Below are 57,671 nucleotides of genomic sequence, written 5' to 3' on the forward strand. Positions count from 1 at the left end.
CTGCAGGGGGGACCCTGTGGGAGAGTAGGACACCGCCGAACAAATATTGAAGAAAACCCCGCACCTTCCGGTGCGGGGTTTTCTGCGTTTGGGCCCCGGAGGGCGGGACCGGCTCAGAGCCGGCCCGCCGCCTTCAGCGCCAGATACGCGTCCGCCAGCGCGGGCGCCAGGTCGTCCGGTGTCGCGTCCACGACCGTCACGCCGTGCCGGCGGAGTTGTTCCGCCGTACGGTGGCGCTCAGCCTGGGCCTGCGCGGCCGCCGCGGCCTCGTACACCGCGTCAGTGTCCCCCCGGGCCGCGCCCATCGCGGCGACGTGAGGATCGGCCACCGAGGCCACCAGCACCGTGTGGCGCTGGGTCAGTTGCGGGAGGACCGGCAGCAGGCCCTCTTCGACCGGCGCGGCGTCCAGGCTGGTCAGCAGGACGACCAGAGAACGGCGGGGCGCCGTGCGCAGCGCCGTGGCCGTCAGACCCCGGGCGTCGGTCTCGACGAGTTCCGGCTCCAGCGTGGCCATCGCGCTGACCAGGGACGGAAGCAGGTCGCGTGCAGTGCGGCCCTGCACGAGGGCGCGTACCCGGCGGTCGTAGGCGAGCAGGTCGACGCGGTCGCCGGCGCGGGAGGCCAGGGCCGCCAGCAGCAGGCCCGCGTCCATGGACGCGTCCAGACGCGGCGCGTCACCCACTCTGCCCGCCGAGGTGCGGCCGGTGTCGAGGACGACCAGGATGTGCCGGTCGCGTTCGGGGCGCCAGGTGCGCACGGCGACCGTGGTCTGGCGGGCCGTGGCACGCCAGTCGATGGAGCGGGTGTCGTCGCCGGGTACATACTCGCGCAGGCTGTCGAACTCGGTTCCCTCGCCTCGGGTGAGGACGCTGGTGCGACCGTCGAGCTCGCGGAGACGCGCGAGCTTGGAGGGCAGGTGCTTGCGGCTGGTGAACGGCGGCAGCACGCGTACCGTCCACGGGACCTTGTGGGCGCCCTGGCGGGCGAAGAGGCCGAGCGGCCCGTAGGAGCGGATGGTGACGCGGTCGGCGTGGCGGTCGCCGCGCCGGGTGGGACGCAGGCGGGTCGTCAGCCGCCGGCGCTCGCCGGCGGGCACGGTCACGCGGTGGCGGGAGGCGGTCGTCTCGGTGCCGGGTTGCCAACTGCTGGGCGGCCACGCGTCGCGGACCTGGGCGCGCAGCCGGCGACCGGAGGGGTTGGTGAGTGTGAGGGTGACGTCTGCGCTCTCCCCGAGGCGGACGGAGGTGTCCCCCGAGCGGGTCAGTCCGAGGCGTCGTACGGGGGCGGCGAGGGCGTAGTCGCAGGCGCAGGCGACGGCCAGCGGTGCGTTCACGGCGAGGATGCCCGTCCAGCCGGCGTCCCAGATGCCGACGGGGATCGAGCCGAGGGCCGCGAGGAGCGCGGCACGTCCGGTGAGGGCCATCAGCGGGGGACCGGCACGTGGGCGAGGATGGCGTTGATCACCGAGTCGGCGGTGACGCCCTCCATCTCTGCTTCCGGGCGCAGCTGTACGCGGTGGCGCAGGGTGGGCAGGGCCAGGGCCTTGACGTCGTCGGGGATGACGTAGTCGCGGCCCGTGAGCCATGCCCACGCGCGGGACGTCGAAAGGAGGGCCGTCGCCCCGCGCGGGGAGACGCCCAGGGTGAGGGACGGCGATTCGCGGGTGGCGCGGCAGATGTCGACGACGTAGGCGGTGATCTCCGGGGAGACGGTCGTCTTGGCGATCGCGGCGCGGGCCGCGTCGAGGTCGGCGGGGCCGGCCACCGGGCGCACGCCGGCGGCGCGCAGGTCGCGCGGGTTGAAGCCGGCGGCGTGGCGGGCGAGGACGTCGATCTCGTCCTGGCGTGAGGGCAGGGGGATCGTCAGTTTCAGCAGGAAGCGGTCGAGCTGTGCCTCGGGCAGGGGGTAGGTGCCCTCGTACTCGACCGGGTTCTGGGTGGCGATGACGAGGAAGGGCTCGGGGAGCGGGCGCGGGGTGCCGTCGACGGTGACCTGGCGCTCCTCCATGGCCTCCAGGAGCGAGGACTGGGTCTTGGGCGGGGTGCGGTTGATCTCGTCGGCGAGGAGGAGGTTGGTGAAGACCGGGCCGGGCTGGAAGGAGAACTCCGCGGTGCGGGCGTCGTAGACCAGGGAGCCGGTCACGTCGCTCGGCATGAGGTCGGGGGTGAACTGGACGCGCTTGGTGCCGAGTTCCAGGGCGGCGGCCAGCGTGCGGACCAGCAGGGTCTTGGCGACTCCGGGAACGCCTTCGAGCAGGACGTGGCCGCGGCACAGCAGGGCGACGACGAGGCCCGTCACGGCGGGGTCCTGGCCGACCACGGCCTTGGCGATCTCGGCGCGCAGGGCCTCCAGGGAGGCCCGGGCGGCGTCCGGGTCCCCGGTGTGCCCGGCGTTGTCAGTGGTCGGGTCCATCATGGACGGCGTACCTCTCTTTCGAGGGCGTCGAGTCGGTCGGCGAGGGAGACGAGGGCCGCGTCGTCGCCGGGCGGCGGGCCGAAGAGCAGGTCGTGCAGGGACTGTCCGTCGCCGTGCAGGTGGGCGGAGAGCGCGGGGAGCAGGGCCTCGGGCGCGTGCGCCTGGGTGACGGGGATGCCCACGAGGGGGGCGAGGCGGGTGCGCGTGGTGGAGCGGAGAGCGGTGGCGGCGCGGTCGCGCGCGTTCGCCTTGCGGTAGAGGCGGGCGCGGCCTTCGACGGTTTCGGAGGCGCGGATCGCGACGGGGAGTTTCTCGGGCACGAGGGGGCCGAGCCTGCGTGCCCGCCACAGGGCGGCGAGGGCTGCCGCGACGAAGAGTTGCAGGGTGCCCCAGAGCCAGCCGGAGGGCAGCAGGTCGAAGAAGCTGCGCCGGCCGGTGTCGGGGGCGGAGGCGTCGGAGAGCGAGGGGAGGTACCAGACCAGATGGGGGCGGGAGCCGAGGAGCTGGAGGGCGAGCGAGGCGTTGCCCTGCTGGTCGAGGCGGTCGTTGTAGAGGATGCCGGGCGATCCGAGGACGACGGTGTCGCCGCCCTGGGTGGACTGCGGGAGGCGCAGCAGGGTGGGCAGGCCGCCGCTCGGGTAGCAGGAGTCGGCGTCGCGTGCGGTGGTGGAGTAGCGGATGCCGTCGCCCGTCTCGGCGGTGCCGGCGCGGCGGGCCGCGGGCAGGTCGCAGCCCGGGCTGAGCGTGGTGTCGAAGCTGGGCGCCGGGTCGGCTCTCACGCCGGGGGCGAGTCGGCCGAGGGAGGGGACGTCGGGGGCGACGAGGACGGTGCGTCCGCCGGAGGCGGTGGCCGCCGTGTGCAGGCGGGACTGCTGGTCCTGCGTCAGCAGGTCGGGGACGGCGACGAGCAGGGTGGTGTCGGGGCCGGCGGCTGCTCTGGCCTCGCCGAGGGTCGTGACCACGCGTGTGCTGACGCCGTGGTCGGCGAGCAGCGCGGCGACGGCGTGGCTGCCGTAGGGGTCGGTGGAGCGGGGGTCGAGGCGGCCGTGCCGGTCGCCGGAGCGGAGCGCCGCGATCGCCACGGCCGCCGCGACGAGGAGCAGCAGGGCGAGCAGGATGCCCCGCGTGCGGGTCCACGTCTGGCGGGCGGTGGGGGCGGTCGAGGTGGCGGGGAGCGTGGCCTCGGTCGTCATCGGGCGGCCCCCTGGCGGTGGTCGGGGGCGGTGCTGTGGGCGCTGTCGCCGCTCGCGAGTTCGGGCCGGGTGTTCTCCAGGTCGCCGTCGAGCCGGGCGGTGCGGTGGTACGACTGCTCGGTGGCCAGGCGGCCGCCGTACGTGACGTCGTCGAAGTCCCGCGCGGCGGCGTGGAGCCGGTCGGAGTGCGCGGGCAGGGCGCGGCCCGCCTCGGCGGCGGCCTCGTCGGCGGTGCGGCCGGGGCGTACGTCGAGGAGGGCGCGTTCCTCCAGGGAGCGGACGATGGCGCGCATCCGTTCCTGGACGGCCTGGTTCCAGTGGCCCTGGGCGGCGTGGGCCTCGGCGGCCGCGCGGTGTTCGGCGGCGCTGCGGGGGCGGTCGTCGAACAGGGCGGCGGCCGAGGCGGGTTCGCGGCGCGGTGTGCCCAGACGCCACCACAGCGCACCCAGCACCGCGAGGACGGCCACGATGACGACGACGAGTCCGAGGGTGCCTCCGGGTGTGGAGGCCGCGGCCGAGCCGAAGAGTTTGTCGACCCAGTCCCAGAATTTGTCGAGGGCGCGTTGCAGCAGGCCGGGGTCGTTCTCGTGGTACATCCGCTTGGACAGCTCGCGCCGGGCGGCCTCCCGCGCGGGGTCGCGCGGGATCGTCACCGGCGGTTCGGTGTCCGCCCGCGGTCCCGACGCGGCCGCGGCGGCGTGGACGCGCAGCAGCTGCCGTACGGCTCCCCGGGCCGCGCGCGGCAGCGCGGGCAGCGTTGTGAGAACTCCCCCCGGCAGGCTCACGGCATCAGCTCCCGGAGACGGGTGTGCCGGAGCCGTAGCCCTGGACACCGGCGGCTCGGGCCAGTTCGAGGTCGAGCGCCTCGCGGCGGATGCGCTGGTCGATGTAGAGGAGCACGGTGACGCCGGCCGAGATCGGGAACTTGATCATGGACGCGATCACCGCGCCGATTCCGCTGATGACGAAGTACGTCCAGCCGAGGCCGCCGCTGCCGTTGAGCAGGCCGGAGATGCCGCCGCCGCTGAACGCCGCGGCGATCAGGCTGAACGGGATGGCGATGACCGCCGAGACCACTCCGACGATGACCCCGGCCAGCAGCTGGATGCCGAGGACTCGCCACCAGGAACCGCGGACCAGCTTGGCCGAGCGGCTCATGGCCTGCCTGATGCCCTGCTTCTCGAGCATCAGCGCGGGCGAGGCCAGGGAGAAGCGCACCGCCAGCCATACGGCGACCACGCCTGCGCCCAGGCCGCCCAGGAGGGCGAGCGCGAAGCCGCCGACGGGCGATCCGGAGGCGGCGACGAGGATGCCCGGCAGTATGCCCACGCCGAAGACCACCACGCCGATGAGCAGCAACAGCAGGATCAGGCCGAAGAGTTTGAGCACCTGGGGGCGTGCGTCGCGCCAGGCCTCGCCGAGCCGGACCGGCTTGCCGAGCACCGCGCGGCTGGTGACCGTGGTGAGCAGGGCGGTGGCCAGGACGGTGCCGATCGTGGAGACGACGAAGACGAAGCCGGTCCCGATCAGCGAGTCGCCCATGACGCGGAACAGCTCGCCGGGGGTGGCGTTGGGGTTGTTGAGGGCGTCGCTGTTGGCGAGGTCGTTCAGCGCGAGGCCCTGCACGAGGACGATGACGATCTCGGTGACGACCGCGACGACGAGGGAGATGCCGAGGACAGTGCGCCAGTGGGCGCGCATGGTCGACACCGCGCCGTCGAGGATCTCGCCGACGCCGAGCGGGCGCAGCGGGATGACTCCGGGCTTGGCCGCGGGCGGCGGGCCGCCCCAGCCGGCTCCCCAGGGGGTGTAGCCGCCAGGGGCGCCGTAGCCGCCGTAGCCTCCGCTGCCCGGAGGGCCGTAGCCGCCGGGAGGGCCGTATCCGCCGTGGCCGGCGCCGGCCGGGGGCTGGGCTCCCCATCCGGGGCCGGGCGGGGGAGGCGGGGGCGTCGCGCCGGGCGCGCTCTGACCTCCGGTGGGCGCGGACCACTGGCCGGCGGGCGGCTGCTCCTTGGACCACTTCACGCCGGCGCCCTGCGGCTGCGCGCCCGGCCGGTCCACGGGCTGCTCGGGCTGCTGCTCCGGTGGCGCCGGCTGCGCGGGGCCGGTGTGGCCGGAGGCGTCGGCGGGGCCGGGCGTGCCCGGTCCACGGCCGTCGGACGGGGCGGATCCGGGCGAGGCCCAGCCCGGAGTGTCTTTCATCGTCGCTCCTTCACGGTGCCCGTCCGCGGTCGCGGCGGCAGCTTGGCAGCCATCGTGCCATGGGGTGGTCTTCGGGTGACCGGGCGCGGTGGCGGCTGCGTACCTTCAATTGTCCGCCGGATAACGGGCACACTGACGGCATGGCTGATCAGTACGCGCAGACCCGCGAGGACAACCGGCCCGCCGGGACACCGGCCATCCGCTGGGAGGAGCCGCCCGAGGGCCCGGTCGTGGTTCTCCTCGACCAGACGCGGCTGCCCGCCGAGGAGGTCGAGCTCGTGTGCACGGACGCGCCCGCGCTGGTGGAGGCGATCCGGTCGCTCGCGGTGCGCGGTGCGCCGCTGCTCGGCATCGCCGGGGCGTACGGCGTCGCGCTCGCCGCCGCTCGCGGCTTCGACGTGGACGACGCCGCGACCGCCCTGGCGGGCGCCCGGCCGACCGCGGTGAACCTGTCCGTGGGCGTGCGCCGGGCGCAGTCGGCCTACCAGTCCGCGCTCGCCAAGACCGGTGACGCCCGGCTGGCGGCGTCTGCGGCGCTGGCCGCCGCGCGTCAGCTGCATCAGGAGGACGCCCGGGCCAGTGCGCGGATGGCCGAGCACGGGCTGGCGCTGCTGGACGAGTTGCTGCCCGGCGGCGGGCACCGGATCCTGACCCACTGCAACACCGGGTCGCTGGTGTCGGGTGGGGAGGGGACGGCGTTCGCGGTGGCGCTGGCCGCGCACCGCGCGGGGCGGCTGCGGCGGCTGTGGGTGGACGAGACGCGGCCGCTGCTCCAGGGCGCCCGGCTGACGGCGTACGAGGCGGCCCGCAACGACCTGGCGTACACACTGCTCACCGACAACGCGGCGGGTTCGCTGTTCGCGGCCGGCGAGGTGGACGCGGTGCTGGTCGGCGCGGACCGGATCGCGGCGGACGGCTCGGTGGCGAACAAGGTGGGCAGCTATCCGCTGGCGGTGCTCGCGCGCTACCACCACGTGCCGTTCATCGTGGTGGCGCCGGTGACGACGCTCGACCCGGCGACGCCGGACGGCGCGGCCATCGAGGTCGAGCAGCGTCCGGGGTACGAGGTCACCGAGTTCATCAGCCCGCAGGCCCCGTTGACGGGGGCCGGAGGCGGGCTGCCCATCGCGCCGCTCGGCACGCAGGCGTACAACCCGGCGTTCGACGTGACCCCGCCCGAACTGGTGACGGCGATCGTCACCGAGGAGGGGGCCGTGTCGCCGGTGACCGCCGAGGGCCTGGCCGAATTGTGCGGGCGCTCGCGGCCCGCCACGTCGGGCTAGCGGGCGCCTCCTCGGGCGGTGGCCCGTATCGTGATCCGCGCGTGATCGCGGGCGAGGGCAGACAGTAGCGGCTCGGTACGACTATCGTCACAGGCCAGTGAGCTGCCTCACCTGGATCTTCGCCACCGTTACGAGAATGGGATGATGTCGTTTATGAAGGGACGAGTCCTTGTCGTCGACGACGACACCGCACTGGCCGAGATGCTCGGAATCGTGCTGCGTGGTGAGGGTTTCGAGCCGTCTTTCGTAGCCGACGGCGACAAGGCGCTGGCCGCTTTCCGCGAGGCCAAGCCGGATCTGGTACTGCTCGACCTGATGCTGCCCGGCCGGGACGGCATCGAGGTGTGCCGCCTGATCAGGGCGGAGTCCGGCGTGCCGATCGTGATGCTGACGGCCAAGAGCGACACCGTGGACGTGGTGGTGGGCCTGGAGTCCGGTGCCGACGACTACATCGTCAAGCCGTTCAAGCCGAAGGAGCTCGTGGCCCGTATCCGGGCGCGGCTTCGCAGGTCGGAGGAGCCGGCGCCGGAGCAGCTGGCCATCGGTGACCTGGTCATCGACGTGGCCGGGCACTCGGTGAAGCGGGACGGGCAGTCGATCGCGCTGACGCCGCTGGAGTTCGACCTGCTGGTGGCGCTGGCCCGCAAGCCGTGGCAGGTGTTCACCCGCGAGGTGCTGCTCGAGCAGGTCTGGGGCTACCGCCACGCGGCGGACACCCGCCTGGTCAACGTGCACGTCCAGCGGCTGCGATCCAAGGTCGAGAAGGACCCGGAGAAGCCGGAGATCGTGGTGACCGTGCGTGGTGTCGGCTACAAGGCCGGACCGAGCTGACGTGTCCGGGGACAGTGCCGCTTCGGCGCCCGGACGGACCGGGGCCCGCGCGGGGCGGCCTGTCGGCCGGGAGAGCGCGGGCTCCCGCTGGGGACGCCTCCTGGAGGGCGGCCTGCTGCACGGTGGTGTGCAGGGCAGCCCGGTCCTGCGCCTGCTGCTGCGCTGGGTGCGGCGGCCGCTGCTGCCGGTCATGCGGCTGTGGCGGCGCAACATCCAGCTCAAGGTCGTCGCCACCACGCTGCTGATGTCGCTGGGTGTCGTCCTGCTGCTCGGCTTCGTCGTCATCGGCCAGGTGCGCAACGGCCTGCTGGACGCCAAGGTGAAGGCCTCGCAGAGCCAGGCCACCGGCGGCTTCGCCGTCGCCAAGCAGAAGGCCGACGAGGCCGCGAGCGGTACCGCCGACGAGAGCGCTCCGAGCGACGGCCACTCCTCCCAGAACGTCATCTCCTGGATGAGCGAACTGGTGTCCTCGCTCTCCAGCGGCGGTCAGGGCGCCTTCGACGTCGTGACGCTCCCCGCGGGCGACGACAGCGCCGGCGGGCGCGGCCCGCGCGCCTCCGGCCAGGTGGACCCCACCGCGAGCGTGCCAGAGGCGCTGCGCGCGCGGATCAACGGCAGCATGGTCGCCGCGCAGAGCTACACCCGCATCGTCTACAAGGACGTCGACAAGGAGCCCCAGCCCGCCCTGGTCATCGGCAAGCAGGTCAACGACCCCAACGGCGACCCGTACCAGCTGTACTACCTCTTCCCGCTCACCCAGGAGGAGAAGTCGCTCAGCCTGGTCAAGGGCACCCTGGCGACGGCGGGCCTCTTCGTCGTCGTCCTGCTCGGGGCCATCGCCTGGCTGGTGGTGCGCCAGGTCGTCACGCCGGTGCGGATGGCGGCCGGGATCGCGGAGCGGCTGTCGGCCGGGCGGCTCCAGGAGCGTATGAAGGTCACCGGCGAGGACGACATCGCGCGCCTAGGTGAGGCCTTCAACAAGATGGCACAGAACCTACAGCTGAAGATCCAGCAGCTGGAGGACCTGTCGCGGATGCAGCGCCGCTTCGTCTCCGACGTCTCCCACGAACTGCGCACCCCGCTGACGACCGTGCGGATGGCCGCCGACGTCATCCACGAGGCGCGCGAGGACTTCGACCCGGTCACCGCGCGGTCGGCGGAACTGCTCGCCGACCAGCTCGACCGCTTCGAGTCGCTGCTGGCGGACCTGCTGGAGATCAGCCGCTTCGACGCGGGCGCGGCGGCCCTGGAGGCAGAGCCGATCGACTTCAGGGAGGTCGTGCGCCGGGTCGTCAGCGGCGCCGAGCCGCTCGCCGAGCGCAAGGGCACACGCATACGCGTGACCGGCGACCAGCAGCCCGTGGTGGCCGAGGCCGACGCGCGGCGTGTGGAGCGTGTGCTGCGCAACCTCGTCGTCAACGCCGTCGAGCACGGCGAGGGCCGGGACGTCGTGGTCCGGCTCGCCGCGGCGGGCGGCGCGGTCGCCGTCGCGGTGCGCGACTACGGCGTCGGGCTGAAGCCTGGTGAGGCCACCCGCGTCTTCAGCCGCTTCTGGCGGGCCGACCCGGCACGCGCGCGTACCACCGGCGGCACCGGCCTCGGACTGTCGATCGCCCTGGAGGACGCCCGGCTGCACGGCGGCTGGCTCCAGGCGTGGGGCGAGCCTGGCGGCGGCTCGCAGTTCCGGCTGACCCTGCCCAGGACCGCCGACGAGCCGCTGCGGGGCTCGCCGATACCGCTGGAGCCCAAGGACTCGCGCCGCAACCGGGGCCTGGCCGACGCCGGCCTGCCGCACGACGGCGCCAAGCGGGCCACCGTGCCCGTGCAGGCCACCGGCGGCGCGGCGGCGCGTACCCGGGACCCGATCGCGTCCCGGCCGGCCGCGGTGGCGCCCACGGCCGACCCGACGGCGCTGCCGGGCAACGGCGCGCGCGTGGTGCCCCGGCCCGCCTCGGGCGCGCGCCGGGAGGCCGTGCCCGCGGCCGAGCCGGCGACCGGGGAGAACGTGACCCCGGCGGACCCGGAGGGGGCCGGGCCGGCGCAGGGGCAGGGGCAAGAGGAGCCGAGGCAAGGGGAGGCATTTCGTGGGCGCTGACCGCGAGGGGGGCGCGCGGCAGCGGCCGGTGCGCGTGGTGGCGTTCGCCGCCTGCGGGGTCGTACTGCTGGCGGGGTGCGCCTCGATGCCCGACAACGGGGACCTGCGGGACGTGGAGTCCACCCCGCGCCAGGACACCGAGGTACGGGTGTTCGCCATGCCGCCGCGCGAGGACGCCCCGCCCTCGGAGATCGTGCAGGGCTTCCTGGAGGCGCTGACCAGCGACGACCCGTCGTACGCTACGGCCCGGCAGTATCTGACCGGTGCGGCCTCGCGGAACTGGAGTCCGGACTCGGCGACGACCGTGCTCTCCAACGGCCCCGACATCCAGGTGGACCGCTCGACCGGGCACGACGACACCGACGACTACGCGTTCACGCTGACCGGCACCAAGGTGGCCCGGGTCGACGAGCAGCAGTCGTACACCCCGCTCGGCGGCCACTACAGCCAGCCCGTGCACCTGGCGCGGGACAAGAAGACCGGCCAGTGGCGCATCGACGTGCTGCCGCAGGGCGTGGTCATGGGGCAGTCGGACTTCCAGCGCAACTACATGTCCGTCAACAAGTACTACTTCGCCTCCAACGGCTCTGCGGCCACCGGTGCCGCCTCCGCCGCCTCGACCGGGGCGCCCGTGACCGCCGTCGCCGATCCGGTCTACGTGCGCGAGCGCGTGGACGCGATGACGCAGGTGGTGCGCTCCGTGCTGAAGGGGCCGACGCGCTGGCTGCGGCCGGTGGTCCGGTCGAGCTTCCCCACCGGTACGGCGCTGCCCAAGGGCGTCGCCGGTCTGGTGCCCGACGACCAGAACAAGCTGACCGTGCCGCTCAACGAGAAGGCGTCCCGCGTGGGGCGCGCGAAGTGCACGGAGATGGCCACCCAGCTGCTGTTCACGCTCCAGAGCCTGACGCCCACGGTGGACTCGGTCGAACTGCGGCGCGCCGACGGCAGCACCCTGTGCACCCTCAGCGAGGAGCGCGCCGAGACGCTCGCCACGCGCGGGTCGGTGAAGCGGCCCGAGTACCTGTACTTCGTCGACGACAAGCACCGGCTGGTGCGCATCGCCGGCGGCGGCGCGCAGACGAGCGCCGCCGAGCCGGTGCCGGGCGCGCTCGGCGAGGGCACCCAGAAGTTCCGGTCGGTCGGCGTCTCCTGGGACGAGCACACGGCGGCCGCGGTCGGCTTCGACGGCAGGTCGCTGTTCGTCAGCCCGATGGTGGCGGGTGCCCCCCTCGGCGATCCGGTGCTGCAGAGCGCGGGCAAGACCGAGGACGACCGGCTCACGCCGCCCAGCTGGGACGCGCGCGGCGACCTGTGGGTGGCCGACCGCGATCCGGCCCGGCCGCGGCTGCTGGTGCTCGAACAGGGCGCGGGCCGGCCCATCGAGGTGCGCGTGCCCGGTCTCGACGGGCGCGTCAACGCGGTGCGGGTGGCCGCCGACGGGGTGCGGATCGCGCTGGTGGTGCAGCACAAGGACGGCAACCGGTCGCTGCTCATCGGGCGGATCGAGCGGGACGGCGGGAGCGGCGACCGGCCGGTGGTGTCGGTGCTGGAACTGCGTTCGGCGGCGCCGCAGCTGGAGGACGTCACCGCCATGTCGTGGGCGGGCGACAGCCGGCTCGTCGTGGCCGGGCGCGAGCAGGGGGGCGTGCAGACCATGCGGTACGTCCAGGTCGACGGCTCCACGCCGGAAGGCCCGGCGCCCGCCGCGCTGACCGGGGTGCAGTCGATCGCCGCGTCCGACGACGAGCGGCTGCCGCTGGTGGCGTACTCGGAGGACGGGATCGTGCGGATGCCGTCCGGGGCGCAGTGGCAGAAGGTGGTCAAGGACGGTTCGGCGCCGGTCTATCCGGGCTGAGCGGCCCCCGGCCGAGTTGTCCACAGGGGGTTTTCCACAGGGCTGGCAGGGCCGCTTCGGCATTGGCACAGTGGGGTCATGCGCGGGTGGTGGCAGGACCTGGCCGACCTGGTACTGCCGGCCGAGTGCGGAGGCTGCGGCAGGCCCCGTACGGTGCTCTGCCCCAGATGCCGTGCGGCCCTCGCCGGGGCCGTGCCGCGCCGGGTGCGGCCGGAGCCGGAGCCGTCCGGTCTGCCCGCCGTGCACGCCGCGGCTCCTTACGCGGACGCGGTGCGGGCGGTGCTCCTGGCCCACAAGGAGCGCGGCGCGCTGACCCTGGCCGCGCCGCTCGGCACGGCTCTGGCGGGCGCGGTGCGGGCCGGACTGCAAAACGCCCCGGGCGTGGGCGCCGGTGGACCGGTGCTGCTCGTTCCGGTGCCCTCCGCGCGGCGGGCGGTGCGGGCGCGCGGGCATGATCCGACGCGCCGGATCGCGCTCGCGGCGGCCGCCGAGCTGCGGCGGTGCGGTACCCCGGCGCGGGCCCTGGCCGTGCTGCGGCAGCGGCGTGCCGTGGCGGACCAGTCGGGGCTGGACTCGCGGCAGCGCGGGGACAACCTCGCCGGCGCGCTGGGGGTCGCGGGAGCCGGTGCCCGGCTGCTGCTCGGCGGTCCGGTGGTGCTCGTGGATGACCTGATGACGACGGGAGCGTCGCTCGCGGAGGCGGCGCGGGCGGTCGGAGCGGCCGTGCGCGAGGTGGCCGCGCGCGGGCCGGCGTACGAGTGTGAGCCCGCCGCCGTGTACGCGGCGCGGACCCGGGAAGGGATGGGGGACAAGAAGAGGGGAACGCGGCGGAAGGAGGGGAACTCGGTGTACGGCACAGGGGAAAAGGCGGCTGCCGACGGCCCTGGTCAGGTGATCTGCGCGGCCGTTGTCGCGTCGTCGCCGGATTCCTTCGAAATAAACCGGAACTGACTGCGATCTTGCGACGTTGCAGGTAATGAGAAGGTCAATTCACCTGAACGGAGGTACGCCGCAGTAGAGGGTGACGTCATCCGTCCGGGCGAGATATGTTCGGGTTGTGAGGGAAAGGCGCAGGCCATCCCCCTCATATCCGAATGCCGCGCCGCGGGTTTCCGCAATCACCCGCACCGGCAGGGTGGAGATCTCGCCCACGGGGGAGGAGGAGGTGGACGTCACCGAGTCCGAGGTTCCGGGACTGACCGGAACCGGGTGCAAAAGGGAGATGCTCCGCCGTCGAAGCGGAGCGATCCGGGAACGGAGTTCTGCGTGGACATCGTCGTCAAGGGCCGCAAGACCGAGGTGCCCGAGCGGTTCCGCAAGCACGTGGCCGAGAAGCTGAACCTGGAGAAGATCCAGAAGCTCGATGGCAAGGTGATCAGCCTCGACGTCGAGGTGTCCAAGGAGCCCAACCCGCGACAGGCCGACCGGTGCGACCGAGTGGAGATCACGCTCCGCTCCCGCGGTCCGGTGATCCGGGCGGAGGCGGCGGCCAGCGATCCGTACGCGGCGCTCGACCTGGCGGCGGAAAAGCTGGGGGCCCGGCTGCGCAAGCAGCACGACAAGCGTTTCTCCCGGCGCGGCGCGCGCCGGATCTCCGCGGCCGAGGTGCCCGACCACGTCCCGGGCGCGGCGACGATGGGCGGGGCGAACACGGCCCGGGAAGAGGAAGCGGGCCAGGTGCCCACCAAGAAGGTCGGTTCGCTCGAGGTGCAGGGGGACGGACCCCTCGTCGTCCGCGAGAAGACCCACGTCGCCTCCCCGATGACCCTCGACCAGGCCCTCTACGAGATGGAACTGGTCGGGCACGACTTCTACCTCTTCGTCGACTCCGAGACCAAGGAACCCAGCGTCGTCTACCGCCGGCACGCCTACGACTACGGCGTGATCCACCTGCGGACGGACACGATGGTCACCCAGACGCACTCTCCCGAGGCGGGCGGCACGCTGGGCGGCTGACCCCCCGGCCGAAAGGACCCCCGGCCGACAGCTGAGCCGGTGCCCCTGGAGCGCGTGTGCGCCCCCAGGGGCACCGGCGTGCGACCCCGGGGCGCACGTCTTCGTCACCGCGGTGTCGGCCGGACATGGAATCATGGCCGCAACGGCTCAACCGATGGGCCGTTGCCTTGGGTTGGCCACGGCACGAGACACCAGGCCACAGCCTCAGGGGGAGGAACACGATGACGGACAGCTTCGGACCGATGCGGGACGAGGATGCCGACGACGGCGTCGTCGGCATGGGCCCGGAGGCGGGCACTCCACGCAAGGAGCCGATCAGAGTCCTTGTCGTCGACGACCACGCCCTCTTCCGTCGCGGACTGGAGATCGTGCTCGCCGCCGAGGAGGACATCCAGGTCGTCGGCGAGGCCGGGGACGGCGCGGAGGCCGTGGACAAGGCCGCCGACCTGCTGCCCGACATCGTGCTGATGGACGTGCGGATGCCCCGGCGCGGCGGGATCGAGGCCTGCACCTCGATCAAGGAGGTCGCCCCCAGCGCGAAGATCATCATGCTGACGATCAGCGACGAGGAGGCCGACCTCTACGACGCGATCAAGGCGGGCGCCACGGGCTACCTGCTCAAGGAGATCTCCACCGACGAGGTGGCCACCGCCATCCGCGCGGTGGCCGACGGGCAGTCGCAGATCAGCCCCTCGATGGCCTCCAAGCTGCTCACCGAGTTCAAGTCGATGATCCAGCGCACCGACGAGCGCCGCCTGGTGCCCGCGCCCCGGCTGACCGACCGGGAGCTGGAGGTGCTCAAGCTCGTCGCCACCGGCATGAACAACCGGGACATCGCCAAGGAGCTGTTCATCTCGGAGAACACCGTGAAGAACCACGTCCGCAACATCCTGGAGAAGCTCCAGCTGCACTCCCGGATGGAAGCGGTGGTCTACGCGATGCGGGAGAAGATCCTCGAGATCCGCTGACGGCGCGTGCGCCGCTCGGCGGCGACCCGCCGGCAACCCGGCAGCGGTCAGCCGAGCGCGCGGGCCAGTTCTGCGACGAGGGCCTCGCGCAGTTCGGGGGCGTCCACCCGCTCGACGCGCACGTCCGTGCAGTCCACCCAGCTCGCCGCCTCGACCAGCGCCTGCGCCACCGCGGGTACGGCCCTCGCGCCGTCCAGGGTGACCTGCTTGGCGACCAGGGTGCGTCCCGCGCGGGCGGGGTCCACCCGGCCGACGAGGCGGCCGCCGGCGAGGACCGGCATCGCGAAGTAGCCGTGGATCCGCTTGGGCTTGGGGACGTAGGCCTCCAGGCGGTGGGTGAAGCCGAAGATCCGCTCGGTGCGGGCCCGTTCCCAGACAAGCGAGTCGAAGGGGGACAGCAGCGTCGTGCGGTGGCGGCCGCGCGGGGGCGTCCGCAGCGCCGCCGGGTCCGCCCAGGCCGGCCTGCCCCAGCCCTCCACCGTGACCGGCACCAGACCCGAGTCCGCGATCACGGCGTCCACCTGCTCGGCCTTGAGACGGTGGTAGTCGGCGATGTCCGCGCGCGTGCCCACGCCCAGGGACTGGCCGGCCAGCCGGACCAGACGGCGCAGGCACTCGGCGTCGTCCAGCTCGTCGTGCAGCAGCTCCCCGGGCACCGCGCGCTCGGCGAGGTCGTACACCCGCTTCCAGCCGCGGCGCTCCACGCAGACCACCTCGCCGTACATCAGGGCGCGCTCGACGGCGACCTTCGCACCGGACCAGTCCCACCACTCGCTGGTCCGCTTCGCGCCGCCCAGCTCGGTCGCCGTCAGCGGTCCCTCGGCCCGCAACTGTTTGATGACCTGGTCGTACGCGCCGTCGGGCAGCGTGTGGTGCCAGTGCGGGCGGTCGCGGTAGGCGCGGCGGCGGAACGCGAAGTGGGGCCACTCCTCGATCGGGAGGACGCAGGCGGCGTGCGACCAGTACTCGAAGGCGTGCGTGCCCTTCCAGTAGGCGTCCTCGACCGTCCTGCGGCCGACCGCGCCGAGCCGGGCGTAGGGAATGAGCTCGTGGGAGCGGGCGAGTACGGAGATGGTGTCCAGCTGGACGGCGCCGAGATGGCGCAGGACGCCGCGCACGCCGGACCTGCGGTCGGGTGCGCCGAGGAGGCCCTGGGCGCGCAGGGCGATGCGGCGGGCTTCGTCCGCGGAGAGCTCGGTGGTGGGACGCGGGGCGGTCGTCATGCTGGGCACGATAGGACCCCGCACTGACAACCCGCCCCGACCTGGGGCTTGGCCCGCAGCTCCTGGGCGCCCGGCGGCTACGAGGCGCCCGCGGCTACGAGGTGCCCGCGGTTCTGCGGCGCCCGGCGGCATCACGCGCGGGCGGGCAGATAGGGCGCCGCCGAGGGCAGTCCCAGGTCCGAGGGCAGCAGGGAGCCCACCCAGCAGTCCCGGCGCACGCCCTTGTTGTTGAGGGCCGAGCGCAGGGTGCCCTCCACCGTGAAGCCGGCCCGTTCGGCCACCGCGCGGGAGGCGTGGTTGCCGACCTCGGCACGCCACTCCAGCCGGTCCACGCAGCGCTCGGTGAACGCCCAGCGGGCCACGGCCGACGCGGCCTCGCTGACGTAGCCGTTGCCCCGGTGCTCCTTGGCGCCCCAGTAACCGATCTCCGCCTCGCCCAGTCCGCGCATGGTGATGCCGAGCATGCCCACCAGGTCGCCCGCGGGCAGGAACAGCCCGAAGGTGAACATCGAGTCGCCGGCCCAGCCGTCGGGCACCATCCGCCCGGTGAAGCCCCGCGCGTGCTCGTACAGATAAGGGGAGGGCACAGTGGTCCAGCGCTGGATGTCGGGGTCCTGCGCGGCGGCGAACACCGCGTCCGTGTCCTCGGGGCCCACGGCGCGCAGCACGAGGCGGTCGGTGGTGAGCGTGACGGGTTCCATCGCCCGATTCTGCTCGGGCCGCCGCGAAGCGCGCCATCGCTTTTAGCGGTCCGTGAGCACGCGATCACGATTCGCGCAATTCGTCGCCGGAACGCGGCACCATCGACGGCTCTGGGCCGTTGTCCCCATTGAAGGCGACTCGAAGCAGCGGACGGGAGCCGTCACGGCAGGCCCTCCCGGCTTGGCGGGGTCCTCGCATACGATGGCCGTTGCTCAGTCAGTCAAATGGAAACCGACCGTCCCAGGCCCGACCGGCAAGGAGACCAACCCCCGTGTCCGTCCTCTCGAAGATCATGCGTGCAGGCGAAGGCAAGATCCTGCGCAAGCTGCACCGCATCGCGGACCAGGTCAACTCCATCGAAGAGGACTTCATCGACCTCTCCGACGCCGAGCTGCGGGCCCTCACCGATGAGTACAAGCAGCGGTACGCCGACGGTGAAAGCCTGGACGACCTGCTGCCCGAGGCCTTCGCCACCGTGCGCGAGGCCGCCAAGCGCGTCCTCGGCCAGCGGCACTACGACGTCCAGATGATGGGCGGTGCCGCCCTCCACCTGGGGTACGTCGCGGAGATGAAGACCGGTGAGGGCAAGACGCTCGTCGGCACCCTGCCCGCGTATCTGAACGCCCTGTCCGGAGACGGCGTCCACATCGTCACGGTCAACGACTACCTGGCCGAGCGCGACTCCGAGATGATGGGCCGCGTCCACAAGTTCCTCGGCCTGAGCGTCGGCTGCATCCTCGCCAACATGACGCCGGCCCAGCGCCGCGAGCAGTACGGCTGCGACATCACCTACGGCACGAACAACGAGTTCGGCTTCGACTACCTGCGCGACAACATGGCCTGGTCGAAGGACGAACTGGTCCAGCGCGGTCACAACTTCGCCATCGTCGACGAGGTCGACTCCATCCTGGTCGACGAGGCCCGTACGCCGCTGATCATCTCCGGCCCCGCCGACCAGGCCACCAAGTGGTACGGCGACTTCGCCAAGCTCGTCCTGCGCCTGAAGAAGGGCGAGGCGGGCAACCCGCTCAAGGGCGTCGAGGAGACCGGCGACTACGACGTCGACGAGAAGAAGCGCACCGTCGCCATCCACGAGGCCGGCGTCTCCAAGGTCGAGGACTGGCTGGGCATCGACAACCTCTACGAGTCGGTGAACACCCCGCTCGTGGGCTACCTGAACAACGCCATCAAGGCCAAGGAGCTCTTCAAGCGCGACAAGGACTACGTCGTCATCGACGGCGAGGTCATGATCGTCGACGAGCACACCGGCCGTATCCTCGCGGGCCGCCGCTACAACGAGGGCATGCACCAGGCGATCGAGGCGAAGGAAGGGGTGGACATCAAGGACGAGAACCAGACGCTCGCCACGATCACCCTGCAGAACTTCTTCCGCCTCTACAACAAGCTCTCCGGCATGACCGGTACGGCGATGACCGAGGCCGCCGAGTTCCACCAGATCTACAAGCTCGGCGTGGTCCCGATCCCCACCAACAAGCCGATGATCCGCAAGGACCAGTCGGACCTGATCTACCGCACCGAGGTCGCCAAGTTCGAGGCGGTCGTCGACGACATCGCCGAGAAGCACGAGAAGGGCCAGCCGATCCTCGTCGGCACCACGTCCGTCGAGAAGTCGGAGTACCTCTCGCAGCAGCTCAGCAAGCGCGGCATCCAGCACGAGGTGCTCAACGCCAAGCACCACGAGCGCGAGGCGCAGATCGTGGCCCAGGCCGGCCGCAAGGGCGCCGTGACCGTCGCCACCAACATGGCCGGACGCGGTACGGACATCAAGCTCGGCGGCAACCCCGAGGACCTCGCCGAGGCGGAGCTGCGCCAGCGCGGGCTCGACCCCGAGGAGCACATCGAGGAGTGGGCGCACGCCCTGCCCGCCGCCCTGGAGAAGGCCGAGCAGGCCGTCAAGGCGGAGAAGGAGGAGGTCGAGAAGCTCGGCGGCCTCTACGTCCTCGGCACCGAGCGGCACGAGTCGCGCCGGATCGACAACCAGCTGCGCGGCCGCAGCGGCCGTCAGGGCGACCCGGGCGAGTCCCGCTTCTACCTCTCCCTCGGCGACGATCTGATGCGCCTGTTCAAGGCCCAGATGGTCGAGCGCGTGATGTCGATGGCGAACGTCCCCGACGACGTGCCGATCGAGAACAAGATGGTCACGCGCGCGATCGCCTCCGCCCAGTCGCAGGTCGAGCAGCAGAACTTCGAGACCCGTAAGAACGTCCTGAAGTACGACGAGGTGCTCAACCGCCAGCGCGAGGTCATCTACGGCGAGCGGCGCCGCGTCCTGGAGGGCGAGGACCTCCAGGAGCAGGTGCAGCACTTCATGGACGACACCATCGACGCCTACGTCCAGGCGGAGACCGCCGAGGGCTTCCCGGAGGACTGGGACCTCGACCGGCTGTGGGGCGCCTTCAGGCAGCTCTACCCGGTGAAGGTCACCATCGAGGAGCTGGAGGAGGCGGCCGGCGACCGGGCCGGGCTGACGGCCGAGTTCATCGGCGACTCGATCAAGGACGACATCCGCGATCAGTACCAGGCGCGTGAGGAGCAGCTCGGCTCCGAGATCATGCGCGAGCTCGAGCGGCGGGTCGTGCTGTCGGTCCTCGACCGCAAGTGGCGCGAGCACCTCTACGAGATGGACTACCTCCAGGAGGGCATCGGCCTGCGCGCGATGGCGCAGAAGGACCCGCTGGTGGAGTACCAGCGCGAGGGCTTCGACATGTTCACCGCGATGATGGAGGGCATCAAGGAGGAGTCCGTCGGCTACCTGTTCAACCTGGAGGTCCAGGTCGAGCAGCAGGTCGAGGAGGTTCCGGTCGAGGACGCCAAGCCGGTGGCCGATCTGGAGAAGCACGACGCGGTGCCAGCGCAGGCGGGCGCGCGTCCGGAGATCCGCGCCAAGGGGCTGGACGCTCCGCAGCGGCGTGAGCTGCACTTCTCCGCGCCGACCGTGGACGGTGAAGGCGGCGTCATCGAGGGCGAGTTCGCCACCGACGGCGAGCCCGTCCGCTCCGAGTCCGACGGCCTCACCCGCGCGGAGCGCCGCAAGCAGGCCAAGTCGGGCCGCCGCCGCAAGAAGTAACGGCAGCTTGCCGAAGTAACGGCACCCTGCGGAACGGCCGGGCACCCCTGGGGGCGCCCGGCCCTTCTGCTTCCCGCGCCGGGCTGGCCCGGCCCCTCGCCCCGGGCTCAGCGGACTTGGGCTCAGTCGTCCTCGGGGCGGGGTGGGCGGGGGCCGCCGAGTTCCACCGCTGTGCAGCGCCAGCGGAGGTCGCGGCCCAGTTCCAGTCGGAAGGCCATCGCGCGGAGCTGGTCGCCCGCGCCGATGCGGGCGAAGGCCTCCACGGCGCCCGGGCGGGGCTCGTAGTAGCCGATGTCCCGGACGACCGGGCGGGTGCCGCGAGTGCGCAGGGGGCCTCGTTCGGCGAGCCACGCCAGTTCGTCGTAGGCACGGCCCATGGTGTGGCGCAGCATCCAGTGGACCGGCTTCTGCCCGCTGAGCACGGCCAGGAGACGGTCGGCGAAGAGGTCGGCGGTGAGCGGGAGCTGGGCCGTGCGGGCCTCGTCCCGGCTGCTCCGGCTGCTCTGCGCCGTGGGGGCGGTGGTCCGGTCCGGGCGGCCCGGTGGGCGGGTGTCGCGGGGGCCGGTGCGGGACCGGTCGCCCGGCGATCCCGGCGGGCGTCCGCCTCCCGGCGTACGGCGCACGCTCCCGCCCGGGGGCCGGGGCGGGACGCCGCCTGGGCGGCCCGACGGTCGGGTGCCGGGCTGACCTGGGGGACGGGTGCCGGGGCGGCGGTGGTGGGTTCTGGTCATGATCTTGTTCATGGGGCCCCGTTCGTTGTCGGCCGATGGGATACCGGCCGGTAACTTGTGTTGGGGATCTTGTACGGGGAGCGCCCGGCGGCCGCAAGGAAGGTGCGGGGGCGTGCCGGGGGCCGGGAAGGTTCACCTATCCGTGTGGTGATGGGGGTCGCCGGCCTGGAAACACCGGTCGGCGCAGGGTGACCCGCGAGGCGTGCGGTGGACGCGTCCGGGCGTGTGGGCAGGGCCACGAAAGGGGACACCCGCACGTATCCTGAAGGCCGTCCGGGTGGCCCCGGCCGAGTCTCCTCACGGCCCGGCCCCCTGCACACCCACCGACCACGAAAGCGGCCAGCCATGCGCGTCTACGTCCCCCTGACCCTCCCCGGGCTCGCCGAGGCGCACAGGACGGGGGAACTGCGCAAGGGGCCGTTCACCGCGTACGCCGTCACCCCCGCCCTGCGCGAGTGGTACCTCTCGGACGACATGGAGGAGCTCGAGTACGCCGCCCTCAGCCGGGCCGCCCTGGCCTCGCTGCGGCTGCTCGCGGCCGAGCCGGACGCCCCCCGCCGCCGGGTCGTCGTCGCCGTGGACGTACCCGACGGCGAGGCCGCCGCAGACCCGGACCGGGCACTCGACCCGGTGGCGCTGGGCGAGGTGCGGGTGGCCCGCACGGTGACGCTGGCCAAGGCGGCCGCCGTGCACGTCGACTCGGACGAGGCGGAGGCCGACGTGAGCGCGGCCGCCCTGGCGCTCGACGCGGCCGGCGCCGGGGACGACGACGCGCAGTTCGTCGTGGACGGGGCCGAGGACCACGAGCTGCTCTGGTACGCCACGCAGGAGATCCCCAACCTCGTGGGGCCCGGCGACGGGAGCTGATTGTCAGTGGCTGCGGGTACGTTGTCGGGCATGGGGAAACAGTCAGCGGCGCACATCGTCTGGGACTGGAACGGCACGCTGTTCCACGACAATGACGCCGTGGTCGGCGCGACGAACGCGGCCTTCGCGGAGCTCGGCCTGGAGCCGATCACGCTGGAGCGGTACCGCGCGCTGTACTGCGTGCCGGTGCCGAAGTTCTACGAGCGGCTGCTCGGACGGCTGCCAACCCAGGCGGAGTGGGAGTCCATGGACCAGGTCTTCCACCGGTACTACACCGAGCACCGCGCCCACTGCGGCCTCGCCGAGGGCGCGGCGGAGCTGCTCGCCGGGTGGGTGTCCGCCGGGCACAGCCAGTCGATCCTCAGCATGTACGGACACGCCGACCTGATACCCCTGGTCAGGGGCTTCGGTATCGAGGCGCACTTCCTGCGCGTCGACGGGCGGACGGGACCGTCCGGGGGCAGCAAGGCCGAGCACATGGTCAGGCACCTGGGCGCGCTGTCCGCGACGGTGGACCCGGTGCGGACGGTGGTGATCGGCGACGCCGCGGACGACGCGGTGGCCGCACGGCACGCGGGAGCCCGTGCGGTGCTCTACACCGGCGGCTCGCACAGCCGCGCCAGCCTCGAGGAGACCGGCGCCCCGGTGGTGGACACCCTCACCGAGGCGGTGGCCGAGGCCCAGCGCCTGGCCGCGTAGGCCGACGGCAGACGCCGGCAGCGGACCACACCGGCAACGGACCACACCGACGCCGGCGCCGTGCGGGGCTCCGGCACGGCGAGTGCCCGACTCGGCGAGTGCCCGGCCGGTGGGTCACCGGGCCCGGTGACGCCGCCCCGGCGAGTGCCCGGCGGGCGGTCCCCCTGCCTGGGGGTCCCTGCCCGGTGACGCCGGCTTGGGGGAGTGCCCGGCGGCTGGTCCCCTGCCCGGTGGGTCGCCAAGCCCGGTGGGTCATCGAGCCCTCCGACGCCGGCTTGGGGAGTGCCCGGCGGGCGGTCCCCCTGCCCGGTGGGTCCCCCTGCCCGCTAGGCCACCGAGCCCGGTAGGTCACCCCGTCCGGCGGGCCGCCGAGCCTGGCGTGCGCGCTGGACCGAGCCTCGGCGCGCGGGCTGGACCGGCCCTCGGCGCTCGGCCTTCAGCCTGCGCTGGGCCCGACGCGGAGGCGAGCGCGGCTGGCGCACCGGCTCGGCGGGGGTGAGTGACCAGCCCGGCCGGGGCGGGTGCACCAGCCCGGCCGGGGCGGATGCCCCCGGATTCGGTGGGCCCCGTCCGTCGTGCACCCACCGCCCCCGTCGGCGGATACGCCCTCCCCCTCCCCTCCGCCCCTGTGCAGAACGTCAAAGTTCCACCCCTGGTTTTGTACACATACGGCTCATGACGGGCCCCCCGTAATGAGCGATAGCCTTGTGGCGTGATCAGCGCGATAGTTCGCGGGGGCACCGTCGCCTCCGCTCTGCGCCCGGTGAGCACGGACCACATCCGTGACCGGGCGGCGGTCGCTGGTCCTCGCGGGCGGGAAGGGGCCGAGGCGGCCCCCGGGACGCCGCGTCAACCCCGGGTACCGGCGTCGCGGAGAGCAGCGTCACACCCGTCGGGCGCGTCGAAGATGGCTGATATCCCCCCGCTCATCTCACCTCGCGGCATAGCGTCGAAGCGGACCGGACACCCCGGGCCGTGGCGTCATTCCGCAGGGGAAGAGACCGTACTTCCTTCAACGTCACGCAACGGCGCGCGACAGGAGCCAGAGGACAATGCAGACCAAGCTGGACGAAGCCAAGGCCGAGTTGCTCGAGAGGGCTGCTCGGGTAGCTGAGAACAGTCCGGTCGGGGGGCACCTACCGACTGGGACGAAGGGCGAGGACACCCCGGACCGGGACTCCGTACTCGCCTTCCTCCAGCGCTACTACCTGCACACCGCCCCCGAGGACCTCGCGGACCGCGACCCGGTCGACGTCTTCGGAGCCGCTTTCTCGCACTACCGCATGGCCGAGAACCGCCCCCAGGGCACGGCCAACGTGCGGGTGCACACGCCGACCGTCGAGGAGAACGGCTGGACGTGCAGCCACTCCGTGGTCGAGGTCGTCACCGACGACATGCCCTTCCTCGTCGACTCGGTCACCAACGAGCTGACCCGGCAGGGACGCGGCATCCACGTCGTCATCCACCCGCAGTTCGTGGTCCGCCGCGACCTCACCGGCAAGCTCATCGAGGTGCTTCCCGCCCGCCCGGCCGGCGAACCGCTGCCGCACGACGCGCACACCGAGTCCTGGATCCACGTCGAGATCGACCGCGAGACCGACCGCGCCGATCTGAAGCAGATCACCGCCGATCTGCTGCGCGTGCTCTCCGACGTCCGCGAGGCCGTCGAGGACTGGGAGAAGATGCGCGACGCGGCGATGCGGATCGCCGACGGCCTGCCCGACGAGCCCGTCCCCGCCGACCTGCCCGGACAGCGGGTCGAGGAGGCCCGCGAGCTGCTGCGCTGGCTGTCCGCCGACCACTTCACCTTCCTCGGCTTCCGCGAGTACCAGCTGCGCGACGACGACACCCTGGCCGCCGTCCCCGGCACCGGGCTCGGCATACTGCGATCGGACCCGCAGCACGGCGGCGACGACAGCCACCCGGTCAGCCCGTCCTTCGAGCGGCTGCCCGCCGACGCCCGCGCCAAGGCCCGCGAGCACAAGCTGCTGGTGCTGACCAAGGCCAACAGCCGCTCCACCGTGCACCGGCCGTCCTACCTGGACTACATCGGCGTCAAGAAGTTCGACGAGAACGGCGAGGTCGTCGGCGAGCGCCGCTTCCTCGGCCTGTTCTCCTCCGCCGCGTACACCGAGTCCGTGCGCCGCGTCCCGGTGATCCGCCGCAAGGTCGAGGAGGTGCTGGAGCGCGCCGGCTTCTCGCCGCACAGCCACGACGGCCGTGACCTGCTCCAGATCCTGGAGACCTACCCGCGCGACGAGCTCTTCCAGACCCCGGTCGCCGAGCTCCAGTCGATCGTCACCTCGGTGCTGTACCTCCAGGAGCGCCGCCGGCTGCGCCTGTACCTGCGCCAGGACGAGTACGGGCGCTACTACTCCGCGCTCGTCTACCTCCCGCGCGACCGCTACACCACCGGCGTGCGCCTGCGGATCATCGACATCCTGAAGGAGGAACTCGGCGGCACCAGCGTTGACTTCACCGCCTGGAACACCGAGTCGATCCTCTCCCGGCTGCACTTCGTCGTCCGCGTCCCGCAGGGCACCGAGCTGCCGGAGCTGTCCGACGCCGACAAGGAGCGCATCGAGGCCCGCCTGGTCGAGGCCGCCCGCTCCTGGGCCGACGCCTTCTCCGAGGCGCTCACCGCCGAGCTGGGCGAGGAGCACGCCGCCGAACTGCTGCGCCGCTACTCGGCCGCCTTCCCCGAGGGCTACAAGGCCGACCACACCCCGCGCGCCGCCGTCGCGGACCTGGTCAACCTGGAGCAGCTGAACGAGGACAAGACGTTCGCGCTGAGCCTGTACGAGCCGGTGGGCGCCGCTCCCGAGGAGCGCCGGTTCAAGATCTACCAGAAGGGCGGCTCGGTCTCCCTGTCCGCCGTGCTGCCGGTGCTGAGCCGGCTCGGCGTGGAGGTCACCGACGAGCGGCCGTACGAGCTGCGCTGCGCGGACCGCACGACGGCGTGGATCTACGACTTCGGCCTGCGCATGCCCAAGGCGGCCTCCGGCACCCCCGGCTCCGGCGACTACCTCGGCGACGACGCCCGCGAACGCTTCCAGGACGCCTTCGCCGCCGCCTGGACCGGCAAGGCGGAGAACGACGGGTTCAACGCGCTGGTGCTGAGCGCCGGGCTGACCTGGCGCGAGGCGATGGTGCTGCGCGCCTACGCCAAGTACCTGCGCCAGGCCGGCTCCACCTTCAGCCAGGACTACATGGAGGACACCCTCCGCAACAACGTCCACACCACCCGCCTGCTGGTCAACCTGTTCGAGGCGCGGATGGCGCCCGAGCGCCAGCGCGCCGGGCACGAACTGGTGGACGCGCTGCTCGAAGAGGTCGACGCGGCGCTCGACCAGGTCGCCTCGCTCGACGAGGACCGCATCCTGCGGTCCTTCCTCACCGTCATCAAGGCGACCCTGCGCACCAACTTCTTCCAGGAGGCGCAGGGCGGCCGGCCGCACGACTACGTCTCCATGAAGTTCGACCCGCAGGCCATCCCGGACCTGCCGGCGCCCCGCCCGGCGTACGAGATCTGGGTGTACTCGCCGCGTGTCGAGGGCGTGCACCTGCGGTTCGGCAAGGTCGCGCGCGGCGGTCTGCGCTGGTCCGACCGGCGCGAGGACTTCCGCACCGAGATCCTCGGCCTGGTCAAGGCGCAGATGGTGAAGAACACCGTCATCGTGCCGGTGGGCGCCAAGGGCGGCTTCGTCGCCAAGCAGCTGCCCGACCCGAGCGTGGACCGGGACGCCTGGATGGCGGAGGGCATCGCCAGCTACAAGACGTTCATCTCCGCGCTGCTCGACATCACCGACAACATGGTCGCCGGCGAGGTCGTGCCCCCGCAGGACGTGGTGCGCCACGACGGCGACGACACCTACCTGGTGGTCGCGGCCGACAAGGGCACCGCGACGTTCTCCGACATCGCCAACGCGGTCGCCGAGTCGTACAACTTCTGGCTGGGCGACGCCTTCGCCTCCGGCGGCTCGGCCGGCTACGACCACAAGGGCATGGGCATCACCGCGCGCGGCGCCTGGGAGTCCGTCAAGCGGCACTTCCGCGAGCTGGACGTGGACACCCAGAGCCAGGACTTCACGGTCGTCGGCATCGGCGACATGTCCGGCGACGTGTTCGGCAACGGCATGCTGCTCAGCGAGCACATCCGCCTGGTCGCCGCCTTCGACCACCGCCACATCTTCATCGACCCGAACCCGGACGCGGCCACCTCCTACGCCGAGCGCCGCCGCCTGTTCGACCTGCCGCGCTCCTCCTGGGAGGACTACGACACCGCGCTGCTGTCGGCGGGTGGCGGGGTGTTCCCGCGCAGCGCCAAGGCCATCCCGGTCAACGCGCACATCCGCGAGGCCCTCGGCATCGAGTCCGGCGTCACCAAGCTGACCCCGGCCGACCTGATGCGCGCCATCCTCAAGGCCCCGGTGGACCTGCTGTGGAACGGCGGCATCGGCACGTACGTCAAGGCCTCCACGGAGTCCAGCGCGGACGTCGGCGACAAGGCCAACGACGCCATCCGCGTCGACGGAGCCGACCTGAGGGTCAAGGTGGTCGGCGAGGGCGGCAACCTGGGCTGCACCCAGCTGGGCCGGATCGAGTTCGCGCAGGCCGGCGGCAAAATCAACACCGACGCCATCGACAACAGCGCGGGCGTGGACACCTCCGACCACGAGGTGAACATCAAGATCCTGCTCAACGGCCTGGTCGCGGACGGCGACATGACCGTCAAGCAGCGCAACAAGCTGCTCGCCCAGATGACCGACGAGGTCGGCGCCCTGGTGCTGCGCAACAACTACGCGCAGAACACGGCGATCGCCAACGCGCTCGCCCAGTCCAAGGACATGCTCCACGCCCAGCAGCGCTTCATGAAGCACCTGGTGCGCGAGGGCCACCTCGACCGGGCGCTGGAGTTCCTGCCCACCGACCGGCAGATCCGTGAACGGCTCGCCGCCGGGCACGGCCTGACCAGCCCGGAGACGGCCGTCCTGCTGGCGTACACGAAGATCACGGTCGCCGAGGAGCTGCTGCACACGTCGCTGCCGGACGACCCCTATCTGCGCGGGCTGCTGCACGCCTACTTCCCCACGCAGCTGCGCGAGCAGTTCGCCGAGCAGATCGGCCACCACCCGCTGCACCGCGAGATCACCACGACCGTCCTGGTCAACGACACGGTCAACACCGGCGGTACGACCTACCTGCACCGGCTGCGGGAGGAGACCGGCGCCTCGCTGGAGGAGATCGTCCGGGCGCAGACGGTGGCCCGCGCGATCTTCCGCTCGGCCCCGGTGTGGGACGCCGTGGAGGCGCTGGACAACCGGGTCGAGGCCGCGGTCCAGACGCGCATCCGGCTGCACTCGCGCCGCCTGGTCGAGCGCGGCACGCGCTGGCTGCTGAACAACCGGCCGCAGCCGCTCCAGCTGTCGGAGACGGTGGAGTTCTTCGCCGAGCGGGTCGAGCAGGTCTGGTCGCAGCTGCCGAAGCTGCTCAAGGGCGCGGACCTGGAGTGGTACGAGCAGGTCTACGAGGAGCTGTCCGCCGCCGGCGTCCCGGACGAACTGGCCACCCGCGTGGCCGGGTTCTCCTCCGCGTTCCCGGCGCTGGACATCGTCTCGATCGCCGACCGCATGGACAAGGACCCGATGGACGTCGCCGAGGTGTACTACGACCTCGCCGACCGGCTGAACATCACCCAGCTGATGGACCGCATCATCGAGCTCCCGCGCAACGACCGCTGGCAGTCCATGGCCCGCGCGTCCATCCGCGAGGACCTGTACGCGGCGCACGCCGGACTGACCGCGGACGTCCTGGCGGTGGGCAACGGCACCTCCACACCGGAGCAGCGGTTCAAGCTCTGGGAGCAGAAGAACGCGGCGATCCTGTCCCGGGCGCGCTCCACGCTCGTGGAGATCCACGGTTCGGACGCGTTCGACCTCGCCAACCTGTCGGTGGCGATGCGGACGATGCGCACGCTGCTGCGCACGCACTCGTAGTCCCGCCCCCAGTCCAGGCGCGAAGCGCCGCGAGTGACCGGAAGGCGCCCCGTCCCGTGAGGGACCGGGGCGCCTTCTCGTCCCTTTCTTGTCCCTGTCTGGGACACGCCACACGGCGAATTTACCCTTTCCTGTTAATCAGGATCATTCGGATAAAGTTGCCTTGTGACCATGAATCTCACCGAGAGTCGATCGGTCGCGACCGTCGTGGCCTGCCGTGTCGCCGTTGCGTGCCGCGCCCTCTGAGGCGCGCTCCGCGGGCAGAGCCGCGCCGCGGGCGCCGGCCCCCGCGAGGCGGGCCGCCGTCCCCTGGGCCGCCGCCGCGCTCGTCGTCGCCCTGCTGCTGGTGGTGATCGTCCGGCTGCCCTGGGCCGGTGACCTCGGGATACACGCGGCGACCATCGAGCGCCTGCGCCACAGCTTCCTGCACCCGGGCGACCCGCTCGTGCACGCCGACGTCCCGAGCCCGTACTACTCGCCGTGGATGCTGCTCCTCGGATGCCTCGCGCGGCTCACCGGGCTGTCGGTCTTCGTCGTGCTGCGCGTGGCCGCGCTCACCGGGCTCGCGCTGCTGGTCACCGGCGTGTGGCGGTACGTCAGGACGCTCAGCCGGCATCCGGCCGCGCCCGCCCTGGCCGCGCTGAGCCTGGTGCTGCTGTGGGGCACGGAGCTGATCAACTGGAGCGGCTTCCTCTCCCTGAACTCGCTCGCGCTGACCGTGTCGTACCCGAGCGTCCTGGCGCTCGGGCTGGCCTTCCACCACTGGGCGTGGCTCAGCCGGGCGCTGCGCACCCCCAGCGGGTGGGGGACCTGGCTGGGGCTGGGGGCGCTGTGGGCGCTGATCCTGCTCTGCCACCAGTTCACCGGCGTCGTCGACACCCTGGGCGCCCTCGCCACGGTGCTCGCCGCCCGGCCGCCGCGTCCGCTGTGGCGCGGGCTCGCCGCCGGCACGGCACTGGGCCTCGCGCTGCTGTGGCTGTGGCCGTACTACGACTTCTTCGCGCTGTTCCGGGCCGGCGGCGACCTGGAGGAGGTGCACCGGGCGCTCTACACCGAGTTCGCCGGACGGTACTGGCTGGCGCTGCTCGGGGTGGCCGCGATGGTCCAAAGGTGGCGGCGCGACCGGCTCGACCCGCTGGCGCTGTTCTTCGCGCTGGGCGCGCTGGTGTGCGCGGCGGGCTTCGTGACCGGCCACTACTCCTGGGGGCGGGCCCTGCCCGCCGCCCTGATCCCCGCTCAGCTCGCCGCCGCGCTCGCGGTGGTGGGCGGCGGCCGGCGGGCGGTGCGGGTGCGGTGGGCCTGGGTGCTGGCCGCGGCGCTCGCGCTGGGCGCGTGGGCGCAGGCGGGGGTGCTCGGCTACGCCGTGGGGCGCGACCGGCTCCCGGACGTGCTCGCCGCCGACTACACGGCCCCGTGGACGGGTTACCACTGGATCACGCCGTACGTGAAGTACGGGGAGGTGGTCATGACCCGCGACTTCGCGGCCCGGCTGGTCCCCGCCTACGGCGCCTACACCGTCGCCCCCGGCTACCCGGACTTCTTCCTCCCCGACGAGTCACGCCGTGAGGCGGCGGTGCAGCGCTTCTACGCGCGGGGCACGCCACGGGCCGTACGCCGCGACATCCTGCGCGCGTACGACGTCCGCTGGGTCGTGGACGGGCCGCGCACGGAACGCGACCCCGCCCTCAGACCGGTGGCCCATGGACCGGACGGCCAGATCCTGTACGCCGTGGCTCCCTAGGCCGGCGCGGAACCCGGTCCGGCCCGGGACGGCTCAGGGACGGCTCAGGGATGGCCCGGGGACGGCTCAGGCCTTGGCGGCGGCCGGCTTGTCGGCGCCGCCGGTGAAGGCCTCGTAGGCCTCCAGGACCTCCTCGGTGGGGCCGTCCATGCGCAGCACACCGCGCTCCAGCCACAGCACCCGCTCGCAGGTGTCGCGGATGGACTTGTTGTTGTGGCTGACCAGGAACACCGTGCCCGCGCGCTCGCGCAGCTCGCGGATGCGCTCCTCCGAGCGCTTCTGGAAGGCGCGGTCGCCGGTGGCCAGGGCCTCGTCGATCAGCAGGACGTCGTGGTCCTTGGCGGCGGCGATGGAGAACCGCAGCCGGGCCGCCATGCCGGAGGAGTACGTGCGCATCGGCAGCGTGATGAAGTCGCCCTTGTCGTTGATGCCGGAGAAGTCGACGATGTCCTGGTAGCGCTCCCTGACCTGCTCCCGGGACATGCCCATGGCCAGGCCGCCGAGCCACACGTTGCGCTCGCCGGTCAGGTCGTTCATCAGCGCCGCGTTGACGCCGAGCAGGGAGGGCTGGCCGTTGGTGTAGATCTTGCCGTGCTCCACCGGCAGCAGGCCCGCGACCGCCTTGAGCAGCGTGGACTTGCCGGAGCCGTTGGTGCCGATCAGGCCGATCGCCTCGCCCTTGTAGGCGACGAACGACACCTTCTTCACCGCGTGCACCCGGCGCACGCCGGCCGCCTTCTCGGCCTTCTCGCGGCGCAGGATGCGGTTGAGGGCGGCGGTGGCGCTGCCCTTGCCGGAGCCGGTGCCGTTGACCCGGTAGACGATGTCGACGTTGTCGGCGATGACGGTGGGGATCGCCTCGGTGTTTCGCTCAGCCACGGCCGTACGTCTCCTCAGCCTTCCAGAAGTAGATGAACCCGCCGACGCCGGCGACCAGCGCCCAGCCCAGCGCGTAGGCCCACACGTGGTGGGGGAGCTGGTGGGCCTTGAAGCTGTCGATCAGCGCGAAGCGCATCAGGTCGATGTAGACGGCGGCCGGGTTGGACTCCAGCAGCACCTTCACCACGTGCGGCATGTTGCTGTGCTTGAGGGTGGAGTCGATGCTCCACATCACGCCGGAGACGTACATCCAGGTGCGCAGGATGAACGGCATCAGCTGGGCGATGTCCGGGGTCTTCGCGCCCATGCGGGCCATGACCATCGAGACGCCGGCGTTGAAGACGAACTGGAGCAGCAGCACCGGGAAGGCCAGCACCCAGGACACCCCGGGCACCACGCCGAAGCAGAGCAGGATCACCACGAGGGCGGCCATCGAGAACAGCAGCTGCTGGAGCTGCTGGAGCGCGAAGGAGACCGGCAGCGCGGCCCGCGGGAAGTGCAGGGCGCGCACCAGGCCGAGGTTGCCGGAGATCGCCCGGGTGCCCGACATGATCGAGTTCTGGGTGAACGTCCACACGAACACGCCCGTCACCAGGAACGGGATGTAGTCCGACACGCCCCGGCTGGTGCCCAGCAGGATGCCGAAGATGAAGTAGTACACCGCCGCGTTCAGCAGGGGCGTGGCGACCTGCCAGATCTGGCCGAGCTTCGCCTCGCTGTACTGCGCGGTGAGCTTGGCGGTGGCGAACGCGCTGATGAAGTGGCGCCGCGCCCACAGCTGGCGGACGTACTCGCGCAGCGAGGGCCGGGCGCCGCTGACGGACAGGCCGTGGCGGGCGGCGAGCGCCGCGAGGTCGTCCTCGGCCTGGGCCGGGGCGGGGGGCGGTGTGTGGAGGACCTGGCTCACATCCGCTGCTTTCGCTCGGGGGGTGGGGGTGCGGGCGTCCGGGCCCGTGGCCGCCGCCCGTTTCCTTACGGTTCTCTTCACGTTTTCTTACGCCGGAACGGGACCGTATCGTCGCAACGTGAGCGTAGAACCAAACGACGTCGGAACGCAACCGTATCGTCGCAACGGCCTATGCTTGACGGCATGACGACGAACGCCGAGGAGCCACGGACACGTCCGCGCCGCGCCCCTGCCGGGGCCGCCGTACTGAGGGAGGACGTGACGGAGGCCATCCGCGCCGCCGTCTTCGAGGAACTGGCGGCCGTCGGATACGCGCGCATGTCCATCGAGGGGATCGCGCGCCGCGCGGGCGTCGGCAAGACGGCCGTCTACCGTCGCTGGCGCTCCAAGCTGCACCTGGTGCTCGACATCGTCTCGGCGCTCGCGGTGCAGGGCCTGCCCGCGCCGGACACGGGCCGGCTGGAGACCGACCTGCGACTGCTGTACGAGGTCACCTCGCGCGCCCTGCGCCACCCCGTGGCCTCGCAGATCATCCCCGACCTCCAGGCCGAGGCGGCCCGCAACCCCGAGATCGCCGAGGCCATGCAGAAGGCCCTGCGGGACGGGCAGGAGAGCGTCGCCAGCAGCATCCTGGCCGCGGCGGTCGGGCGCGGCGAGATCCGCGCGGACCTGGACCGCGACCTCGCCCTCGACCTCATCTCGGGCCCCCTGTACTGGCGCGCGGTCGTCATCCGCTCCCCGAAGCTGCCCAAGGGCTACCTGGGCGCGCTGTCCCGCGCGACCGCGGAGGCCATCAAGGCGCTGTGAAACACCGCGGGGCCCGCCGGAGCGGGCCCCGCGGCGCGATGCGCGGCCGGGTCAGTCGCGGGCCGCCTCCGGGTGGAGGCGGACCCAGCCCTGCCAGGCCGAGGTGATCATGTCGTTGACGTCGTGCCTGGCCTTCCAGCCCAGCTCGGTGGCGATGCGCTCGGCCGAGGCGACGACCCGGGCCGGGTCGCCGGGGCGGCGCGGGGTGACCGTCGGGGGCCGGTCGTAGCCGGTGACCGCGTTGATCGTGTCGATCATCTCGCGCACGGACACGCCCTCGCCGCGCCCGATGTTCAGGGTCAGGTCCAGACCGGGGGTGGCCAGCAGGGCGCGGGCGGTGGCCACATGGGCCTCGGCGAGGTCCACCACGTGGATGTAGTCGCGGATGCAGGTGCCGTCGGGCGTGGGGTAGTCGTCGCCGAAGATGCGCGGCGGCGCGTTCTCCGTCAGCTTCTCGAAGACCATCGGGACCAGGTTGAACACGCCGACGTCCGCCAGTTCGGGGGTCGCGGCGCCCGCCACGTTGAAGTAGCGCAGCGACGCCGTGGCCAGGCCCGTGGCCCGGCCCGTCGCGCGGACCAGCCACTCGCCGGCCAGCTTGGTCTCACCGTACGGCGACATCGGCGCGCACGGGGTCTCCTCGGTGACCAGGTCCACGTCCGGCATGCCGTACACGGCCGCCGAGGAGGAGAAGACGAACGCGCCGACCTCGGCCGCCGTCACCGCCTCCAGCAGGACGCGCAGGCCCTCGACGTTCTCCCGGTAGTAGTGCAGCGGCAGGTCCACCGACTCGCCGACCTGCTTCTTGGCCGCGAGGTGGACGACGCCGGTCACGTCGTGCTCGGCCAGCGTCCTGGCCACCAGGTCGCCGTCCAGCGTGGAGCCCACGACCAGCGGGACCCCGTCCGGGACGCGTTCGGCGATGCCGGTGGAGAGGTCGTCGTACACCACCGTCCTCTCGCCCGCTTCGGTCATCGCGCGGACGACGTGCGATCCGATGTAGCCGGCGCCGCCGGTGATCAGCCAGGTCATGTGCGGGCGTCTCCTCATCAGTTGGCCCATGGGTGGTACGAGAGGTGGTATGTGGACGGGCGGCCGGTCAGCGCAGCAGGCGGCGCAGCCGGCCGCGCAGCACCGAGGTGACCCCGCGCAGGCCGGTGGCCAGGCGCAGGGCGAGCGCGCCGGAGTGCGTGGCGTAGGGCTGGACGAGCAGCACGCCGTGCAGCAGGCTCGGCACGACGCCGCGGCGCAGCAGTTTGGCGCCGGTGCGCGCGTGCGCGGTGGTCTCGCGGGTCGTGCCGTCGGCGAAGCGCAGCCGCAGCCGCAGGTCCCAGGTGCCGGCGCCGAGCGCCGTGAGGTCCACGGCCGTCTCGGCCGACCACAGGTCCTCGCCTGCGGGCCGCAGCGCGACCGCGCCCTGCCGGCGTGTGCGCCCCTGTTCCCGGTGCCGCCACTCGACCTCCACGGCCACCGGGCGCGCCGCGGCCACCCGGCCGTACATCTCGTGCAGGCGCAGCCGCAGCACGGTGCCACGCGCGCGCGGGCGCAGCTCGGCGTCCACGGCGAGGGGGAGCTGGTGGGCCGGGCGGGTGAGGAACGGCTCCAGGGTGACCTGGGGCAGGTCGGCGGCCCAGACCGGGGTGCCCTGGGCGTCGCGCGCGTAGGGCGGGCAGAGCCGGGTCGGCCGGGCGGCGAGCTCCCTGAGCCGGGGCAGGTCGCGCGGCTCGGGCGAGGCGAGGATCACGCGGGCGAGCAGGCGGCCGGGCGCGGTGGGACCCGTGGTCCAGTCGGCCGCGTCGTACTCGCCGAGGAACTCGCGGGTGTGCGTCCACCAGGCCTGCCGGTACTCGGTGTCGCGCAGGCCCAGCTCGCGCGCGTACATGCGCAGCTCGTGGTCGAGGAACTTCGCCCGGGCCGCGCGCGCCAGCTCCTTCTGCCCGGAGTTCAGCAGGATCTCGTACGCCTGCCGGCTCGCCTCCGCGCGGGCCCGCCAGTTGTCGATGCCCGCCCGGTCCAGGGAGATGGACAGCTGTTCGGCGGAGCGGCGCACGTGCCACACGTAGACGCGGTCCGGTACGAGGGCCATGCGGGGGCCCGCGGCCAGCACGCGCGCGGTGAACACGAAGTCCTCGTAGCGGAAGCGGCCCTCGGGGAAGCGGATGGCGTGCTCGCGCAGGAAGTCGGCGCGGTACAGCTTGTTGACGCAGAGGGTGTCGTGCACCAGGCGCGGCTGCCGCGTGGGACGGTCCAGCACGGCGGGCTCCGCGTACAGCTCCTCCTGCCAGGGCACCTCGCGTCCGGAGGGCAGCTCGCGGCGCACGCACAGCCCGCTCACCACCTCGGCGTCCTCCGTACGGGCGGTGGCGAGCAGCACGTCCACCGCGCCGGGCGGCAGCACGTCGTCGCTGTCCAGGAACATCACGTACGGCGAGGTCACCGCGTCGATGCCGTTGTTGCGCGGGCTGCCGCAGCCGCCGCTGTTGGAGTCGCGTCTGATCACCCGCACGCGCTCGTCGTCGGCGGCGAGGCCGGTGAGCAGGGCGAAGGTGCCGTCCGTGGAGCAGTCGTCCACCGCGACGACCTCGCGGACGGCGGGCCCCTGGGCGAGCGCCGAACGCACCGCTTCGGTGATGTGGTCCTCGTCGTTGTATCCGATCACGACGACGCTGACGGCGGGCTTCTGGTGGCTGTGCGGCTGCATGGAATCCACGTGCGGGAATGGTAGGGGCGGTCGGTAATCTCCCGTTAAGAGGGACTTGGCGTCCCGTGCGGAAGACGGTGTGCGTCCGTTGAGGGTTCCCTTCGACGTGCCACCAGTTTCGTCGAGCGCCACAGCCGGGCCATGGAGAGTACCGCGGCGGAGCCCAGCAAAACATTGCGGGTGACCATCAGCGCACAGCCCGTCCACGTGCAGGCCGCGACCTCGTAGTACAGCGTGGGGTAGGCGATCACGCTCACCAGGCTCGCCAGCGCGACCAGCGCGGCCACCGGGCGCTGGGTGGTCCGCGGCGAGGTGAGGCACACCGCGGACAGCCCGAGCAGCCAGATCATGTACTGGGGGCTGATCACCCGGCTGGTGACGGTGAACAGCAGCACGGCGCTCAGGGCCGCGTCGTAGGGCGTCGCCTCGGTCCAGCGGCGGGCCCTCACCCGCCAGAGCACCAGCAGTCCGAGGGCGGCCGCCGACAGCGCCAGTGAGAGTTGCGCCACGGCGTGCACGTGCGGCCCGGTGAACTCCAGCGCCCCGTACTGGTAGCGCACCCGGCCCGGCCAGCCCGCGTGCGTGGCCAGGGAGAGCGCGGTGCCGCCGAACGACTCGATCTGCACCCCGCGCCCGCCCTGCTGGCGCACGAAGGCCAGCGGGTTGCGGAACAGCAGGGACAGGGTCAGTCCGGCCCCCGCGCAGGTCAGCGCGGCGGCCGTCCACGACGAACGGGTCGTGCGGCCCCGGGGCGTGCCCAGCAGCGCCAGGGCCGGCCACACCTTCACCAGGGCGCCGAGCCCCGCGAACACCCCGCACGCGCGCGTGGCGCGCGGCAGCGCCAGCAGGGACAGCACGGCGAACGCCGTGACCTGCACGTCGTAGCGGGCCAGCGGCACGTGCAGCAGCAGCGGCAGGCCCAGCGTCCAGTAGCCGGCCCCGCGCAGCGAGCGGCCCCGGCGCGTGCCCGCGCGGGCCAGCGCGACGGCGATCACCGCGTCCACGGCGAGGGTGAGCACCACGAACGACTGGAAGTACGTCAGCCCGGGCAGCAGCGCGGGCGACAGCAGCACCACGCCCGCCCCCGGCGGGTACTGCCACAGCGTGTCGTGGGCCGGGAAGGCGCCCTGGGACAGCACGAGGTACCAGTGGTGGTAGAGCTTCCACACCTCGCGCGCCACCGCGCCCCGGCCGAGCAGCGGCCGGGTGTTGTGCGCGAGCAGCCACAGCATCAGGGCGCGGCTCAGCAGCCAGGCGGCGGCCAGGGCGAGGAGGCGGTGCCTCGTCGGCGCGCGCTCGAGGGCGCGCGTCACGTTCTGGCAGGCACGCGGCACGGCGGAGGCACTCATCACGCCGGATGGTAATCCGAACTAATGCAATAAATCGGGCAATACGCCGATGAGCGCGTCCAAGAGCCGCCTATCGGCGGCCGGGGGTCTCCTCCAGGGCGGCCGTGTCGAGGGCCGTGGTGAGCCGGTCCAGGCGGATGTGCAGATCGCGGATCTCCTCCAGGGAGAAGCCGGTCGCCGACATGATCCGGCGCGGCACCAGGACCGCCCGCTCGCGTAGCGCCGCGCCCTCGTCGGTGAGGGCGACCTGGACCGACCGCTCGTCGCGCGTGCTGCGCTCCCGGCGCACCAGGCCGGCCGCCTCCAGGCGCTTGAGCAGCGGGGAGAGGGTGCCGGAGTCCAGCCGCAGGTGCTCGCCGAGCTTCTTCACGGGCGTCTCGCCGTGCTCCCAGAGCACCAGCATCACCAGGTACTGCGGATAGGTCAGACCGAGCTCCTTGAGGAGCACCCGGTAGACGCCGTTGAAGGCGCGCGAGGCGGCGTGCAGCGAGAAGCAGATCTGACGGTCGAGGCGCAGCCAGTCCTCTTCCGGTGCCGTGTCCCGCGAAAGCTCGGTGGTCATGGCTCCAGGGTAGCTCTGGCCGCCATTTGATTGTGCACAACTGAATTGTGTGCTCTACTTATGGCCGTGAGGCCGCCGGGCCGGACCGCCAGGACCGGACCCGGCCGCCCGGACCCGACGTTTCGAGAGGGATGGTTTCTGCCATGGACGCGCTCTACACCGCCGTCGCCACCGCCACCCACGGGCGCGACGGCCGCGCCCGCACCAACGACGGCAAGCTGGACGTGCAGCTGGCCCCGCCGGTGGAGCTCGGCGGCAACGGCCAGGGCACCAACCCCGAGCAGCTCTTCGCCGCCGGCTACGCGGCCTGCTTCGCCAGCGCGCTCGGCCTGGTCGGCCGCAAGGCCGGGGTGGACGTCAGCGACGCCGCCGTCACCGGCGAGGTTGGCATCGGCAAGCAGGGCGAGGGCTTCGGGCTCGCCGTCACCCTGCGCGTCGAGCTGCCCGACGCCGTGGACGAGGCCACCGGCCGCAAGCTGGTCGAGCAGGCCCACCAGGTCTGCCCGTACTCCAATGCCACCCGCGGCAACATCCCGGTCGAGCTCGTCGTCGAGTGACGGTACGGACGGGCGGCTCCTCGCTCGGCGCACACCGACGCGTCAGTCACCTCATCGGGTGATCGGGTTTCGGACGCTGTCGGTGTGCCGCGAGTGCGGCGGCCCGTCCGCAGTGGCGTCCGGCGTGCCCTCCGCCGTGCGCGGAGCCGGGAACGCGGGCGCCGCCCGGCCCGCCACCGCCTCCAGCAGCAGCGGCACCCCGAGCACCGGCAGCAGCCACGCCGCCACGATCAGCCGCTCGCCGTCTCCCGCCTGTCCTCGCCGCGCAGGCTCAGGGCGTAGGCGAGGTAGTTCTTGGTGTCGGGGGTGTCCCGGCCGGTGACGGTGCCGAGCTGGAGCAGGGCGAAGAGCGCGGCCAGGATCAGCACCCAGGTGCGGGGCCGCCACGCGCGCGGGCGCGTTCGCGTCCTCACCGGCGCCCTCATGACGGTGCGAGGCGGTCGTGCCCTAGGGCCTGCGCGGGCACCTGGGCGGCGGCGGCCGCCGTGGCCGGGACGGGCGCGGACGGCTGCGGCATCCAGCCCTTCTCGCCGAGCAGCAGCGTCCGTACCACCCGCTCGGCCGCCCATCCGTCGTCGAACTCGCAGAACCGCGCCCGGAACCGCTCCCGCAGCCGCGCCGACTCCTGGTCCCGCCAGCGTCCCGAGGCGAACAGACGGGCCAACTCGTCGTAGGTGCGCGAGACATGGCCGGGCGGCCGGGCCGTGATGTCGAAGTAGGCGCCCCGGCTCGCCGTGAACGCGCCCCAGTCGTCGGCGTGGACGACGATCGGCCGGTCGAGGACGGCGTAGTCGAACATCAGGGCCGAGTAGTCCGTGACCAGCACGTCGGCGGCGAGCATGACGTCCTCGACGTGCGGTTCGTCGGTCGCGTCGACGAGCACGCCGCGCCGGTGCAGCTCGGCCAGGCCCATGCCGCGCGCCGGACCGGCCGCCAGCGAGGGATGCAGCCGTACGGCGAGGGTGTGGCCCGCGCCGAGGTCCGCCGCGAACCGGGCCAGGTCGAACCGCTCGACGTGTCCGCCGCGCCGGTGGTCGCGGCGGGTCGGCGCGTACAGCACCACCGTGTTCCCGGGCGGGACGCCGAGCCGGGCGCGGACCGCCGCTCCGTCGCCCGGCCGGGCGTTGACCAGCGCGTCGTTGCGGGGGCTGCCGGTGCGCACCGAGGTGAAACCGCACGGGTAGGCCCGCTCCCAGACCAGCTCCGAGTGGCGGTTGGCGACCAGGCTGTAGTCCCAGCGGTCGGCCCGCTCCAGCATGGCCGGCACGTCCAGGCCGTGCCGGGCGCCGGGCTTGCCCAGCAGGTCGGCCGCCATGAACTTCAGCGGGGTGCCCAGGTGGGTGTGGATGTGGACGCTGCCCGGGCGCTTGGGCAGCGAACCGGGCCAGTTGACGTTGTTGACGAAGTAACCGGCCCGCGCGGCCAGTCGGCGGTAGCGCAGCGAGCCGAGCAACACGTACTCCGCGTCCGGCGGCAGCAGTCCCGCCCGCTCCGCCTGCCCCGCGTCCCGGACCACCCACACCCCGCGCAGGTGCGGGGCGATCTCGCGCGCCTTGCGGTGGATCGCCGCCGGGTCGCCGAGCGCGCCCCGGTGCGAGAACGCCGAGTACATCACCAGGTCCGGCTCCAGCGGGCGCAGGGTGTGCAGCGCGGCCCAGCCGCCCTTGACCCGCCCGGCCGCCGCCCGGCGCACCCGCAGCGCACGGCGCCCCAGCTCCCGCCGGGCACGCCCCGACTGCCGCCGCAGCCGGTAGGCGGCGTACCCGCCGAGCAGCGCCCGGACCTCCCCGTCCACCGGCGCGCCCTGCGGCCGCAGCGCGCGGAAGAGCTCGGCGGTACGGCGGAAGAACTCCGCCTTGTCGGACGGCGGCAGCCGGTCGGGCTTGGCCAGGATGTCCAGGCAGTGCTCGCCCATCTTGCGGTGCAGACAGGGCCGCCAGGAGGCCAGTTCGGGGTGGGCGTCGACGTACGCGAAGACCCGCTCGTACTGGTCGTGGATGTCGAAGTGCCTGCGGCTCGTGGTGGACCAGATGTTGCCCTGGCGGCGCCGGCGGTAGTTCACGCAGATCCGGTCCAGGGTGGCGATCCGTCCGGCGCTGAGCATGACCGGGAAGGTCCAGGGCGTGTCCTCGTAGAAGCCCGGCGGGAAGGTGAAGCCGCCCGCCTCCACGAAGTCGCGCCGGTACAGCTTGTTCCACACCACCATCAACAGGTCGAGGATCTGCGGCCGTTCGGCGGCCGTGAAGGTCTCCTCGCCCACCTCGGCCAGCACCCGGGCCGGCACGTTGCGCCGGGTGCCGCCCCACCAGTAGGTACGCGCGTAGTCGAAGACCAGCACGTCCGGGTCGGCGCTCTCCTCCAGCCGGTGGGCCATCGCCTGGAGCGCGCCCGGGGTGAGGGTGTCGTAGCCGTCGAGGAAGAGGAGGTAGTCGCCCCCGGCGAGCGGTATGCCCGCGTTGCGGGCACGGCCGAGCCCGGCGTTCTCCGGCAGGTGCAGCACCCGCACGCGCGCGTCGCGGCGCGCGTACTCGTCGAGGATCGCACCCGAGCCGTCCGGGGAGCAGTCGTCGACGGCGATCACCTCGACGTCCCGGAACGACTGCTCCAGGACCGAGTCCAGGCACTCGCGCAGGAAACCCTGCACCTTGTAACAGGGGACGATGACGCTGAAGCGGGGCACTGCTTCGTCAGCTCCTTACCGAAGTGGCCGCGGCGGGCGCGGGGACCCGCTCGGCGAGCGGGATCACGGGCGGCAGCGCCTCGGGCGGCTCGCCGAGGAACACCCGGCGCACCACGCGCTCGGCGGCCCGCCCGTCGTCGAACTGGCAGAGCCGCTCCCGGAACGCGGCCCGCAGCTCCGCGGAGCGGGCCCCCGCCCAGGAGCCGTCACGGAACAGCCGGGCCAGCTCCTGAGGTGTACGCGCCACCGGCCCCGGCGGGGTCTCCATGAGGTCGAAGTACACCCCGCGCGTCTCCCGGTAGACCTCCCAGTCGTCGGCGAGGACCACGATCGGACGGTCCAGGACGGCGTAGTCGAACATGATCGAGGAGTAGTCCGTGACCAGCGCGTCGGCGGCCAGGCACACCTCCTCCGAGGAGCGGTGCGCGGTCACGTCGATGACCCGGCCGCCGCCGCGCAGGTCCCCGCGGTCGTAGAAGTAGTGGGCGCGCAGCAGCACGACGACGTCCTCGCCGGCCGCCGCGCAGAAGGCCTCGAGGTCCCATCGCGCCTCGAAGCCGGTGTGGTGGTCGCGGCGGGTGGGCGCGTACAGGACGGCCGTGCTGCCCTCGGGCACGCCCAGTTCACGGCGGACGCGGGCGACGTCCTCGGGGCCCGCCGTGAGGTACACGTCGTTGCGCGGATAGCCGTACTCCAGTTGCTCGTACGCGCCGGGGAAGGCGCGCTCCCACGTCTCGGTGGAGTGGCGGTTGGAGGAGAGGTTGTAGTCCCAGCGGTCCACGCGGTTCAGCAGCTTGGTGAAGCTGCCGGTGGCGGCGGCGACCACGGGGTACGTCGCCTGGTCGCAGCCCATCGTCTTCAGCGGGGTGCCGTGCTGGGTCTGCAGGTGCACGCTGCCGGGGCGTTTGGCCACGGCGTCGGCGAAGTTGGCGTTGTCCACCAGGTACTTGGCGCGAGCCAGTACCCGCCGGCCGCGGGGGCTGCCGATCACCGCGTGGTCGACGTCCGGCGGCACGGTGTGCTCCTGTCCGGGCTCCACCAGGAACACCCCCCGCAGCCACGGGGCGAGTTGGCGGGCCTTGGCGTGCAGGGCGGCCGGGTTGCAGGCGTAACCGCGGCCCCAGTACGCGCAGTAGACGACCAGGTCCTCCTCCAGCGGGCGGAGCAGGTGCCACCGGTAGGCCAGGCGGGCCCGCAGCCGCCCGCCGCGCGGCAGCCTCCCCGCTGCCCCGCCGGCCGCGCGCTGCCCGGCGCACAGCGCGCCGAACACCGTGTACGCGCCCGCCGCGAGCAGCCGCAGCCGGGCGCCCGAGCGGCCGCCGGGCATCCGGAAGCCGGCCGGGCGGTGCCTGCGGTACAGCCGGCGGGCCCCGCGGAAGAAGGCCCGGCGCCGGGCCGCGGGCAGCCGCCCGGGGTGCGCGGCCGTGTCCAGTACGACGTCGATGACCTGCGCGAACAGCGCCGCGTACCGCGCCTCGGACAGGCCCGCCGCGGCGGCCCGCACGAGCACGCGCCCGGCCTGTTCCAGCAGGTCGAACTGGTGCTCGCCCGGCTGGTGCAGCCTGCTGCCCTGCCGGCGCAGCAGATGCCGTACGACGACCCGGCGCAGCACGGCGATCCGGCCGGCGGCCACCGTGACCAGGCCGCTCCAGCCGAGGCCGGTCCAGTGCCCGGCGGGGAAGGCGAGCCGGCGCCCGGTAAGGAAGGAGCGCCGGTAGGCCGCGCTCCACACGGGCAGCCGCACACCCGTCAGCCACGCGGCCTGCTCGGGCGAGAAGGCGTACGCGGGCGCCCCGGCGAGCAGTTCCCCGGCCGCGTTGACGGGCTCGCCCTCCCACCAGGGCGTGCGCTCGTGCTCGAAGTACAGCACGTCGACGTCCCCGGTCTCCGCGAGCCGGGCGTCCAGCGCGGCCAGGGCGCCCGGTGCCAGCGTGTCGTCGCCGTCCAGGAACAGCAGGTACGTCCCCGTGGCCGCCCGCATCCCGGCGTTGCGCGCCGCGCCCGCGCCCGCCGCCGGGGGTGAGTGCACCGGGGCCGCCACCCGCGCGTCCCGCCCGGCGTATCCGGCGGCGACGTCCGCGCCCGGGGCGCCGGGCGCGTCGCAGACAGGGATCAGCTCGAAGTCGCCGAAGGACTGGGCGAGGACCGAGTCCAGCGCCAGGGAGAGCCGGCCGGCGACCCCGTGGGACGGAACGATGATGCTGAAACGGGGCATTCTGCTCTCTCTGCGGTGGTGCTGGTCCCGGCCCTGGCTCTGGTTCCGGTCCCGGTCCCGGTCCCGGGCTTGCTCCTGGTCCTCACGCTCGTCCTGGCGTCGGCCCTGGTCCCGGGCCGGTTGCGGTCGCGGTCGCGGTCGCGGATTCGGTGGCCGCGGCCCGGGCGGCCCGACGGGCGCCAGGTGGACGGTCGGGTGGGGGTGGGCCGCGAGGAGCCGGAGCGCGTGCCGGGGCCCCGGAGCAGTGCCGCGCCCGCCCGCAATAGGGCGGCGCTCAGGGCGCGCAGGAGCTTGGGGGCCGGCCGCAGCGTCCGCAGGAGCAGGACTGTCGCCCGGACCGGCGCGCGCGACGCGCGGCGCGGCCCCAGCCGGACCGCGCACAGGAAAAGACTGAACCTGGGCAACGGGGACATCCAACGGTCGGTGCGGGCGCTCTGCCCGGCAACGTCCCTGGAACGTCCGAAGGAGTGAATCGGTTACGGTTTCCCTCCGGCATGTGGGGGACACCGGCCGGGCAGCGGAAAGGGGGCGGGCCGTTTCCGGACCGCCCCCGATGTCTCGTGCCCGCGCGGCTACTTCACCGCGCCCGCCATCACGCCGGAGACGAACTGCCGCTGGAAGGCGAAGAACACGGCCAGCGGGATCACCATCGAGATGAATGCGCCCGGCGCCAGTACGTCGATGTTGTTGCCGAACTGGCGCACCTGCGTCTGGAGCGCCACCGTGATCGGCTGCGTCCCGGACTTGGTGAACACCAACGCGACCAGCATGTCGTTCCACACCCACAGGAACTGGAAGATGCCCAGGCTCGCGATCGCGGGGCCACCGAGCGGCAGCACCACCCGTGTGAACAGCCGCAGTTCGCCCGCGCCGTCCAGCCGGGCCGCCTCCAGCAGTTCGCGGGGGATCTCCGCGAAGAAGTTCCGCAGCAGGAACACCGCGAAGGGCAGGCCGAAGCCCGTATGGAACAGGATCACCCCGAAGATCGTCCCGAACAGGCCGATCTTGCCGAAGAGTTCGGCGATCGGGATGAGCGCCACCTGCACCGGCACGACCAGCAGGCTCACCACGATCAGGAACCACCAGTCGCGGCCCGGGAACTCCATCCACGCGAAGGCGTAGCCCGCGAGCGAGCCGACCACGACCACCAGGACGGTCGCGGGAACGGTGATCAGGACCGTGTTCAGCAGGGAACCGGTGATGTCCCCGTTCTCCAGGAGCTTCTGGTAGCTGGTGAAGGTGAGCTGCGCGGGCTTGGCGAACACCGTCCACCAGCCGCTGCCGCTCATGTCCTCCGGCGAGCGCAGCGAGGACAGCAGCAGCCCGATCGTCGGCACCAGCCAGAACAGGCCCATCAGGATCAGGAACACCCGGACCAGCCCGCCGCTGACGGCGTCCGCCAGCCGCGAGCCGAGGGAGGGCCGGGCCCGGGCCGGTCGGGCGGGCGTCACCTTCGCCGCAGCCGATGCGTCCGCCGTCATCGCCGCACCTCCCGCCGCAGCCGGCGCATGTTGAACAGCATCACCGGGATCACCAGCAGCAGCAGGAACACCGCGATGGCGCTGGCGATGCCCGGCTGCCCCTCCGAGAAGCCCTTGCGGTACAGCTCCAGCGCCAGCACGTTCGCGTCGTCCTGCGAGGAGCCGGGGGCGATGATGTAGACGAGGTCGAAGATCTTCAGAACGTTGATCATCAGGGTGACGGCGACGACCGCGAGCACCGGCGCCAGCAGCGGCACCGTGACCCGGCGGAACACCTGCCACTCGCTCGCGCCGTCCACCCGGGCCGCCTCCAGCAGCTCCCTGGGCACACCGGCGAGCCCCGCCGCGATCAGCACCATCGCGAACCCGGCCCACATCCACACGTACGCCCCGATGATGGCGGGCGTGACCAGCGACGGGCCCAGCCAGTCGACCCCGTTGTAGGGCTCCTTGAAGTTGCTCGCCGGAAGCCTCAGCAGGGCGCCGTCCGCGCTCGCGGGCAGGGTGAAGGTGCCGTCGTCGGCGGCCTTGGCGGAGGCCACCACCTTGCCGTCCTTCACCGCCTCGACGCGCATCCCGGCGTAGCCCAGCTCCGACGGGTCGACCGCGCCGAGCCTGCCGACGCCCTTGCCGCGCGTGAAGTCCTGCCAGGTGGTGCCGGTGATCCTGCCCGGCTCGGTCTTGGCCCGCACGGCCTGCTTGGCGCTGCTGGGCATCTGGTCGGGGGCGACGCCGACCAGCGGCAGGGCCACCCACTGGCCGGTGTGGACCGGGCTGGTGGTCAGGAAGCCGCCCTGGTCCGGCTTGAGCGGCGAGTTCCGGCCCGGGTGCGCCTTGGGGAACGCCGACGACTGCGCGAAGGTGTCGTGGACGCCCACCCACACCGCGTTGGCGACGCCCCTGTCCGGGTCCTGGTCGTAGACCAGGCGGAAGATGATCCCGGCCGCCAGCATCGAGATCGCCATCGGCATGAAGACGACCAGCTTGAACGCCGTTCCCCAGCGCACCCGCTCGGTCAGCACCGCGAAGATCAGGCCGAGCGCGGTGGCCACCGCCGGGGCGAACACCACCCAGATGATGTTGTTCTTCAGCGCGGTGCGGATGCCGTCGTCGGTGAACAGGGCCTTGTAGTTGTCGATCCCGGCGAATGCGTCGCCGGAGGCGTTGTAGAAGCTGCGGAAGACCGAGTACCCGATCGGGTAGACCACGAGCGCGCCGAGCAGCACCAGCGCGGGCAGCAGGAACAGGGCCGCGACCGTCCTGCGGGTGCCGGTCACGCTCTTGCGGCTGCGGGGGGCGGAGGGCGTCGCCGGTGTCCTGGCGACGCCCTCCGCCGATGCCGACGTCATCGCGGTCAGCTCCCGCTGCCGTAGGCCGCCGCCGCGTCCTTCTCCAGCTTCGCCTGGGTGCCCGCGACGTCCGAGGGGTTCTTCAGGAAGTCCTGGAGGTCCTTCCACTCACCCTTGCCGGGGGTGCCGCCGAAGGCCTGCGGGGCCTGGTCGGACATGTCGAAGCGGAAGTGGTCGCCCGACTCGATCAGCGCCTGCGCGATCTTGCGCTGCACCTCGTTCGGATACGCCGAGTTCGGCACGTTCTTGTTCGGCGAGAGATAGCCGCCGAGCCTGGCCTGGATCGTCGCCGCGTCCGAGGAGGCGAGGAAGGTGACCAGCGCCTGCGCCGCCTTGGAGTCCTTCAGGATCACCGCCGCGTCGCCGCCGGAGACCACGGGCGCGGTCGAGCCCACGGCCGGGAACGGGAACACCTTCGCGTCCGTGCCCACCTTGGCCTTGGTCTCACCGATGTTGACCTGGGCGAAGTCGCCCTCGAAGACCATGCCCGCCTTCGGCTGGTCGCCTCCGGTGAAGGTCTGGGTGACCGAGGCCGGGAACTCCGTCTGGAGCGCGCCGCTCGGGCCGCCCGCGATGTAGTCCTTCTTGGACCACACCTGCGCGAGGGTCGTCAGGGCCTGCTTGACGGACGGGTCCGTCCACTTGATCTTGTGCTGGGCCAGCTGGTCGTACTTCTCCGGGCCCGCCTGGGAGAGATAGACGTTCTCGAACCAGTCGGTGAGCGTCCAGCCGTCGGCGCCGCCCACGGAGAACGGGGTCACCCCGGAGTCGTAGACCTTCTGCGCGGTGGACAGCAGGTCCTTCCACGTCTTGGGCTCGGCCGCGCCCGCGTTCTCGAAGACCTTCGCGTTGTACCAGATGAGCGACTTGTTGGCAGCCTTGTAATAGGCGCCGTACTGCTTGCCGTCCACCTTGCCGATGTCCTGCCAGCCCTGCGAGTAGTTCTTGGTCAGCTGCGCCACGGCCTCGGCGCCGAGGGGTTTGGCCCACTTCTTGTCCACGGCCTGCTTGATGGCCCCCGGCTGCGGGAGCAGCGCCACGTCCGGCGGCTGGCCGCCCGCGATCTTCGAGCCCAGGAAGTTGACGATCGGGTCCTGGGCGGGCACGAAGGTGACCTTGGCGCCGGTCCGCTTGGTGAACTCGGCGAGGACCTTTTTGAAGTTGGCCTGCTCGGCGCCGGTCCAGACGGCGGCGACCTCCAGGGTCGTGCCGTCCAGTTTGGGGAGGGTGACGGTGGCGCCGGTCGCGGGGGCGCCGCTGCTGCTGCTGTCGCCGCCGCTCTTCTTGTTGTCCGAGCCGCCGCACGCGGTGAGGGAGAGAGCCAGTGCTCCCGCGGCGACCACCGCCGCCGTCCTCGCGGCTCTGCCGGCGGTGCTCCTCGTGGCCGTCTGTGTCCGGATGGTGCTGCTCGTGCTGCGCATCACTGCCCCGTTCTTCGTATTCCTCGTCGAACGTCGAGCGCTGTCCCGTGCGCTCTGGTCTACGCCGGGGTCCGGAAGTCGGCAAGAGCGCCCACAGTGTCAAGCGGGCGATCGTGACCACGTCGTGACTCCATGTCAGGGGCCACGGAGGCGAAATGTCCGGGGCCACGCAGGCGAGATGTCAGGGGCCACGCAGGCGCACGAGGGATCAGATCAGCGAGGGGACCCGCGCCGCCGACACCTCCCTCGCCGCCCGCTCCAGGGCGCTGGCGAGCAGGGCCAGGTCCGTCGGCCCGTTGCCCAGCTCCCGCACCGAGCGCCGGGCGGGCGGGTCGCCCATCCGGTCCCACTCCAGCGGGACGACCGTGGGGCGCTGGGTCGCCGTACGGGGGATGCGGCCCGTGACGCGGCCGCCCTGGAAGGCGGTCGTCCGGCCGTCCGCGCGGGTCAGCCGGCCGCGTCCGGGCGCCGGCTCGTCCGGACCGGCGGCGGGCGCCTCCAGGGTGACCCGCAGCGCGGCCCGCCGGGCCGGTTCCGTCTCGGCCGTACGGCCGCCGGGCGTGGTGGCCGCCACCAGGTGGACGCCGAGCCGCTCGCCCTCGCGGGCCACCGCCTCCAGCGCGCGTATGACGGACCCGGCCGCGGGCCGCCCCGGCGAACCGAGCGCGGGGGAGACCAGGGCGTCCAGGTCGTCGACGACCACGACCAGCCGGGGCAGCGGCGGCGCGGTCGCCGCCTCGGCGCGGGCGCGGGCCGCCGCGGGGCGCAGGCGCAGGGTGGAGCTGGGCGGGGCGTCGAGATCGGCGGCTCCCGTGCCGGGGGCCGTACCGCCGGCACCGCCCGTACGACTCGCGCCACTCGCGCCCGTGCCCATGCCCGTGCCCGCGCCCTCGGCGCGGTCCGGGCGGGGGCCAGTCAGGTCGGGACCGGCCGTTCCGGGTCCGGCCGTTTCGAAACCGGCGGTGCCGGGTCCTGCCGCACCCGGTCCGGTCGCCGCGGGGCCCGCCGAGGCGAGGCCGGTCGTCCGGGTGGCGGAAGGGCCCCGGCCCGGTGGTGTGCGCTGGGCGACGATACGGCCGGACACCTCGCGCCGGGCGTGCCACTCGGCGAAGCCGGCGCGACCGAGCAGCTCGGCCCGGCGCTTCAGCTCGGCGCTCAGCGACTGGGCGAACTCCCGCATGCGGACCGGGTCGCTGGCGGTGAGGTGGGTGGTCACGTGCGGCACGTCCGTGCACACCCGCAGGCCCTCGCCGTGCCCGCCGGCCGCCGCGGTGCCGTCCCGGCCGTCGAGCAGGACGATGCCGAGGCGGTCGGGGCGCTCGGCGGCGGCCAGCGACGCCACCACGGACCGCAGCAGCTCCGTACGCCCGCTGCCCGCCGGTCCCTCGACCAGCAGGTGCGGGCCGTCGGCCACCAGGTCCGCGCAGACCGGGCCGCGCAAACCGGCCCCGAGTATCGCCCAGGCACGCCCGCCGAGGGCCACCGTGTCGTCGGCCGCGTCCGCCCAGCGGGCCTGGAGCGACGCCGGGGTGGCCCGGGCCAGCCCCAGCTCGTCCAGCAGCCGCGCCGACAGCGGCAGCGGCGCCGACACCCGCGCGGGCCGGTCACCGGCGACCGCGTCCGTGCGCAGCGGCGCCAGCGCCCGCGCGAACCGCTCGGCCCACGCGGGGGACACCGCGTCGACCACGGCGACGGTGCCGGGCCCCACGGGGGCGGCCGCGGCGTCGGCCGGCCCCGTGCGCGCCACGCGCATCAGCCGCAGCGCCGTCGCCACGTCCCCGCTGAGCAGTGCCACCGCGCCGCACTCGCGGAACACCGGCGACGCGGCGCACGCCGTCTCGTACGTCTCCGTCACCGGGGACGCCGGTGAGGCGGGCACCGCCTCGGCGAGGCACACCACGTGTATCCCGGCCCGCGGTCCCTCCTGCGCCAGCCGCGCCACCGCCTCCCGTACGTCCGCGCCGCCCGGGTCGCCGTCCACGACGAGCACGGTGTACGGCCCGGCGAAGCCCCGCGCGTGTGCCGCGTCGTCGTCGCGGGCCCAGGAGGGCCGGCGGACGCCGGCGGGCGCGGGGTCCGGTGCGGGGGCTGTCTCCCCCGCCTGGTCCTCCAGGCGGCGCAGGAGCTCGTCGGTGCGCGCGGTGGCCTGCTCGCGGTCGTAGGCCAGGAGGAGCCGGCAGTCCTGGCCGTGGACCGGGCGGGTGTGCGGGAGCCAGCCCAGCCAGGACCACTCGGCGGTGCGCTCCTGGAGCGGCCGGGCGCGGTCCGCGCACAGCAGGACCACCTCGAGCGTGTCGGGGGAGTGCAGCGCGGTGAGCTGCGCCAGCACCGCCCGCGCCAGCCCGGACAGGCGGGCGCGCGGACCGGCCAGGCCCAGGGCGCCCACCTCGCGCAGGTTCGCCGTCACCGGGACGGCGGGCAGCAGTCCCGAGCCGTCCGGGGCGGGGCGGTCGGCGGTGCCGAGCCGGACCGTGAGCGTCTCGGGGTGGCCGGGACCGCGCTCCCACAGCCGGGGGCCGGGGCCGAGGGCGGTCAGCAGCAGCGCTGCCGGGTCCGGCCAGGTCTCCGGCATCTGGGCGGCGTTGGCGTACCGCACGGACGCGTCCGCCGTCTCCTGTGCCGCCCCGTGCGCCGCCCCGGTCGTCCCGTACGGCTCCGGTCGGGCCGTCTGCTGGTCGGCGCGGCCGCCGGCCAGCCTGCGCGCCCAGGCGCCGAGACCGCCGCGCCGGCGCAGGCCCGGCGGGACGTCGGTCCCGCGCAGCGGCGTTCCCTTGCGGCCGCCCGCGTCGGCGGGGTCGCTCGCATGGCCGTACGGAGGTGCCGCACCCGCCGCACCCGGCGAGGCGTCGTACGGGACCTCCGGGGCGTCCGGGACCTCCAGGGTGTCCGGGGCGTCCTGGGCCCCCAGGGCTTCCGCGGCGGCGAAGGCTCCGGGGTGGCCGGCCACCCCGGAGCGGCCCGCGTGGGTTCCCCCGCCGTACGCGTCCCCGTCGCGGCCCTCGATGCGCGGCGCACCGCCCTGCGCGGGCACCGCGGGGGACCGGCCGGGCGCGTGCCCGCTCGTACCCGCCGCGTCACCGGAGGCGCCCCAGGCCGCCGAGCCGTAGGAGAGGTGGGTCGGCTGGGCGCCGAGGGGGCCCGCCGCCGAAGCGGGTGCCGGGCCCGGGTACGCCGTGGCGTCGCCGGTCCCGGAGGGCACCCGCGCGTGACCCTCGCCGTCCGGCGCCGTGCGCAGCCGCGCGCCGGGTCCGGCGGCCGGGGTCAGGCGCAGGAAGGACTCGCCGATGCGCAGCAGCGCGCCCGGGGCGAAACGCAGGGGGTGGGGCCCGACCGGCCGGCCGTCCAGCACGGTGCCGTTGGTGGAGCCGAGGTCGGCCACCGAGACGCGGCCGTCCGGGGCGACCGTGACCGCGCAGTGGACGCGGGAGACGTCGGGGTCGTCGAGCGGGACGTCGGCGTCGGCGGAGCGGCCCACGGTGATCTGCCCGCCGTGCAGCAGATGGACGCCGCCCGCGTCCGGGCCCGCCACCACGTGCAGCTGGGCGGGGGCGTCGTCGAGCTCGGGGTGCGGCTCGGGCTCGGCCGGGGCGCCCAGGGACAGCACCGCGCCGTCCAGCAGCGGGGGCTCGCCGAGAGTGCAGCGCTGGGCGTCGAGGCGCTCCGCGCCCGCGTACAGCACGACCGGGCCCGCGCCGGGCTCGCGGCCGCCGCGCTCGGACGCCGGCCGCTCCCGGCCGCCCCGCTCGGTCCCGGCCCGCTCACGGCCGCCGCCGGCCGCCGCCGCGCCGTCCCCGGCCGCCGCGGCGGCCAGCGCCGACGCCACCGCGGCCAGGGCCGTGCCCGCGGGCGCCGTGACCAGCACGTCGCGGCTCGCGGCGCGGCGCCGCGCGTCGGAGGAATGGCCCAGCGGGTCTACGACGGTCAGCCGGATCTGCATCGCCGTCAGCGGTCCCTTCTGCGCGGGCGCCCGCGAACGGCAGGGGCGAAGCCGCCCCGCGGTCCCCCACCGCGGACTGCCCCCACCGCCGCACGAGCACGTCGGCCAGTACTGGAGGCATCCTCGCACCTGCCACTGACACCGCGCCCGCCGCCCGCGGCCAAGTGATCTTGATTGGTCGGCTCTGCCCGCAAAAGTGCCTGTCCAGTGACCCGCGACTGTCCGGATGGGGCCCGCTTGAGATCGGTCACGTCCGCCTCTGGCAACCAACCGACCCGAGCCGAGCGTCTTCCCGTCGAACATGTACGGCATCCCGCGCGTAAGTCGCCTCGTGAGGACGCGAGCGCAGTATCACGACCGCCCGGTAGCGAACAGGGCGGCACTACAGTGGGTCGGAACACCCGCTCAAGGCCCCGGAGGGCGCGGGGGACCAGGAAAGCAAGCGATCAGGGAGCGCATGACGTGCGGCCGGTAGGCAGCAAGTACCTCCTGGAGGAGCCGCTCGGACGCGGCGCCACCGGGACCGTCTGGCGAGCCCGCCAGCGGGAGACGGCGGGCGCCGAGGCGGCCGTGCCCGGTCAGCCCGGGGAGACCGTCGCCATCAAGGTCCTCAAGGAGGAACTGGCGAGCGACGCGGACGTCGTGATGCGTTTCCTGCGGGAGCGCTCCGTGCTGCTCCGGCTGACCCATCCGAACATCGTCCGGGTGCGCGACCTGGTCGTCGAGGGTGATCTGCTCGCCCTGGTCATGGACCTCGTCGACGGCCCCGACCTGCACCGCTACCTGCGGGAGAACGGCCCCTTCACCCCGGTCGCCGCCGCCCTGGTCACCGCCCAGATCGCCGACGCGCTCGCCGCCAGCCACGCCGACGGGGTCGTCCACCGGGACCTCAAGCCCGCCAACGTGCTGCTCCAGCAGGCCGGCGGGCAGATGCACCCGATGCTGACCGACTTCGGCATCGCCCGGCTGGCCGACTCGCCCGGCCTCACCCGCACCCACGAGTTCGTCGGCACGCCCGCGTACATCGCGCCCGAGTCCGCCGAGGGCCGCCCGCAGACCTCCGCCGTCGACATCTACGGCGCCGGGATCCTGCTGTACGAGCTGGTCACCGGGCGCCCGCCGTTCTCCGGCGGGTCGGCCCTCGAGGTCCTGCACCAGCACCTGAGCGCCGAGCCGCGCCGCCCGTCCACCGTGCCCGACCCGCTGTGGACGGTCATAGAGCGCTGCCTGCGCAAGAACCCCGACCAGCGGCCCAGCGCCGAGAACCTCGCGCGCGGGCTGCGCGTCGTCGCCGAGGGCGTCGGCGTGCACGCGAACGCCGCGCAGATCGCCGCCGCGGAGGGCGTCGGCGCCCTGCTCGCCCCCGACCCGGCGCCCGCGACCGTGCCCGCTCCGGACATGCCCGGCGCCGCCGACCCGACGCAGGTGCTGCCGCAGGGCGCGGCGTCGTACGACCCGAACGCCGCGACCAGCTTCCTGCCGCACACCGGCGGACCCGGGAGCGCGCCGGGGGCGGCCGACCCCACCACGGTGCTGCCGCACCACGCCGCGGCCGATCCCACGCGCATGATGCCGCCGATGCCCCCGGGGCAGCCCGGCGGCGGCCCCCAGGGAGAGCCGGACGGGCAGCCCGAGCAGCCGCACCCCTGGCAGACCCAGCTGCGCGCCGCCCGGGACCGCAACGAGCAGACGCAGGTCCAGTACCTCGACCCGGGCGAGGACCCGCTGCGCCGCCGCCCGCAGCGGCAGGTCGCGCGGCCGCAGCCCCAGCCGCACCGGCAGGCGCCCCAGCCGCAGGGCGGTTACGGCTACGCGCAGCAGCAACAGCCGCAGCAGTACGCCCCGCCGCAGCCCCAGCAGCCGCGCCAGGCCCGGCAGCCCCAGCGCTACGCCCCGCCTCCCGCGCCCGAGCCCCAGCGGCCCGCGCGCGAGCCGAGGCCGCCGCGGCAGCGCAGCGCCAACCCGATGAAGATCCCCGGGCTCGGCTGCCTCAAGGGGTGCCTGTTCACGATCGTCATCCTGGTCGTGGCGGGCTGGCTGGTGTGGGAGCTGAGCCCGCTGCGGGACTGGATCGGCACCGGCCGGAGCTACTGGGGTGAGCTGACGCACGGGATCGACAAGGTCTCCGGGTGGCTCAAGCACATCGGGAGCGTCGTACAGGGCAAATGAGCGCCTGCCGCCGGGCGGGACGCGGGCGGGCCGCCGAGCGCGTCGCCGGACGCGAGTTTGGGTATTTGTCGACACCCAGCGGGTGATTTCCGTCTCCGCGGTGAAGGTTGGCTCGTCGGACGCGTAGTTTTGTCGGCAACACGCGTCTGTAGGAGCAGTCTTGGCACGGAAGATCGGCAGCCGGTACACCGCCCACCAGATCCTGGGGCGGGGCAGCGCCGGCACGGTGTGGCTCGGCGAGGGGCCTGACGGGCCCGTCGCCATCAAGCTGCTGCGCGAGGACCTGGCGTCCGACCAGGAGCTCGTGGGCCGCTTCGTGCAGGAGCGCACCGCGCTGCTCGGCCTCGAGCACCCGAACGTGGTCTCCGTACGGGATCTCGTGGTCGACGGCAACGACCTCGCCCTCGTCATGGACCTGGTCCGCGGCACCGACCTGCGCACCCGGCTGGAACGGGAGCGCCGGCTGGCGCCCGAGGCGGCGGTGGCCATCGCGGCCGACGTGGCGGACGGGCTGGCGGCGGCGCACGCGGCGGGGGTCGTGCACCGGGACGTCAAGCCCGAGAACGTCCTGCTGGACATGCAGGGACCGCTCGGCCCCGGCGGGGCGCACCCCGCGCTGCTGACCGACTTCGGCGTGGCCAAGCTCATCGACTCGCCCAAGCGGACGCGCGCCACGAAGATCATCGGCACGCCGGACTACCTGGCCCCGGAGATCGTGGAGGGGCTGCCCCCGCGGGCGGCGGTGGACATCTACGCGCTGGCGACGGTGCTCTACGAGCTCCTCGCGGGCTTCACCCCCTTCGGCGGGGGGCATCCGGGCGCGGTGCTGCGCCGGCACGTCACGGAGACGGTGGTGCCGCTGCCCGGCATCCCCGACGAACTGTGGCAGCTGATCGTGCAGTGCCTGGCCAAGGCGCCGGCCTCGCGGCTGCGCGCCTCCGAGCTGGCGGCGCGGCTGCGGGAGCTGCTGCCGATGCTCGTGGGGATGCCGCCGCTGGACGTGGACGAGCCGGACACCGACCCGGTGGAGGAGCCGCCGGCGGAGACCGCGGCGGAGGCTCAGGCGCCGGGCGGGGAGCGGGCGCGGCGGCGGGGAGCGGTACCGCTGGTCCCGGGTGCCCGGCCCGACTCCAACAGGGACACCCATACGTCGATGAGGGTGCCGGCGCCTGACGAGCTGGCGGGCGGCGCGCTGGGGACGGCCCGGGCGCCGCGGGCCTCGGGCGCCCCGCGCCCCGGCTCGGCCCGTCACCGCGCCGCCGCGCGCCGCCGCCGGGTGACGCTGGGCATCGCCGGCGCCGTCCTGGTGGCCGCCCTGGGCGCGGGCGCCTGGTGGGCCACCTCCGAGGGCGACCACTCCCCGCCGCCGGCCGACTCCCACTCCACCTCCCCGTAGGGCCGGGACGGGCCGCAGGCCCTCTGCCTGCGCGGGCCCGTCCGACGGGGTCCCGGGTGGTGGGCGGGGCGGCCCGGTTGGCGGAGCCGTTACGCTGGGGGTGTGGCAGTCGTCGATGTATCCGAAGAGCTGAAGTCCCTCTCCTCCACCATGGAGTCGATCGAGGCCGTCCTCGACCTGGACAAGATGAGGGCAGACATCGCCGTGCTCGAGGAGCAGGCGGCCGCGCCGTCCCTGTGGGACAACCCGGACGAGGCGCAGAAGATCACCAGCCGGCTCTCCCACCTCCAGGCCGAGGTCAGGAAGGCGGAGGCGCTCCGCGGCAGGATCGACGACCTCGGTGTGCTCTTCGAGCTCGCCGAGGCCGAGGACGACCCGGACACGCGTGCCGAGGCCGAGTCCGAGCTCGTCGCCGTCAAGAAGGCGCTCGACGAGATGGAGGTCCGCACCCTCCTCTCCGGCGAGTACGACTCCCGCGAGGCGCTCGTCAACATCCGCGCAGAGGCCGGCGGCGTCGACGCGGCCGACTTCGCCGAGCGACTCCAGCGCATGTACCTGCGCTGGGCGGAAGCGCGCGGCTACAAGACCGAGATCTACGAGACCTCGTACGCCGAAGAGGCCGGCATCAAGTCGACCACCTTCGCCGTCCAGGCGCCCTACGCCTACGGCACCCTCTCCGTCGAGCAGGGCACCCACCGCCTCGTGCGCATCTCGCCCTTCGACAACCAGGGCCGCCGCCAGACCTCCTTCGCGGGCGTGGAGATCCTGCCCGTCGTCGAGCAGTCCGACCACGTCGACATCGACGAGTCCGAGCTCCGTATCGACGTCTACCGCTCCTCCGGCCCCGGCGGCCAGGGCGTCAACACCACCGACTCCGCCGTGCGGATCACCCACCTCCCCACCGGCATCGTCGTCTCCTGCCAGAACGAGCGCTCCCAGATCCAGAACAAGGCCACCGCCATGGCCGTCCTCCAGGCCAAGCTGCTCGAGCGGCGCCGTCAGGAGGAGCAGGCCAAGATGGACGCCCTCAAGGGTGACGGCGGCAACTCCTGGGGCAACCAGATGCGTTCGTACGTCCTGCACCCGTACCAGATGGTCAAGGACCTGCGGACCGACTTCGAGGTCGGCAACCCCGAGGCCGTCTTCAACGGCGAGATCGACGGTTTCCTCGAGGCCGGCATTCGCTGGCGCAAGCAGCAGGAACAGCAGAGCTGACCAATTTGTCGACAAGGCAACTGCCGCTCACCGAGCGGTAGTTGTCGCAGTCGTCACACTCACCTTCTCTTGCCTCCGGCAAAGGACCCGTACCCGGACATCGCGCGCGCAACGGCCTTGACGTTGCTGCGGATTGTGGGAAGGGTGATGGGCGGCATGCGTGTCTCTGGGGCGCATGTGAACCGGGGGGCTCCATCGTTCTGCACCTCCGTTGATCGCTGCCCCGAGCGCGGCCCATTCGACGATCGCTACTGGGGGTAGCAGCCACATGACCAAGAAGACACGGATCCGTGTCGCGCGTACAGCCGCCGGCGCCGTGATAGCCGCGGGCGCCTCGCTCACCGCCGCGGGCGCCGCTTCCGCCCTCGACGCCCACGTCCAGGTCGGCCCGGTCGTCCTCGGCGTCGCGGCGGACGGCGGCACCACCGATGGCTCGACCGACGGCAGCACCCAGGGCAGCACCGACGGCACCACTGACGGCGGCGCCTCCGTCGGCGTCACCGAGGGCTCCACGACGGGCTCCACGACGGGCTCCTCGACCGGTACGTCCACGGGTACGTCCTCCGGCACGTCCCAGGGCACCTCGACCGGCACGTCCAGCGGTACCTCGACCGGCACGTCCACGGGTACGTCCTCCGGCACGTCCCAGGGCACCTCGACCGGTACCTCCACCGGCACGTCCAGCGGCACCTCGACCGGTACCTCCACGGGCACGTCCTCCGGCACGTCGACGGGTACGTCCTCCGGCACGTCCCAGGGCACCTCCACCGGCACCTCCGCGGGCTCCACCGGCGGCGGCTCGGGCAACAACGGCGGTTCGGGCAACGGCGGTTCCGGCAACTCCGGCGGTTCCTCCACCGGCGGTTCCGGCACGGGCGGCTCCGCCTCCACCGGCGGTTCCACCACCGGCGGTTCCGGCACGGTCGGCGGCACCGGCCCGGACGGCGGCGGCAACAACACCGTCCCGCAGGAGCAGGGCTCCTCGGCGCTCACCCCGACCGGCTCCGACAACAACGCCGCCCCGCAGGGCAACGGCAAGCAGCTGGCCGAGACCGGTGCCGGGCAGACCGCGTTCCTGCTGATCGGCGCCGCGACGATGATCGCCGGCGGCATCGGCTTCCGGATCCTGCCGCGCGTGATGGCGGGCCGCGGCGGCGCCGCCGCCTGAGGGTGACCGCGCTCTCGCGGAGCGTAGACGGAAGGGCCCGGAGCCTATGGCTCCGGGCCCTTCGCCCGTCTCACCCGGACTCCCGGGAAGTCCCGCCGGTCCCCGGCCCTCCCGGGCCCGGCCCGCCTAAGCCGTCTGGTGCGCCAGCAGTGCCACCGCCGCGATCAGCACCGCGAGCAGGGCGATCAGCGCCATCGGGTTCAGCCCGGCGAGGAAGTTCTCCTGCTGAAGCCGCTCGCGGTTCGCACGGCACACGGGGCACCGGCCCTCGCTCACGGGCGCCGCGCAGTTCGCGCACACCAACCGGTCGTACGTCATGCGCTCGCCCTCCTTGCACCGGTTCCACTCACACAACGCTCACGGACACGCGAACGTTCCCCTCTCCACAATGCCAGGTTCCCTGGGATTCAGCGCGGGGTCCCCGGAAGACCCCGGGCGGCCGTGCGCGGGGGCCGCGAGGACGGGTCGCGCGGACAAAACGTACAACTATCCACCAACCCTTCCCCAACCCCGACCGGCGACTGCGCACCCACACCCGACTCGCGTATGGTCACGCTCATCTACCCCCGGCGACCCGTGGTGCATCCGTGATCCGATTCGACAACGTCTCCAAGGTCTACCCCAAGCAGACCCGCCCAGCCCTCAGGGATGTCTCCCTGGAGGTCGAGAAGGGTGAGTTCGTGTTCCTGGTGGGGTCCTCCGGCTCCGGAAAGTCCACCTTCCTGCGGCTGATCCTCCGCGAGGAGCGGTGCAGCCACGGCCAGGTGCACGTTCTGGGCAAGGACCTCGCGCGCCTGTCCAACTGGAAGGTGCCGCAGATGCGCCGCCAGCTCGGAACGGTGTTCCAGGACTTCCGCCTCCTGCCCAACAAGACGGTCGCCGAGAACGTCGCCTTCGCGCAGGAGGTCATCGGCAAGTCCAAGGGCGAGATCCGCAAGTCCGTGCCGCAGGTGCTCGACCTCGTCGGGCTCGGCGGCAAGGAGGACCGGATGCCCGGCGAGCTCTCCGGCGGTGAGCAGCAGCGCGTGGCCA

At 73.1% G+C, this 57,671-nt stretch carries 41 protein-coding genes and 1 pseudogene (1 of these 42 running past the window's edge); 19 read left to right on the forward strand and 23 right to left on the reverse strand.

Going from position 1 to position 57,671, the window contains the following annotated elements:
• Nucleotides 1-113 precede the first annotated feature (113 nt).
• Genes IE217_RS14255 through IE217_RS14275 form a run of 5 tightly spaced genes read right to left on the reverse strand, consistent with a single transcriptional unit; the run spans nucleotide 114 to nucleotide 5,811 of the window.
• On the reverse strand, nucleotides 114-1,424 hold the full coding sequence (locus IE217_RS14255; protein ID WP_190178226.1) for a DUF58 domain-containing protein: 1,311 nt from the start codon (nucleotides 1,422-1,424) through the stop codon (nucleotides 114-116).
• Nucleotides 1,424-2,413: an AAA family ATPase gene (locus IE217_RS14260; RefSeq protein ID WP_190178227.1), complete on the reverse strand. Its 990-nt coding sequence runs from the start codon at nucleotides 2,411-2,413 to the stop codon at nucleotides 1,424-1,426. Before IE217_RS14260 ends, IE217_RS14255 begins: the two co-directional genes overlap by 1 nt.
• On the reverse strand, nucleotides 2,413-3,609 hold the full coding sequence (locus IE217_RS14265; RefSeq protein WP_190178228.1) for a DUF4350 domain-containing protein: 1,197 nt from the start codon (nucleotides 3,607-3,609) through the stop codon (nucleotides 2,413-2,415). Before IE217_RS14265 ends, IE217_RS14260 begins: the two co-directional genes overlap by 1 nt.
• Complete coding sequence (locus tag IE217_RS14270) at nucleotides 3,606-4,394, reverse strand: DUF4129 domain-containing protein (protein WP_190178229.1); 789 nt, start codon at nucleotides 4,392-4,394, stop codon at nucleotides 3,606-3,608. Before IE217_RS14270 ends, IE217_RS14265 begins: the two co-directional genes overlap by 4 nt.
• A 4-nt stretch (nucleotides 4,395-4,398) precedes the next feature.
• On the reverse strand, nucleotides 4,399-5,811 hold the full coding sequence (locus tag IE217_RS14275) for a DUF7847 domain-containing protein (RefSeq protein ID WP_190178230.1): 1,413 nt from the start codon (nucleotides 5,809-5,811) through the stop codon (nucleotides 4,399-4,401).
• A 140-nt stretch (nucleotides 5,812-5,951) separates the two neighbouring features.
• On the opposite strand from IE217_RS14275, the gene mtnA reads away from it, so the two are divergent.
• The 7 genes from mtnA to IE217_RS14310 all read left to right on the forward strand — a co-directional run bounded on the left by mtnA (nucleotide 5,952) and on the right by IE217_RS14310 (nucleotide 14,799).
• Nucleotides 5,952-7,094, forward strand: a complete 1,143-nt coding sequence (gene mtnA / locus IE217_RS14280; protein WP_190178231.1) for an S-methyl-5-thioribose-1-phosphate isomerase — start codon at nucleotides 5,952-5,954, stop codon at nucleotides 7,092-7,094.
• A 141-nt stretch (nucleotides 7,095-7,235) separates the two neighbouring features.
• Complete coding sequence (mtrA, locus tag IE217_RS14285) at nucleotides 7,236-7,925, forward strand: two-component system response regulator MtrA (RefSeq protein WP_009188938.1); 690 nt, start codon at nucleotides 7,236-7,238, stop codon at nucleotides 7,923-7,925.
• A gap of 1 nt (nucleotide 7,926) precedes the next feature.
• Nucleotides 7,927-10,020, forward strand: coding sequence for an MtrAB system histidine kinase MtrB (gene mtrB, locus IE217_RS14290; RefSeq protein ID WP_190178232.1), 2,094 nt, complete (start codon nucleotides 7,927-7,929; stop codon nucleotides 10,018-10,020).
• Nucleotides 10,010-11,875 carry an LpqB family beta-propeller domain-containing protein gene (locus tag IE217_RS14295; RefSeq protein ID WP_190178233.1) on the forward strand — a complete coding sequence of 622 codons (1,866 nt, stop codon included), beginning with the start codon at nucleotides 10,010-10,012 and terminating at the stop codon, nucleotides 11,873-11,875. Before mtrB ends, IE217_RS14295 begins: the two co-directional genes overlap by 11 nt.
• 78 nt (nucleotides 11,876-11,953) lie before the next feature.
• The gene (locus IE217_RS14300) at nucleotides 11,954-12,826 is read left to right on the forward strand and encodes a ComF family protein (RefSeq protein WP_190178234.1); all 873 of its coding nucleotides are present in this window, start codon (nucleotides 11,954-11,956) and stop codon (nucleotides 12,824-12,826) included.
• Nucleotides 12,827-13,141: 315 nt separating this feature from the next.
• Complete coding sequence (hpf, locus tag IE217_RS14305) at nucleotides 13,142-13,831, forward strand: ribosome hibernation-promoting factor, HPF/YfiA family (protein ID WP_190178235.1); 690 nt, start codon at nucleotides 13,142-13,144, stop codon at nucleotides 13,829-13,831.
• Between the two features lie 221 nt (nucleotides 13,832-14,052).
• Nucleotides 14,053-14,799, forward strand: a complete 747-nt coding sequence (locus IE217_RS14310; protein WP_189709859.1) for a response regulator — start codon at nucleotides 14,053-14,055, stop codon at nucleotides 14,797-14,799.
• A 47-nt stretch (nucleotides 14,800-14,846) separates the two neighbouring features.
• Here IE217_RS14310 and IE217_RS14315 read toward each other — a convergent pair whose 3' ends face one another.
• A complete protein-coding gene (locus IE217_RS14315) occupies nucleotides 14,847-16,022 on the reverse strand; it encodes a winged helix-turn-helix domain-containing protein (RefSeq protein WP_190178236.1) in 1,176 nt (391 codons plus the stop codon).
• Between the two features lie 131 nt (nucleotides 16,023-16,153).
• Complete coding sequence (locus IE217_RS14320; RefSeq protein ID WP_190178237.1) at nucleotides 16,154-16,723, reverse strand: GNAT family N-acetyltransferase; 570 nt, start codon at nucleotides 16,721-16,723, stop codon at nucleotides 16,154-16,156.
• Nucleotides 16,724-16,995: 272 nt separating this feature from the next.
• On the opposite strand from IE217_RS14320, the gene secA reads away from it, so the two are divergent.
• Entirely contained in the window at nucleotides 16,996-19,812 is a 2,817-nt protein-coding gene (gene secA, locus IE217_RS14325) for a preprotein translocase subunit SecA (RefSeq protein ID WP_190178238.1), read from the forward strand.
• Between the two features lie 122 nt (nucleotides 19,813-19,934).
• Here the strand turns inward: secA and IE217_RS14330 are convergent, their stop codons facing one another.
• Entirely contained in the window at nucleotides 19,935-20,555 is a 621-nt protein-coding gene (locus IE217_RS14330) for an Rv3235 family protein (RefSeq protein ID WP_190178239.1), read from the reverse strand.
• Nucleotides 20,556-20,888: 333 nt separating this feature from the next.
• Here IE217_RS14330 and IE217_RS14335 point away from each other — a divergent pair, with 333 nt between their 5' ends.
• From IE217_RS14335 to IE217_RS14350, 4 genes are all read left to right on the forward strand, one after another.
• Entirely contained in the window at nucleotides 20,889-21,410 is a 522-nt protein-coding gene (locus IE217_RS14335) for a DUF6912 family protein (protein ID WP_190178240.1), read from the forward strand.
• Nucleotides 21,411-21,440: 30 nt separating this feature from the next.
• The gene (locus IE217_RS14340) at nucleotides 21,441-22,109 is read left to right on the forward strand and encodes an HAD family hydrolase (RefSeq protein ID WP_190178241.1); all 669 of its coding nucleotides are present in this window, start codon (nucleotides 21,441-21,443) and stop codon (nucleotides 22,107-22,109) included.
• Nucleotides 22,110-23,161: 1,052 nt separating this feature from the next.
• Nucleotides 23,162-28,105 (forward strand): NAD-glutamate dehydrogenase, encoded by a 4,944-nt coding sequence (locus tag IE217_RS14345; RefSeq protein WP_190178242.1) that lies wholly within the window; start codon nucleotides 23,162-23,164, stop codon nucleotides 28,103-28,105.
• 217 nt (nucleotides 28,106-28,322) lie between these two features.
• Nucleotides 28,323-29,846 (forward strand): putative glycosyltransferase family protein, encoded by a 1,524-nt coding sequence (locus tag IE217_RS14350; RefSeq protein WP_373298020.1) that lies wholly within the window; start codon nucleotides 28,323-28,325, stop codon nucleotides 29,844-29,846.
• 66 nt (nucleotides 29,847-29,912) lie between these two features.
• On the opposite strand, the gene IE217_RS14355 is transcribed toward IE217_RS14350, so the two are convergent.
• Together IE217_RS14355 and IE217_RS14360 are read right to left on the reverse strand one after the other, a co-directional pair.
• Complete coding sequence (locus tag IE217_RS14355; RefSeq protein WP_190178244.1) at nucleotides 29,913-30,725, reverse strand: ABC transporter ATP-binding protein; 813 nt, start codon at nucleotides 30,723-30,725, stop codon at nucleotides 29,913-29,915.
• Nucleotides 30,718-31,632, reverse strand: a complete 915-nt coding sequence (locus IE217_RS14360) for an ABC transporter permease (RefSeq protein WP_190178245.1) — start codon at nucleotides 31,630-31,632, stop codon at nucleotides 30,718-30,720. Before IE217_RS14360 ends, IE217_RS14355 begins: the two co-directional genes overlap by 8 nt.
• Nucleotides 31,633-31,815: 183 nt before the next feature.
• On the opposite strand from IE217_RS14360, the gene IE217_RS14365 reads away from it, so the two are divergent.
• Nucleotides 31,816-32,439, forward strand: coding sequence for a TetR/AcrR family transcriptional regulator (locus IE217_RS14365; RefSeq protein WP_190178246.1), 624 nt, complete (start codon nucleotides 31,816-31,818; stop codon nucleotides 32,437-32,439).
• 51 nt (nucleotides 32,440-32,490) lie between these two features.
• Here the strand turns inward: IE217_RS14365 and galE are convergent, their stop codons facing one another.
• From galE to IE217_RS14385, 4 genes are all read right to left on the reverse strand, one after another.
• Nucleotides 32,491-33,471, reverse strand: a complete 981-nt coding sequence (gene galE / locus IE217_RS14370) for a UDP-glucose 4-epimerase GalE (RefSeq protein WP_190178247.1) — start codon at nucleotides 33,469-33,471, stop codon at nucleotides 32,491-32,493.
• A gap of 67 nt (nucleotides 33,472-33,538) precedes the next feature.
• Nucleotides 33,539-35,140, reverse strand: a complete 1,602-nt coding sequence (locus tag IE217_RS14375; RefSeq protein ID WP_190178557.1) for a glycosyltransferase family 2 protein — start codon at nucleotides 35,138-35,140, stop codon at nucleotides 33,539-33,541.
• 44 nt (nucleotides 35,141-35,184) lie between these two features.
• Entirely contained in the window at nucleotides 35,185-36,489 is a 1,305-nt protein-coding gene (locus IE217_RS14380) for a glycosyltransferase 87 family protein (protein WP_190178248.1), read from the reverse strand.
• 70 nt (nucleotides 36,490-36,559) lie between these two features.
• On the reverse strand, nucleotides 36,560-37,051 hold the full coding sequence (locus IE217_RS14385; protein WP_190178249.1) for a MarR family winged helix-turn-helix transcriptional regulator: 492 nt from the start codon (nucleotides 37,049-37,051) through the stop codon (nucleotides 36,560-36,562).
• 143 nt (nucleotides 37,052-37,194) lie between these two features.
• Here IE217_RS14385 and IE217_RS14390 point away from each other — a divergent pair, with 143 nt between their 5' ends.
• On the forward strand, nucleotides 37,195-37,608 hold the full coding sequence (locus tag IE217_RS14390; RefSeq protein ID WP_190178250.1) for an organic hydroperoxide resistance protein: 414 nt from the start codon (nucleotides 37,195-37,197) through the stop codon (nucleotides 37,606-37,608).
• Nucleotides 37,609-37,659: 51 nt separating this feature from the next.
• Here the strand turns inward: IE217_RS14390 and IE217_RS14395 are convergent, their stop codons facing one another.
• The 8 genes and pseudogenes from IE217_RS14395 to IE217_RS14430 form a co-directional block, all read right to left on the reverse strand.
• The gene (locus tag IE217_RS14395) at nucleotides 37,660-37,836 is read right to left on the reverse strand and encodes a hypothetical protein (RefSeq protein WP_190178251.1); all 177 of its coding nucleotides are present in this window, start codon (nucleotides 37,834-37,836) and stop codon (nucleotides 37,660-37,662) included.
• 8 nt (nucleotides 37,837-37,844) lie between these two features.
• Nucleotides 37,845-38,033, reverse strand: a pseudogene (locus tag IE217_RS14400) (hypothetical protein); the annotation flags it as partial.
• Complete coding sequence (locus IE217_RS14405; RefSeq protein WP_190178252.1) at nucleotides 38,030-40,288, reverse strand: bifunctional glycosyltransferase/CDP-glycerol:glycerophosphate glycerophosphotransferase; 2,259 nt, start codon at nucleotides 40,286-40,288, stop codon at nucleotides 38,030-38,032. The pseudogene IE217_RS14400 and the gene IE217_RS14405, both read right to left, overlap by 4 nt.
• Before the next feature lie 7 nt (nucleotides 40,289-40,295).
• Nucleotides 40,296-42,503: a bifunctional glycosyltransferase/CDP-glycerol:glycerophosphate glycerophosphotransferase gene (locus IE217_RS14410; RefSeq protein WP_190178253.1), complete on the reverse strand. Its 2,208-nt coding sequence runs from the start codon at nucleotides 42,501-42,503 to the stop codon at nucleotides 40,296-40,298.
• Nucleotides 42,504-43,075: 572 nt separating this feature from the next.
• A complete protein-coding gene (locus IE217_RS14415) occupies nucleotides 43,076-43,984 on the reverse strand; it encodes a carbohydrate ABC transporter permease (RefSeq protein ID WP_190178254.1) in 909 nt (302 codons plus the stop codon).
• On the reverse strand, nucleotides 43,981-45,333 hold the full coding sequence (locus IE217_RS14420) for a carbohydrate ABC transporter permease (RefSeq protein ID WP_190178255.1): 1,353 nt from the start codon (nucleotides 45,331-45,333) through the stop codon (nucleotides 43,981-43,983). Before IE217_RS14420 ends, IE217_RS14415 begins: the two co-directional genes overlap by 4 nt.
• 5 nt (nucleotides 45,334-45,338) lie before the next feature.
• Nucleotides 45,339-46,754 (reverse strand): ABC transporter substrate-binding protein, encoded by a 1,416-nt coding sequence (locus IE217_RS14425; RefSeq protein WP_190178256.1) that lies wholly within the window; start codon nucleotides 46,752-46,754, stop codon nucleotides 45,339-45,341.
• Between the two features lie 208 nt (nucleotides 46,755-46,962).
• Entirely contained in the window at nucleotides 46,963-50,691 is a 3,729-nt protein-coding gene (locus IE217_RS14430) for an FHA domain-containing protein (protein ID WP_190178257.1), read from the reverse strand.
• A gap of 462 nt (nucleotides 50,692-51,153) precedes the next feature.
• Here IE217_RS14430 and IE217_RS14435 point away from each other — a divergent pair, with 462 nt between their 5' ends.
• From IE217_RS14435 to IE217_RS14450, 4 genes are all read left to right on the forward strand, one after another.
• The gene (locus IE217_RS14435) at nucleotides 51,154-52,860 is read left to right on the forward strand and encodes a serine/threonine-protein kinase (RefSeq protein ID WP_190178258.1); all 1,707 of its coding nucleotides are present in this window, start codon (nucleotides 51,154-51,156) and stop codon (nucleotides 52,858-52,860) included.
• Nucleotides 52,861-53,020: 160 nt separating this feature from the next.
• On the forward strand, nucleotides 53,021-54,256 hold the full coding sequence (locus IE217_RS14440) for a serine/threonine-protein kinase (RefSeq protein ID WP_190178259.1): 1,236 nt from the start codon (nucleotides 53,021-53,023) through the stop codon (nucleotides 54,254-54,256).
• Between the two features lie 102 nt (nucleotides 54,257-54,358).
• Entirely contained in the window at nucleotides 54,359-55,471 is a 1,113-nt protein-coding gene (gene prfB, locus IE217_RS14445) for a peptide chain release factor 2 (protein ID WP_190178260.1), read from the forward strand.
• 268 nt (nucleotides 55,472-55,739) lie between these two features.
• Nucleotides 55,740-56,639 (forward strand): hypothetical protein, encoded by a 900-nt coding sequence (locus IE217_RS14450; RefSeq protein WP_190178261.1) that lies wholly within the window; start codon nucleotides 55,740-55,742, stop codon nucleotides 56,637-56,639.
• 126 nt (nucleotides 56,640-56,765) lie between these two features.
• Here IE217_RS14450 and IE217_RS14455 read toward each other — a convergent pair whose 3' ends face one another.
• On the reverse strand, nucleotides 56,766-56,957 hold the full coding sequence (locus tag IE217_RS14455) for a hypothetical protein (protein WP_133931420.1): 192 nt from the start codon (nucleotides 56,955-56,957) through the stop codon (nucleotides 56,766-56,768).
• A 269-nt stretch (nucleotides 56,958-57,226) separates the two neighbouring features.
• Here IE217_RS14455 and ftsE point away from each other — a divergent pair, with 269 nt between their 5' ends.
• On the forward strand, nucleotides 57,227-57,671 hold the 5' portion of the coding sequence (gene ftsE / locus IE217_RS14460) for a cell division ATP-binding protein FtsE (RefSeq protein WP_030943440.1). 245 nt of this gene lie beyond the right edge of the window; only the first 445 of its 690 coding nucleotides appear in the window; the start codon lies at nucleotides 57,227-57,229; its stop codon lies beyond the right edge, outside the window.

This window comes from Streptomyces naganishii JCM 4654, from assembly GCF_014650575.1.
Lineage (GTDB): Bacteria > Actinomycetota > Actinomycetes > Streptomycetales > Streptomycetaceae > Streptomyces > Streptomyces naganishii.

Coding starts and splice junctions, on each gene's coding strand:
- IE217_RS14255 (WP_190178226.1), bottom strand. CDS start 1,424: ATGGCCCTCACCGGACGTGCCGCGCTCCTCGCGGCCCTCGGCTCGATC.
- IE217_RS14260 (WP_190178227.1), bottom strand. CDS start 2,413: ATGGACCCGACCACTGACAACGCCGGGCACACCGGGGACCCGGACGCC.
- IE217_RS14265 (WP_190178228.1), bottom strand. CDS start 3,609: ATGACGACCGAGGCCACGCTCCCCGCCACCTCGACCGCCCCCACCGCC.
- IE217_RS14275 (WP_190178230.1), bottom strand. CDS start 5,811: ATGAAAGACACTCCGGGCTGGGCCTCGCCCGGATCCGCCCCGTCCGAC.
- mtnA (WP_190178231.1), top strand. CDS start 5,952: ATGGCTGATCAGTACGCGCAGACCCGCGAGGACAACCGGCCCGCCGGG.
- mtrA (WP_009188938.1), top strand. CDS start 7,236: ATGATGTCGTTTATGAAGGGACGAGTCCTTGTCGTCGACGACGACACC.
- IE217_RS14300 (WP_190178234.1), top strand. CDS start 11,954: ATGCGCGGGTGGTGGCAGGACCTGGCCGACCTGGTACTGCCGGCCGAG.
- IE217_RS14310 (WP_189709859.1), top strand. CDS start 14,053: ATGACGGACAGCTTCGGACCGATGCGGGACGAGGATGCCGACGACGGC.
- IE217_RS14315 (WP_190178236.1), bottom strand. CDS start 16,022: ATGACGACCGCCCCGCGTCCCACCACCGAGCTCTCCGCGGACGAAGCC.
- IE217_RS14320 (WP_190178237.1), bottom strand. CDS start 16,723: ATGGAACCCGTCACGCTCACCACCGACCGCCTCGTGCTGCGCGCCGTG.
- IE217_RS14330 (WP_190178239.1), bottom strand. CDS start 20,555: ATGAACAAGATCATGACCAGAACCCACCACCGCCGCCCCGGCACCCGT.
- IE217_RS14335 (WP_190178240.1), top strand. CDS start 20,889: ATGCGCGTCTACGTCCCCCTGACCCTCCCCGGGCTCGCCGAGGCGCAC.
- IE217_RS14340 (WP_190178241.1), top strand. CDS start 21,441: ATGGGGAAACAGTCAGCGGCGCACATCGTCTGGGACTGGAACGGCACG.
- IE217_RS14345 (WP_190178242.1), top strand. CDS start 23,162: ATGCAGACCAAGCTGGACGAAGCCAAGGCCGAGTTGCTCGAGAGGGCT.
- IE217_RS14365 (WP_190178246.1), top strand. CDS start 31,816: ATGACGACGAACGCCGAGGAGCCACGGACACGTCCGCGCCGCGCCCCT.
- galE (WP_190178247.1), bottom strand. CDS start 33,471: ATGACCTGGCTGATCACCGGCGGCGCCGGCTACATCGGATCGCACGTC.
- IE217_RS14375 (WP_190178557.1), bottom strand. CDS start 35,140: ATGCAGCCGCACAGCCACCAGAAGCCCGCCGTCAGCGTCGTCGTGATC.
- IE217_RS14380 (WP_190178248.1), bottom strand. CDS start 36,489: ATGAGTGCCTCCGCCGTGCCGCGTGCCTGCCAGAACGTGACGCGCGCC.
- IE217_RS14385 (WP_190178249.1), bottom strand. CDS start 37,051: ATGACCACCGAGCTTTCGCGGGACACGGCACCGGAAGAGGACTGGCTG.
- IE217_RS14390 (WP_190178250.1), top strand. CDS start 37,195: ATGGACGCGCTCTACACCGCCGTCGCCACCGCCACCCACGGGCGCGAC.
- IE217_RS14410 (WP_190178253.1), bottom strand. CDS start 42,503: ATGCCCCGTTTCAGCATCATCGTTCCGTCCCACGGGGTCGCCGGCCGG.
- IE217_RS14415 (WP_190178254.1), bottom strand. CDS start 43,984: ATGACGGCGGACGCATCGGCTGCGGCGAAGGTGACGCCCGCCCGACCG.
- IE217_RS14420 (WP_190178255.1), bottom strand. CDS start 45,333: ATGACGTCGGCATCGGCGGAGGGCGTCGCCAGGACACCGGCGACGCCC.
- IE217_RS14425 (WP_190178256.1), bottom strand. CDS start 46,754: ATGCGCAGCACGAGCAGCACCATCCGGACACAGACGGCCACGAGGAGC.
- IE217_RS14430 (WP_190178257.1), bottom strand. CDS start 50,691: ATGCAGATCCGGCTGACCGTCGTAGACCCGCTGGGCCATTCCTCCGAC.
- IE217_RS14450 (WP_190178261.1), top strand. CDS start 55,740: ATGACCAAGAAGACACGGATCCGTGTCGCGCGTACAGCCGCCGGCGCC.
- IE217_RS14455 (WP_133931420.1), bottom strand. CDS start 56,957: ATGACGTACGACCGGTTGGTGTGCGCGAACTGCGCGGCGCCCGTGAGC.